At 51.4% G+C, this 42,453-nt stretch carries 35 protein-coding genes and 2 pseudogenes (1 of these 37 only partly in view); 11 read left to right on the forward strand and 26 right to left on the reverse strand.

Translation table 11 applies throughout. The annotated features are described in order from the left end of the window. The 3 genes from OGY19_RS02105 to ycgN form a co-directional block, all read left to right on the forward strand. A protein-coding gene (locus tag OGY19_RS02105) for a YcgL domain-containing protein (RefSeq protein ID WP_048211421.1) crosses the window boundary here: on the forward strand, positions 1–250 show its 3' portion. It extends 44 nt beyond the left edge of the window; only the last 250 of its 294 coding nucleotides appear in the window; the start codon falls outside the window, past its left edge; the stop codon is at positions 248–250. A 69-nt stretch (positions 251–319) separates the two neighbouring features. Continuing rightward, entirely contained in the window at positions 320–979 is a 660-nt protein-coding gene (locus tag OGY19_RS02110; protein ID WP_061068050.1) for a fumarylacetoacetate hydrolase family protein, read from the forward strand. Positions 980–1,072: 93 nt separating this feature from the next. Continuing rightward, entirely contained in the window at positions 1,073–1,519 is a 447-nt protein-coding gene (gene ycgN / locus OGY19_RS02115) for a cysteine cluster protein YcgN (RefSeq protein WP_003020944.1), read from the forward strand. A 29-nt stretch (positions 1,520–1,548) separates the two neighbouring features. Here ycgN and OGY19_RS02120 read toward each other — a convergent pair whose 3' ends face one another. The 3 genes from OGY19_RS02120 to nhaB form a co-directional block, all read right to left on the reverse strand. Continuing rightward, positions 1,549–1,890 (reverse strand): TehB family protein, encoded by a 342-nt coding sequence (locus OGY19_RS02120; protein WP_016153372.1) that lies wholly within the window; start codon positions 1,888–1,890, stop codon positions 1,549–1,551. Between the two features lie 109 nt (positions 1,891–1,999). After that, the gene (gene dsbB / locus OGY19_RS02125; protein ID WP_115601895.1) at positions 2,000–2,530 is read right to left on the reverse strand and encodes a disulfide bond formation protein DsbB; all 531 of its coding nucleotides are present in this window, start codon (positions 2,528–2,530) and stop codon (positions 2,000–2,002) included. Between the two features lie 141 nt (positions 2,531–2,671). Then, positions 2,672–4,216, reverse strand: coding sequence for a Na(+)/H(+) antiporter NhaB (gene nhaB / locus OGY19_RS02130; protein ID WP_048211424.1), 1,545 nt, complete (start codon positions 4,214–4,216; stop codon positions 2,672–2,674). A 237-nt stretch (positions 4,217–4,453) separates the two neighbouring features. On the opposite strand from nhaB, the gene fadR reads away from it, so the two are divergent. Then, positions 4,454–5,173 carry a fatty acid metabolism transcriptional regulator FadR gene (gene fadR / locus OGY19_RS02135; protein ID WP_005122254.1) on the forward strand — a complete coding sequence of 240 codons (720 nt, stop codon included), beginning with the start codon at positions 4,454–4,456 and terminating at the stop codon, positions 5,171–5,173. Positions 5,174–5,275: 102 nt separating this feature from the next. On the opposite strand, the gene OGY19_RS02140 is transcribed toward fadR, so the two are convergent. Beyond that, positions 5,276–6,808 (reverse strand): SpoVR family protein, encoded by a 1,533-nt coding sequence (locus OGY19_RS02140; RefSeq protein ID WP_048211425.1) that lies wholly within the window; start codon positions 6,806–6,808, stop codon positions 5,276–5,278. A gap of 322 nt (positions 6,809–7,130) precedes the next feature. On the opposite strand from OGY19_RS02140, the gene OGY19_RS02145 reads away from it, so the two are divergent. Together OGY19_RS02145 and dadX are read left to right on the forward strand one after the other, a co-directional pair. After that, positions 7,131–8,429 (forward strand): D-amino acid dehydrogenase, encoded by a 1,299-nt coding sequence (locus OGY19_RS02145; protein WP_061068049.1) that lies wholly within the window; start codon positions 7,131–7,133, stop codon positions 8,427–8,429. Positions 8,430–8,441: 12 nt separating this feature from the next. After that, positions 8,442–9,512, forward strand: a complete 1,071-nt coding sequence (gene dadX, locus OGY19_RS02150) for a catabolic alanine racemase DadX (protein WP_048211427.1) — start codon at positions 8,442–8,444, stop codon at positions 9,510–9,512. 51 nt (positions 9,513–9,563) lie between these two features. Here dadX and OGY19_RS02155 read toward each other — a convergent pair whose 3' ends face one another. Further along, positions 9,564–11,297: a potassium/proton antiporter gene (locus OGY19_RS02155; protein ID WP_040232328.1), complete on the reverse strand. Its 1,734-nt coding sequence runs from the start codon at positions 11,295–11,297 to the stop codon at positions 9,564–9,566. A gap of 97 nt (positions 11,298–11,394) precedes the next feature. Next, complete coding sequence (gene ldcA / locus OGY19_RS02160; RefSeq protein WP_286596208.1) at positions 11,395–12,309, reverse strand: muramoyltetrapeptide carboxypeptidase; 915 nt, start codon at positions 12,307–12,309, stop codon at positions 11,395–11,397. Between the two features lie 98 nt (positions 12,310–12,407). On the opposite strand from ldcA, the gene emtA reads away from it, so the two are divergent. Next, positions 12,408–13,019, forward strand: a complete 612-nt coding sequence (gene emtA, locus OGY19_RS02165; protein ID WP_048211429.1) for a membrane-bound lytic murein transglycosylase EmtA — start codon at positions 12,408–12,410, stop codon at positions 13,017–13,019. Between the two features lie 11 nt (positions 13,020–13,030). Here emtA and ycgR read toward each other — a convergent pair whose 3' ends face one another. After that, positions 13,031–13,765: a flagellar brake protein YcgR gene (ycgR, locus tag OGY19_RS02170; protein ID WP_048211430.1), complete on the reverse strand. Its 735-nt coding sequence runs from the start codon at positions 13,763–13,765 to the stop codon at positions 13,031–13,033. A 201-nt stretch (positions 13,766–13,966) separates the two neighbouring features. Between ycgR and OGY19_RS02175 the strand changes: the two genes are divergently transcribed. Further along, entirely contained in the window at positions 13,967–14,221 is a 255-nt protein-coding gene (locus OGY19_RS02175) for a GlsB/YeaQ/YmgE family stress response membrane protein (RefSeq protein WP_048212573.1), read from the forward strand. A gap of 41 nt (positions 14,222–14,262) precedes the next feature. Here the strand turns inward: OGY19_RS02175 and OGY19_RS02180 are convergent, their stop codons facing one another. From OGY19_RS02180 to OGY19_RS02260, 17 genes are all read right to left on the reverse strand, one after another. Then, the gene (locus tag OGY19_RS02180) at positions 14,263–16,233 is read right to left on the reverse strand and encodes a TonB-dependent receptor plug domain-containing protein (protein WP_115601897.1); all 1,971 of its coding nucleotides are present in this window, start codon (positions 16,231–16,233) and stop codon (positions 14,263–14,265) included. 23 nt (positions 16,234–16,256) lie between these two features. Next, a complete protein-coding gene (modD, locus tag OGY19_RS02185) occupies positions 16,257–17,114 on the reverse strand; it encodes a ModD protein (RefSeq protein WP_115601898.1) in 858 nt (285 codons plus the stop codon). Beyond that, positions 17,111–17,923, reverse strand: coding sequence for a class I SAM-dependent methyltransferase (locus tag OGY19_RS02190; protein WP_115601899.1), 813 nt, complete (start codon positions 17,921–17,923; stop codon positions 17,111–17,113). Before OGY19_RS02190 ends, modD begins: the two co-directional genes overlap by 4 nt. Positions 17,924–17,932: 9 nt before the next feature. Beyond that, a complete protein-coding gene (locus OGY19_RS02195) occupies positions 17,933–18,694 on the reverse strand; it encodes an ABC transporter ATP-binding protein (RefSeq protein ID WP_101742640.1) in 762 nt (253 codons plus the stop codon). Beyond that, complete coding sequence (locus tag OGY19_RS02200) at positions 18,691–19,671, reverse strand: FecCD family ABC transporter permease (protein WP_370529599.1); 981 nt, start codon at positions 19,669–19,671, stop codon at positions 18,691–18,693. Before OGY19_RS02200 ends, OGY19_RS02195 begins: the two co-directional genes overlap by 4 nt. A 5-nt stretch (positions 19,672–19,676) precedes the next feature. Continuing rightward, entirely contained in the window at positions 19,677–20,699 is a 1,023-nt protein-coding gene (locus OGY19_RS02205) for an ABC transporter substrate-binding protein (protein ID WP_286596209.1), read from the reverse strand. A gap of 208 nt (positions 20,700–20,907) precedes the next feature. Then, positions 20,908–22,620, reverse strand: a complete 1,713-nt coding sequence (locus tag OGY19_RS02210) for an alpha,alpha-trehalase (protein ID WP_115601900.1) — start codon at positions 22,618–22,620, stop codon at positions 20,908–20,910. Positions 22,621–22,792: 172 nt separating this feature from the next. Continuing rightward, positions 22,793–24,223, reverse strand: a complete 1,431-nt coding sequence (gene dhaM / locus OGY19_RS02215) for a dihydroxyacetone kinase phosphoryl donor subunit DhaM (RefSeq protein ID WP_115601901.1) — start codon at positions 24,221–24,223, stop codon at positions 22,793–22,795. A 10-nt stretch (positions 24,224–24,233) separates the two neighbouring features. Then, positions 24,234–24,866 (reverse strand): dihydroxyacetone kinase subunit DhaL, encoded by a 633-nt coding sequence (gene dhaL, locus OGY19_RS02220; protein WP_005122292.1) that lies wholly within the window; start codon positions 24,864–24,866, stop codon positions 24,234–24,236. 11 nt (positions 24,867–24,877) lie between these two features. After that, positions 24,878–25,948 (reverse strand): dihydroxyacetone kinase subunit DhaK, encoded by a 1,071-nt coding sequence (dhaK, locus tag OGY19_RS02225; protein WP_048211439.1) that lies wholly within the window; start codon positions 25,946–25,948, stop codon positions 24,878–24,880. A 276-nt stretch (positions 25,949–26,224) separates the two neighbouring features. Then, positions 26,225–28,336 carry a hypothetical protein gene (locus tag OGY19_RS02230; protein ID WP_286596210.1) on the reverse strand — a complete coding sequence of 704 codons (2,112 nt, stop codon included), beginning with the start codon at positions 28,334–28,336 and terminating at the stop codon, positions 26,225–26,227. Between the two features lie 38 nt (positions 28,337–28,374). Beyond that, entirely contained in the window at positions 28,375–30,234 is a 1,860-nt protein-coding gene (locus OGY19_RS02235; protein WP_115601903.1) for an STY4199 family HEPN domain-containing protein, read from the reverse strand. A 395-nt stretch (positions 30,235–30,629) separates the two neighbouring features. Continuing rightward, positions 30,630–31,904 carry a Glu/Leu/Phe/Val family dehydrogenase gene (locus tag OGY19_RS02240; protein ID WP_286596211.1) on the reverse strand — a complete coding sequence of 425 codons (1,275 nt, stop codon included), beginning with the start codon at positions 31,902–31,904 and terminating at the stop codon, positions 30,630–30,632. A 322-nt stretch (positions 31,905–32,226) separates the two neighbouring features. Then, positions 32,227–33,195: a Csu type fimbrial protein gene (locus OGY19_RS02245; RefSeq protein ID WP_101742645.1), complete on the reverse strand. Its 969-nt coding sequence runs from the start codon at positions 33,193–33,195 to the stop codon at positions 32,227–32,229. Between the two features lie 13 nt (positions 33,196–33,208). Continuing rightward, positions 33,209–35,494 (reverse strand): fimbria/pilus outer membrane usher protein, encoded by a 2,286-nt coding sequence (locus OGY19_RS02250; protein ID WP_115601904.1) that lies wholly within the window; start codon positions 35,492–35,494, stop codon positions 33,209–33,211. Between the two features lie 55 nt (positions 35,495–35,549). After that, the gene (locus OGY19_RS02255) at positions 35,550–36,272 is read right to left on the reverse strand and encodes a fimbrial biogenesis chaperone (RefSeq protein ID WP_048211445.1); all 723 of its coding nucleotides are present in this window, start codon (positions 36,270–36,272) and stop codon (positions 35,550–35,552) included. Positions 36,273–36,286: 14 nt separating this feature from the next. Further along, entirely contained in the window at positions 36,287–36,817 is a 531-nt protein-coding gene (locus OGY19_RS02260) for a Csu type fimbrial protein (protein ID WP_048211446.1), read from the reverse strand. A 200-nt stretch (positions 36,818–37,017) separates the two neighbouring features. Here OGY19_RS02260 and OGY19_RS02265 point away from each other — a divergent pair. From OGY19_RS02265 to OGY19_RS02275, 3 genes and pseudogenes are all read left to right on the forward strand, one after another. Further along, positions 37,018–37,379 (forward strand): annotated as a pseudogene (locus tag OGY19_RS02265) (transposase); the annotation flags it as partial. After that, a pseudogene (locus OGY19_RS02270) lies at positions 37,377–37,478 on the forward strand (integrase); the annotation flags it as partial. The pseudogenes OGY19_RS02265 and OGY19_RS02270, both read left to right, overlap by 3 nt. Before the next feature lie 567 nt (positions 37,479–38,045). Beyond that, entirely contained in the window at positions 38,046–39,341 is a 1,296-nt protein-coding gene (locus OGY19_RS02275) for a phage tail tape measure protein (protein WP_286596212.1), read from the forward strand. 156 nt (positions 39,342–39,497) lie between these two features. Here OGY19_RS02275 and OGY19_RS02280 read toward each other — a convergent pair whose 3' ends face one another. Beyond that, positions 39,498–40,259, reverse strand: a complete 762-nt coding sequence (locus OGY19_RS02280; RefSeq protein ID WP_286596213.1) for an abortive infection family protein — start codon at positions 40,257–40,259, stop codon at positions 39,498–39,500. A 69-nt stretch (positions 40,260–40,328) separates the two neighbouring features. Further along, the gene (locus OGY19_RS02285; protein ID WP_286596214.1) at positions 40,329–42,347 is read right to left on the reverse strand and encodes an ATP-binding protein; all 2,019 of its coding nucleotides are present in this window, start codon (positions 42,345–42,347) and stop codon (positions 40,329–40,331) included. Between the last annotated feature and the right edge of the window lie 106 nt (positions 42,348–42,453).

The raw sequence follows: 42,453 nt of genomic DNA on the forward strand, positions 1-42,453 counted from the left end.
TTTATATGTCGAAAAAAAAGACGATTTCTCGCGTGTTCCTGAAGAACTGATGAAAGGGTTTGGCCAGCCAAAGCTGGCAATGATTTTACCGCTTGATGGTCGTAAAAAACTGGTTAATGCCGATCTTGAAAAAGTAAAACAGGCACTAACCGAGCAGGGCTATTATTTACAAATACCACCGCCGCCTGAAGATTTACTCAAACAGCATTTATCTGCGGTAAAAGAAAATACATCAGACGCTAAACGTTAAACTGCATCCGGCAGCAGCATGTCTCATCGATGCAGTACCTGAAATCTATGACTACGTTAGGGGAAAGTAATGTATCAACATCACAACTGGCATGGTGCTCTGCTGGATTATCCGGTGAGCAAAGTGGTTTGCGTCGGTAGCAATTATGCAAACCACATTAAAGAGATGGGGGGAGCAACGCCGGAAGAGCCAGTGTTGTTTATTAAGCCTGAAACTGCGCTGTGTGATTTGCGCCAACCGCTGGTCATTCCGGCGGATATGGGGTCCGTCCATCACGAAGTTGAACTGGCCGTGCTGATCGGTGCAACCCTGCGCCAGGCGACAGAAGAGCATGTGCGCAAAGCCATCGCTGGCTATGGTGTGGCGCTGGACCTGACCCTGCGTGATATTCAGGGCAAAATGAAAAAAGCGGGCCAGCCGTGGGAAAAAGCGAAGGGTTTTGACAACTCTTGCCCGCTGTCGGGGTTTATTCCGGTAGCGGAATTTAACGGTGATCCGCAGGATACTCAGCTCGGATTAACGGTGAATGGCGAAGTCCGCCAGCAGGGCACTACGGCGGATATGATCCATCATATTGTCCCATTGATTGCTTACATGAGCCGATTTTTCACGCTTAAAGCCGGTGATGTGGTATTGACTGGGACGCCAGCTGGCGTTGGGCCGTTACGCAGCGGTGATGAGCTGGCTATCAGTTTCCATGGTCAGACGCTAACCACCCGGGTGCTGTAACCTCTGCTTGCCGCCTATTTCGGGCGGCAAAACTTGCATCAACGTGCCAGACTGGTTATAAGGTGCAGCTTTAGTGAAATAGCGGATACCCTGATGAGCGACATACCTTTCTGGCAAAGTAAAACCCTTGATGAAATGACCGATGCCGAGTGGGAGTCATTATGTGATGGGTGCGGCCAATGCTGCCTGCATAAGCTGATGGATGAAGACACCGACGAAATCTACTTTACCAACGTCGCGTGTAAGCAACTCAATATCAAAACCTGTCAGTGCCGTAATTACGAACGTCGATTCGAGTACGAGCCTGACTGCATCAAGCTGACGCGCGATAATCTGCCGACTTTTGAATGGTTGCCGATGACCTGCGCCTATCGTCTGCTCGCGGAAGGTAAAGGGCTGCCGGAGTGGCATCCGCTGCTGACGGGGTCAAAGGCGGCAATGCACGGTGAGCGTATTTCAGTACGCCATATCGCGGTGAAAGAATCAGAAGTGCGTGACTGGCAGGACCATATATTGAACAAACCTTCATGGGCGGACTAAGCCGCCCATCGATTAACAGGCGTTAAGGATTAAGACTTTTTCGCCTGATACATCTCATCACTATGGTTGTCATCTTCAACCCAGAAATTAATGTTGAACTGCGCATCGTCGCTTAATTCAACACGATGCCAGTACTGCGGTGGGCTGGTCGCGAACTGTCCGGCATTAATGACCACTTTTACTTCAGGTTCTTTTGCGTCTTCATTGGCAAAGCCGTAATACGTTACAGTGCCTTCCATCACGCAGAGTTGTCCAAAAACGCCGGCTGCTGTGTTGTGGTGAGAAAGCAGGGCGGCCGGGACATTGTCTTTCGTAAAGAAGGGAGTAGAGCGTTTAACTTTCCAGTTTGCCGGGATGCGTAAATGGGACATAAGACATCTCCTTTGTATGGCATCTATAAGATGTATTTAATATACATCTTATAGATGCCAGCAAGCAATGACATTATGGCAAAAAAAACGCTCCCGAAGGAGCGTTCTGTTAGCGACCGAAGAGGTCACGTTTTTTCGGTTTAAAGGGCTGAGCAATCAGCACCAACACTGCAACGACCAGATACACGGCAAAAATCCCCAACAGCCACTGCGGCATCTCCAGGGTTAAAAATGACCACTGACGCTCAGCGCAGTCACCGGATGCCATAAATACCTGCGGCAGCCATTTATCCAGCGGTAACCAACTCGGAAAGCGCGCGGCAAAATCACAGGTCATGAACGGTGACGGGTGAAGCTGAATCATCGTGTGTTCATACGCTAACTGAAGCCCGCGCCAGGCGCTGTAAATCCAGATAAGCATTGCCACATAACGCAGTGGCGTTTTTGGGGCAATTGCGCCCACCAGACCAGCACCCATCACGCCAAATAATGCGCTACGTTCGTAAATACACAACACGCAGGGTTTTAGCAGCATGACATGCTGGAACCACAAGGCAACAAGTTCCAACGCCAGGGCGGTTAGCGCCAGCAATAACCACGCTCCACGCCCACGGGAGCACTGGTTTAAAAATCGCAACATAATAATTTCCCTGCAACATGCGTAGAGACCGCAGTTTAAACCAATTCAATTTATGCGCCACTAGCGGCAATTGAAATATTGTGTAATCGGATAATTATCATGCAAAAAGTCAAACCGGGCAGTGATTTACCCGGTTTATTGTTATGAAAGTGTAGCTAACCAGCCTGTTTGCGTCATCCACTCGGTCACTGGAACCAGCGTGAACTCTACGCAAAGCAGACCGACGAGCGTCAGGACGAGAGTATACGGCAGAGCCATCCACACCATGCGACCATAAGAAAGGCGAATCAACGGTGCCAGCGCGGAGGTCAGCAGGAATAGGAATGCTGCCTGGCCGTTTGGCGTGGCCACGGAAGGCAGGTTGGTCCCGGTATTGATCGCCACCGCTAACAGTTCATATTGATTCAGGCTAATCGTCCCGTGCTCCAGCGCCGCTTTCGCTTCGTTGATGTAAATTGTGCCAACAAAGACGTTGTCTGAAATTGACGACAGCAGGCCGTTGAAAAGATAGAACAGGGTCAGCTGTGCATGCTCAGAAGACTGCAAAACAAAATGAATAATCGGCGAGAAGAGCTGTTGATCGATAATCACCGCAACGATAGAGAAGAACACGGTCAGCAGTGCGGTGAACGGCAGCGACTCGGTGAAGGCTTTACCAATAGCGTGTTCGTCAGTAACGCCAGTTAACGAAGTCGCCAGAATAATCACCGACAGGCCAATTAATCCAACTTCTGCCAGATGCAGCGCGAGGGCGACGACCAGCCATACGCCGATGACTGCCTGAATAATCAGCTTGATTTTATCCTGGCGGGTACGTTGTTGCCGGCTTTCATCGTCAAACTGTTGCAGAACGCCACGGACAGCTTCCGGCAATGTTTCACCGTAGCCAAACCAACGTAACTTTTCAACCAGCAGGCAGGTGAGCAGACCGCAAATCAACACCGGGACGGTGACCGGCGACATGCGCAGGAAAAAATCACCAAAATGCCAGCCAGCCGCTTTGGCGATAATCAGGTTCTGCGGTTCGCCAACCATGGTCATCACACCGCCTAAGGCTGTGCCGACTCCCGCGTGCATCATCAGGCTGCGCAGAAAACCGCGGAACTGCTCCAGTACGACTTTATTGTGCTGGTCGATATGGCTGTCATCCAGCAAATTGTTATCTCCCGGGCGGGAAGAGGCGACGCGATGGTAGATACCGTAAAAACCGACCGCCACGCTGATCACGACCGCGACCACGGTCAATGCGTCGAGGAACGCCGAAAGGAAGGCAGCGGCAACACAAAAGGCCAGCGACAGCAGCATCTTGGAGCGAATACTGAGCAGCAGTCGGGTAAAAATAAACAGCAGCAGTTGCTTCATAAAGTAGATGCCCGCCACCATAAACATCAGCAGCAAGAGCACTTCAAGGTTGGCGGCAACTTCTTCACGAACATGAGTGGCGCTGGTCATGCCGATGACGACAGCTTCGATGGCTAACAGCCCGCCCGGCAACAGTGGATAACACTTAAGCGCCATTGCCAGCGTAAAAATGAATTCGGCCACCAGCAACCAACCCGCGATAAAGGGATTGATGAAAAAAATAAGCGGGTTAATGATTAAGAAGACGAGCAGTGCAAGTTTATACCAGTCCGGCGACTGGCCTAAAAAGTTGCGCCACATAGCGCGGCCCCATGATAGCTCCATGGCAGTTTCCCTTACCTGTAAAAATGAAATCATGTTTTTATGTTTGACCGCAAAGCTTAGCGGCACGAGTGAACGCAGGCAAGCTCTTCACGTGGCTTATCGTACCGACTGCGTATCAGCGTTATCTGGAAAATGAAGCCTTGATCCACTTTTTCTTCGTTGCGTCAGCTATCAGCTAAGAAACCCGTCTGGTATGATGTGTGTAACTATGTTTTGCTGTGTAATGGAATTATCACTATGGTCATTAAGGCGCAAAGCCCTGCTGGGTTCGCGGAAGAGTACATCATTGAGAGTATCTGGAATAACCGCTTCCCACCTGGCACTATTTTGCCCGCTGAACGTGAACTCTCCGAACTCATTGGAGTAACACGTACCACGTTACGCGAAGTTTTGCAGCGTCTGGCGCGGGACGGCTGGTTGACCATTCAACACGGCAAACCGACGAAAGTGAATAACTTTTGGGAAACCTCCGGACTGAATATCCTGGAAACGCTGGCGCGTCTCGATCACGAAAGTGTTCCGCAGTTGATTGATAATCTGCTGTCTGTGCGTACTAACATCTCGACGATCTTTATTCGCACCGCATTCCGCCAACATCCTGATAAAGCCCAGGACGTTTTGGCCACGGCGAATCAGGTTGCTGACCATGCTGACGCGTTTGCCGATCTGGACTACAACATTTTCCGTGGTCTGGCATTTGCATCGGGCAATCCGATTTACGGTTTGATCCTCAACGGTATGAAAGGACTTTATACGCGTATTGGCCGTCATTACTTTGCCAACCCGGAAGCGCGCGGCCTGGCGTTGAACTTCTACCGTAAGCTGTCAGAGCTGTGTGAGCAGGGCGCTCATGATTTGGTCTATGAAACGGTGCGCCGCTATGGTCACGACAGTGGTGAGATTTGGCACCGTATGCAGAAGAATTTACCGGGCGATTTAGCTATTCAGGGACGCTAATCGCGCAATGCCGGATGGTGACGCCAAAGCGTCTTATCCGGCCTACAATGCGTCTACGTCGTAGGCCGGATATGGTGTTTACACCGCCTCCGGCAATAAGCGTTACAGGCCGTTCATCCTTGGCGGGCAACGCTCCAGCAGCTCAACGCTGCCATCTTCATTCTGCTGCTCCAGCATCACATCAAAACCCCATAGCCGGTGCACATGCTTAAGCACCTCTTTGCGTCCTTTATCCAACGGCGCGCGGTTATGTGGGATATAACGCAAGGTCAGTGAACGGTCGCCGCGCAGATCGACATTCCAGATTTGAATATTCGGCTCCAGATTGCTCAGGTTATATTGCGATGACAGCCTGTTACGGATCTCGCGATACCCCTCTTCATTGTGAATCGCTGAAATTTCCAGGTAATTATGGCGGTCATCATCCAGCACCGTGAACAGGCGGAAATCGCGCATCACTTTTGGTGACAGGAACTGGCTGATAAAGCTCTCATCTTTAAAATCACGCATCGCGAAATGCAGCGTTTCCAGCCAGTCGGAACCCGCAATATTTGGGAACCAGTATTTGTCCTCCTCGGTGGGCGACTGACAAATACGTTTGATATCCTGGAACATAGCAAAGCCCAGCGCATACGGGTTTATCCCGCTATACCATGGACTGTTATACGGTGGCTGGAATACCACGTTGGTATGGCTATGCAGAAACTCCAGCATAAAGCGCTCGGTGACTTTGCCTTCATCATAAAGGTGATTGAGGATGGTGTAGTGCCAGAAGGTTGCCCATCCCTCGTTCATCACCTGAGTTTGTTTCTGCGGATAAAAATACTGGCTCACCTTACGCACAATGCGCAGGACCTCTCGCTGCCAGGATTCAAGCAGTGGGGCATTTTTCTCCATAAAATACAGCAGGTTTTCCTGCGGCTCAGAAGGATAACGACGCGCGGTAGAGATCGTCTTCTCTTCCTCTTTCTTCGGCAACGTACGCCACAGCATATTCACCTGACTTTGCAGATACTCTTCACGGCTTTTCTGCCGGGCCTTCTCTTCCTGTAGTGAGATCTTTTGCGGGCGTTTATAGCGGTCCACGCCGTAGTTCATCAACGCATGGCAGGAGTCGAGAAGCTTTTCGACTTCATCCACGCCGTAACGCTCTTCACACTGGGTAATGTAGTTTCGCGCGAAGATCAGGTAATCGACGATGGAACTGGCGTCCGTCCAACTGCGGAACAGGTAGTTATTCTTGAAGAAAGAGTTATGTCCATAGCAGGCATGCGCCATGACCAGTGCCTGCATGGTGATGGTGTTCTCTTCCATCAGGTACGCGATACACGGGTTGGAGTTAATAACAATCTCATAGGCCAGCCCTTGCTGACCATGCTTGTACAAGCGTTCGGTTTCAATAAACTTTTTACCAAACGACCAGTGCGGATAGTTGATCGGCATCCCAACGCTGGAATAGGCGTCCATCATTTGCTCGGAGGTGATCACCTCGATTTGGTGCGGGTAGGTATCCAGCCTGTAGAGTTTCGCCACGCGGTCTATCTCTGCCAGATAGACATCCAGCAGATCAAACGTCCAGTCGGGTCCATCGCTTAACCGTGTGCTGTCCTTGTTCATGGAATCAATCGTAGCCATTCGCGCACCCTCATTGTTGGCGGCACTCTCTGTCTGGAGTACCTCATTTCAAGCATAGATCATGGTGTTAAAAAACGTGCTGCAGGAGAAATTTTTTCTTTGCGATTTCACGTCAGCGAAGCGTCGAAAAACGGCCAGGTAACAAAATTTTATGCTGGATAAAAATAACGCACAGCAGGAGATGCCAAAGCAGAGACTTCCCTGCAATCACTGCTATGTGTGAGATACATCACCATAAAAAAGCCATATGTTGAATAATATTTTCAACTGAGTTATCAAGATGTAATTAGAAGATTGTTCTTTTACTGTTAACGGAGTGGCTATGCGAGTTGTCATACTGGGAAGTGGCGTCGTTGGCGTGACCAGCGCCTGGTATTTAAGTCAGGCTGGACACGATGTCACCGTCATCGATCGTGAGCCGGGGCCGGCACTGGAAACCAGTGCGGCGAACGCCGGGCAAATCTCCCCTGGTTATGCCGCGCCGTGGGCGGCCCCAGGCGTACCGCTAAAAGCGATTAAATGGATGTTTCAGCGCCACGCGCCGTTGGCAGTACGCCTCGACGGGACGCAGTTCCAGTTGAAATGGATGTGGCAAATGCTGCGCAACTGCGATACCAGCCACTACATGGAAAACAAGGGGCGGATGGTGCGCCTGGCGGAATACAGCCGTGATTGCCTGAAAGCGTTACGTGCCTCTACCGGTATCGAGTATGAAGGACGTCAGGGCGGAACCCTGCAACTGTTCCGTACCGCTCAACAATATGAGAACGCCACCCGCGACATCGCCGTGCTCGAAGATGCGGGCGTACCCTATCAACTGCTGGAAGCAAGTCGCCTGGCGGAAGTCGAACCTGCGCTGGCAGAGGTCGCGCACAAACTGACAGGCGGGTTACGGTTACCGAATGACGAAACCGGTGACTGTCAGCTGTTTACCCAGCGTCTGGCGCAAATGGCCGAGCAGGCGGGGGTAAAATTCCGTTTTAACACTCCGGTCGATAAGCTGCTGAGCGATGGCGAGCAGATTTATGGCGTTCAGTGCGGAGAAGAGATAGTCAAAGCCGATGCCTATGTGATGGCCTTTGGCTCGTACTCCACGGCGATGCTCAAAGGGATCGTTGATATTCCGGTGTATCCGCTCAAAGGCTACTCATTAACCATTCCGGTGGCGCAAGATGACGGCGCTCCGGTTTCAACTATTCTTGATGAAACCTACAAAATCGCCATTACCCGTTTTGATGAGCGTATTCGTGTTGGCGGTATGGCAGAGATTGTTGGTTTTAATACTGAGCTACTACAACCACGTCGTGAAACGCTGGAGATGGTGGTGCGCGATCTCTTTCCACGCGGTGGGCATGTGGAACAGGCGACCTTCTGGACCGGGCTACGCCCGATGACGCCAGACGGAACGCCAGTGGTGGGGCGTACCCGCTTTAAGAATCTGCTGCTCAATACGGGTCATGGCACATTGGGCTGGACGATGGCGTGTGGATCCGGTCAGTTGCTGAGCGATATCCTCTCTGGTCGCACGCCTGCCATACCTTATGACGATCTGAGCGTGGCGCGTTACAGTCCGGGATTTACCCCGTCTCGCCCGCGGCATTTACATGGCGTACATAACTAATAAGGACGCGAGATGACCCGCCCGATACTGGCCAGCATTGACCTGCAGGCGTTGAAACAAAACCTGACCATTACGCGTCAGGCTGCGCCGGACTCCCGCGTCTGGTCGGTCGTAAAAGCTAATGCCTACGGACACGGTATAGAACGTGTCTGGAATGCACTGGGAACGACCGATGGTTTCGCGATGCTCAATCTCGAGGAGGCGATCACCCTGCGCGAGCGGGGATGGAAAGGACCGATTTTAATGCTGGAGGGTTTTTTCCATGCCGAAGACCTGACGGTGTATGACACATATCGTCTGACCACTTGTGTCCACAGTAACTGGCAGCTCAAAGCGTTGCAAAATGCCCGCCTGAACGCGCCGCTGGATATTTACCTCAAGGTGAATAGCGGCATGAACCGGCTGGGTTTCTTACCAGAGCGCGTTGCGACCGTCTGGCAACAGTTACGGGCAATGCCTAACGTGGGTGAGATGACGCTGATGTCACATTTTGCGGATGCTGAACATCCGGATGGCATCAAGGACGCGATGGCGCGTATTGCGCAGGCAACGGAAGGGCTGGAGTGTCGACGTTCGCTGTCGAATTCGGCTGCGACGCTGTGGCACCCACAAGCGCATTATGACTGGGTTCGTCCGGGCATTATTCTGTATGGCGCATCGCCGTCGGGACAATGGCGGGACATCGCCAATACCGGCCTGAAACCGGTGATGACCCTGAGCAGTGAGATTATCGGCGTGCAAACGCTGAAAGCGGGTGACCGGGTGGGTTACGGTGGTCGTTACACTGCCAGTGGTGACCAGCGCATTGGGATTGTGGCGACAGGCTATGCCGATGGTTATCCGCGCCATGCGCCAAGCGGCACGCCTGTGCTGGTGGATGGCGTACGTACCGGGACGGTCGGCACGGTATCCATGGATATGCTGGCGGTAGACCTGACGCCGTGCCCGCAGGCGGGGATCGGGACGCCAGTGGAGCTGTGGGGTAAAGAGATTAAAATCGACGATGTGGCGACAGCGGCGGGCACGGTGGGTTATGAATTAATGTGTTCTTTGGCGCTGCGTGTGCCGGTAGTGACGGTGTAACTTTTGTAGGCCGGGTAAGGCGCAGCCTCCACCCGGCAAAAAACATCCGCGTTACTCATCCTCATCTTCAGCAACGCGAACACCCACTTTCAGCACGGCATTATCTTCTTTCTCGGCTACCGTCCAGATCATGCCAGCAAATTCCACCTGGTCACCGACGACCGGCGCAGCCCCCAACAGTTGCTGGACAATTTCACCCAGCGTTTGCTGCTTATCGCGATACCCGGTGCCATCTTCCAGGCCATAAATCAGTGCCACATCGGCATATTTCGCGCTGGCTTCAAGAATAAAATCACCAAAGAAACGCTGGTCTAACGACACTGGCGGCGACTGGCTGAACAGCTTACCTAAGGCGGGCAGGTCGCGTTCGCGGCCAATGACGCACAGTACATCGCCTTCACGCAGGCGGGTACTGCCTGAGGGGTGAAACAGCACGTTGTCACGAAACAGGGCGGCAATTCGCGTCTCTTCCGGCATATGCAGGTCACGCAGCGCGGCCCCGACACACCACTTATCCGCACTGAGCTGATAAACAAACTGCTCCCAGGGATTATCCGGATGAATATCGAGACCTATACGAGAAACCGGCCAGCCAACGGGCGGGACCACTACTTTGGCTTTTTTGGCGGCCCACGACAGCGACGTTCCCTGGAACAGCAGCGAGATCAGTACCACAAAGAACGCGACGTTAAAGAACAGGCGCGCGTTTTCCAGGCCCGCCATCATTGGGAAGACGGCGAGGATGATCGGCACCGCGCCGCGCAAACCCACCCAACTGATGAAAATGCGCTCACGCAGATTGAAACCACGAAATGGCAGCAATCCGGCGAACACTGACAACGGACGCGCGAAGAAAATCATCCAGGCGGACAAAATCAGCGCCGGAATCGCGATAGGCAGCAGGTCGGACGGCGTAACCAGCAGTCCAAGCACCAGGAACATGGCGATTTGCGCCAGCCAGGCCAGACCGTCGAAGTTTTGCAGAATACCAAACCGGTTGCGGATCGGGCGATTACCCAGCAGGAAACCACACAGATAAACCGCCAGAATACCACTGCCTTCCAGCGCGGTAGTCAGGGCAAAAATCAGGATCCCACCGCTCAGGGCCAGCAGTGGATAAAGCCCGGCAGGCAGTGAAATACGGTTAATCATCTGCTGGAGCAGATATCCACCGCCGAGACCGATAGCGATACCTAAGCCAAACTGCTGGATAATATGTACCGCAAACATCCAGCTTAAACCGGTCTCGTGGTTCTGGATCATTTCGATAAGCGTAATGGTCAGAAATACGGCCATTGGGTCATTGCTACCTGACTCAATTTCCAGCGTCGAGCCCACACGTTCGTTGAGTCCTTTACCGCCGAGCAGGGAGAAGACCGCTGCAGCATCAGTTGAGCCGACAATCGCACCAATCAGCAGCCCTTCAATGAGATCCAGATGAAACAGCCATGCCGCCATCATGCCGGTGAGGCCAGAGGTAATCAGCACACCCACGGTCGCCAGCGATAACGCCGGGCCCAGCGCTACACGAAATGAACTGGCCTGGGTGCGCATCCCACCGTCGAGCAGAATAACCGCCAGCGCCAGGTTACTCACCATGTAGGCAAAAGGGTAGTTATCAAAAGGAATACCGCCCACGCCGTCCACGCCCGCTAACATGCCAATAGCGAGGAAAATCACCAGAATCGGGATACCAAGACGTGATGAGAATGAACTAAGCAAGATACTGCAGGTGACGAGAACGGAACCCAAAATAAAAAGGCTAATGATTGCTGCGGCATCCAACGTTCGGTTACTCCTGAATTACGCTGTTTCGTATTAATAAACCCTAACATAATAACGACAGAAACAGCGTTTTACTTAGCCCTGAGGCAGGCTTTTTTTACGATTTAAGCACCGGATGACCGGAGATTGTGAGTTGACTGCCGTTTTTATCATTTTTCAGCACGGCTTTGGCCCCTAAAGGTAAGGTGACGGTGCGTTGTTCGTGGCCAAAATCGAGGCCGCTTAACAGTGGAACGGATAATCTGGCGCGCAGAAAATCACAAACTGAATCAAGACTGTAACCGGCATCATAGTCATTAGGCGCACTGCCGCTAAAACTGCCGAGAATGATGGCGTTCTGGCGGGCGAGGATCCCAGCATGATAAAGTTGCAGCAGCATGCGCTCGATGCGAAACGGGTGCTCGTTGATGTCTTCCAGCACCAGAATACCGTTCTCAATGGCGGGCATCCACGGCGTTCCCATCAGCGAAATGAGCATTGCCAGATTGCCTCCCCACAGCGTGCCTTCGGTAGTGCAATCCGGGCCATGCCCTTGCCAGTCGATAGTAAATTCGGCATTGCGCAAAGCCTGCCAAAAATGGTGCTCGGTAAAGGCGTTCATTTCCTCGGCACCGAAGTTAGCCGCCAGCATCGGGCCGCTGAAGCTAATCACATTACTCTGAGTCAGCAGACCACACTGAATGGCCGTGAAATCGCTGTGTCCACACAGCAGCAACGGGTTTTGTTGCTGACGAACGGCCAGCGCCTGCCAGTCAATATCTGCCAGCAAACGGCTCGCACCGTAGCCGCCGCGCACCGCCATCACAATAGTATCAGGCATTTTTAGCTCAACGAGTGAGTTGACATCCGCCAGACGCTCGGCTTCGGTACCGGCAAAACGCTGACAGCGGCGGGTAATGACGGCAGTGTTATCGACCTGATGACCGGCCTCAGTAAGACGCGCAAGCCCACGTAATGCTGCCTGCTGGTTAATACAGTAGCCCGACGGGGCAATTAAGTGAAACCGGGACATGGCATTTCCTTGCTACAACTAAAACCAAATGTATATCATGCCGCGTAGGTATGTCGTTGTCACCTCAGCGACAGGTTCCGGCTATAAGGATAGATGACGTGAAATTGAGATGGTTTGCTTTTTTGGTTGTATTACTCGCGGGCTGTAGTTCAAAACAGGATTACAAAAATCCGCCATGGAATGCAGAAGTTCCGGTTAAACGCGCAATGCAATGGATGCCGATCAGTGAAAAAGCCGGTGCTGCCTGGGGCGTTAGCCCACAATTGATTACGGCGATTATCGCTATTGAATCAGGGGGTAACCCCAATGCAGTCAGTAAATCTAATGCCATCGGTCTGATGCAGCTTAAAGCCTCTACCTCTGGGCGGGATGTTTATCGTCGTATGGGATGGAGCGGTGAGCCGTCGACCAGTGAGCTGAAAAATCCAGAGCGCAATATCTCCATGGGGGCGGCATATCTGAGCATTCTTGAAACCGGTCCGCTGGCGGGAATTGAAGACCCGCAGGTGATGCAATATGCGCTGGTGGTGTCATACGCGAACGGTGCCGGGGCGCTGCTGCGGACGTTCTCCTCTGACAGGAAAAAAGCCATCAGCAAAATCAACGATCTGAGTGCGGATGAGTTTTTCGAGCATGTTGTCGATAACCATCCAGCGCCGCAGGCTCCACGTTATATCTGGAAGCTTCAGCGAGCGCTGGATGCGATGTAACGCGCGTAATATTACTCGCGCACTTTATTCGATTTTTCCCGAGCCTCACGCTCAAGTGAAAAAATAATCCGCTGTAAATTCCGCTCCACCGCCGGGCCGACGTTGAGAAAACGAAAGCTCAGGCGGGGAGTGGTGATGGTCTCATTTTTTCCGTCGATCACTTTTCGCTCGGTAATCGAGATGAGCTGGGCATCAACGTGATACACCCCCCATTGTTCCATATTCAGTTCAACCTGCGAGAAGCGCATGCCTTCGACCAGCCCCTCCGGTGCTGTCCCTTCTAATAGCGCGCCCATGCCGCCAAGAGACAAATCGAATAAGCGAAAATGCAGGAGACTGTTGTCCGGCATCTTCGCCTTGCAGTGATAGGGCGGGTGTAACGGCGCGCCGATGCGGAAGTATTCCCGACGCTGGACGAACCACAGCGAAGGTGGCAACGATGAGACAAAGGCTGGCAATCGCTGATACTCGCCTTTTGTCAGTTGCGGGAGGGTAAACTCCACCTTGGCACCCTGCGTTTCAGCGATAATTGAGATCTGGCTGGCGCGTTGCACGGCCTGGTTTTCATATTCCTGACTGCCAAAATCCATGATCAATTCGTCCGGGCCGACAGCAAGAATTTTGCTGATGAACTGACCTCCTGACCAGGAGATACGCAGTGGAACCTGCTGTGAATTTAAGTCCCGGAGTACCCCTAATACGGCGAGCGGGTTTTGCTTCAGGAACTGCTCATTGTAGTTACTCACACCTAATGACTCCTGGATACCTGGCTTATCGTTGGGTTATCGGCATTGCGAGACGGAACTTAATACAAATGGATGAAATTTTTTACCCAAGCCAATGAATTAAGTCTGAGTGCAAACAGCAGGTAGCGATGGCTTGCCTATACTTAACGTGCTGGCGCAAGAATGTCTTGCGTATGCGTTCACTGGAAAGAGGGCCTGAAAATGGGAATTATTGCCTGGATTATTTTTGGTCTGATTGCGGGGGTTATCGCCAAGCTGATTATGCCGGGGCGTGATGGCGGCGGATTTATTCTGACCTGCATTCTCGGTATTGTCGGTGCTGTGGTCGGTGGGTGGCTGGCAACGATGTTCGGTATCGGCGGCGATGTCAGTGGGTTTAATCTCCACAGCTTCCTGGTGGCCGTGGTCGGCGCGATTGTGGTACTGGGTGTTTTCCGACTGGTACGACGAGATTAATCGAACGGCCCCTGCGGGGGCCGTTTCTCTGCGTAGTTTAGTCAGAACTGGTATTCAATCCCCGCCCAGTAATTACGCCCTTCTTCGATAAACCCTTCGCTGTAGACGTACTGTGTATCAAACAGGTTGTTGACCGAAGCGTTAACGCTAAAGCCATGTCCGATGGTGTAATCTGCCCGGAGGTGGGTAATGGCGAATCCGGCCGCTTTTTGTGAGCCATCAGAATTGCTATAGCTTGAAGAGCGGGCTTCTTCGGATAGCGTAATGCTGAGTGGGTCCCACGGTTTCAGCGTCATCCAGGCGGTGAGAGTTTGCGTCGGCAGATCGGTAATTTTACCGATGTCGCTGCGTTTAACGTCAGCATGGATAAGACCGTAGCTTAGCCCCACATCCAGCATGTCAAAGACCTTACCTTTGACGCCGGCATCCAGGCCGGTGTAATCCACCCGACCACTGTTTTGGTTCTGAATCGTGTCGGCATCAATATTGTGCGACAGAATCGCATCGGTAATGCGGTTGTAATACACGCTGGCTTCGAATCCCCAGTTTTGGGTGAACGAACCGTTCCACGTGAGATCGACGCTACGGGCGCGTTCCGGTTTTAGCTGCGGGTTGACCAGCGCTATCTGGTTATAAGCCGGTTTTGACGTGGTGTAGCGCTCTTTCAGTGTGGGGAAGCGCGTTCTGTCAGAGTAGGACAGCGCTAATGTGTCAGAATTTTCAAAGTGATATTTGGTCATTACCTGCCAGTTAAAGGCGGACTGATCGTTGTCATCATAATGGGTAACGCTGCCGTTTTTCTCGTGCTTCATCCCCTCTACGCTGTCACGCCAGTCGTAGCTGATACCCGCCACCACATCGACATTATCCGCAGCCGCCCACTGATATTCACTGGCAACAGACCAAGTGCGATCTTCGTAGCGGTCATAAGCGGCATTTGGAGCCCCTTTTTCGCGATGAACATCGTCTTTCCAGTTCACGGCGAAAGAGAGCAGGTCGTTCTCCCGCATATCAGCGGAAAGCTGCAAACCTGCGCCGTCGCTATAGTCAGAATAATGGCTGTAGCTGCCTTTCTTATTTTTCAGATCGGCAAGGGAATTGTACATCATCAGTGTATTTTCAAAGGTGTCGCGATACAGGCGGCTTTTCAATGTAAAGCGATCGCCCAAATGCGTGGTGCCCTGATAGTAATAACTTTCTTTATCATATTGTGGCCATTGCCAGTAACGTGATTTCTGGCTGCTGGTCCCGGCATATGGCGGGTTATCTTTTTCGCCGTCCTGATTAATGTAGGTCAGAACATACTCATCATCACCGCGTGGTGTGAACCCCAGTTTCACGATGCCGCGTTTATCATCGGCTGATGAGTTAATCATCTTGCCATTGCTGCCCGCTACCGGGTTATCAACACCATGAGGTAATCCGAGGAAATCCTGTTTTAGCTGGCTACCACTGAGCTGGATATATCCGAGATCGTTGCTGGCACCGAACGACGCGTGCATATCATGGGCATTGTCTTTGCTACGACTCCAGCCCTGACGATAGCCCAGAGAGCCCTCAATCGGTTTGGTGGGCTTCTTGGTCGTGATGTTGATAGCGCCACCCATCTGGTTCGGCCCCTGTAGCAAGGATGAGTAGCCTTTAGAGACCTCGACAGAAGCGATATCGGATGTCAGAAAACGAGCTAAATCAAGGTTGCCATCGTAGGGGATGTACACCGGAACACCGTCGAAAAAGACCGGGACCTGACGACTGTCAAAACCGCGGACCTTCACTTGTTGCTCGTTACGGTTACCGGATTTTTGCAGCACGACGCCGGGAACGACGCTTAGCGCCTGCGCCACGTTTTGTTTATCCAACTGCTGCATCGTTTCCTGGCCGAGAACCGTAGTGGTTGCGGCGGAGGCCGGACTAGACCAGACGGTCATGGTTTCGCTTTCCTGCCCAGCAAAAGCACCTTGCGCGAAAGCAAACGACAGGGCTGTGTAAAGACAACTTTTGTTAAAATTCATTATTTATAGTCCATTTATAAATGTTATACGCCGTGGGTGTCCGGGCTCAGGCTAACTTTGATATCCGCCGGTGGGGCGTAGTAAGGTGCGGAGGTGATAAAGAGTCTGATGCCACAGTCGAGATAACTCGCCAGTGAGGCGAGGGTAATGCCGCCAGTCAGCGCCAGCGTGCAATGGGGGGCCAGAGACGGTGCCAGGCGAGCGATGCCTGCTGCCTGCTCAGGGGTAAACTTATCGAGTTGCAGCACATCAGGGGCCGCATGTAGCGCGGCCAATGCCTCATCGGGGGTATCTGCTTCGACCACAATCTTTTTTTCTGGCGCATGGGCGCGTAGTTGCGCGATTGCCGCGGCCCAGTTGTTCGGATCGGCAAGAAAGCGGCGATGATTCGCAAAAAGCAGCACGGTTTCGGCGCTCCCGCCCCGGTGGATAATGCCTCCGGCAGCAAGGATCGCCTGGGTAGCCAGCATACGGGTGCCAGGGATAGTTTTGCGGGTGCAGGCAATCTGGCCATCAGGATAGCGCTGACGCAGGATGCTTAGCATATCGTCGAGATAGCGTGAGACACCGCAACTCCACTCCAGCACGTTCTGTACTGCTTTCCAGCCCTGGTGTAGTGCCGCCGCGTTACCCTGCGCGCGCAGAAGTAACTGTCCGGTACGCGCCCGTTCGCCATCGGGCACAAGGTCGGTAACGGTCAAACCCAGTGATGTCAGCATTTGTCTGGCAACAGTAGTTCCGCTTACGCACCCGCCCTGGCGGTGATAAAAACCCATACTTCCTGGCTGTGCGCCGATACCCAACGCGCGGGTTGTTAAATCGCCGCCCTGAATATCCTCCAGCAGCAGCGCATCGACTTGCGCCTGTGAGAAGTAGATCATTGCAGCGCCTCCCGCGGTACGCTGTCCCACCAGATAAGCGCCCAGTCGCGACTGGCGGGAGCGATGGTGCCGGGGTCCTGCTGATGGTACCAGTGCTCCAGACGCTCAATTTCGTCGGAGCTCAGTTCTCCCATGCTCCAGCGCACGTTCTCCAGAAAACGTGTCCAGGTGCTGTTGTCCTGCTGACAGTTTGGTCCACGGATAAAATCAACATGTGCGTGAATGCCCATCTGATACAAAACATTCAGTGCATAGATATAGTTGGGAAGCTCAATCACCTCGCGCCCCAGCGCGCGCTGAATCGTGGGCGATACAAATGAGGAACTGACGAGATGGGTGGTGTAAACCCGCAGCCGTGCCTGATTATTCAGTTTGGTCATAGCCTGACGCATATCGGCAACCAGCGTTGAACGTGAGGCGACTGCAATATCACACTGGGGCAAGTCGTCCCAGTGCGCTTCCCATGCGCGCTGCACCCACTGTACGTGGCGCGCGCCCATCTGCCCGGCACGGCGAGCGGCAACGCTCAGCATTCCCTGGCTGTAGTCTACGCCGTAAACGATCGGCATTTTTTTGGCCAGCGCCAGCGCAACCGTTCCGGGGCCGCAACCCATATCAAACAGTGATTCAGCACCTTTCAGGTCAATCTTGCTCAATAACTGGAGCAGGTAGTTGTCGGTTAATGAGGCGCAACTCTCTGCCATTTTTTCCGCGCGTCTGTCCCAGTGTTCTGGTTTTTTCTCGGTTCGCTTCGCCTGAAGTAACTGTTTGCGGTACAGGTCAGCAAAATCAATGTCGTCAATGAGCATCGTGATTCCTTAATCGTGTGAGCCAAAGAGGTGATGGGCTATTTGTGAGGGCGTGACCCGATACAGCGTGGCCAGACGTTCAGCAGCCAGTTGGTGTTCAGGCCCCCCCTGTGACACCAGACCATCTGGCTCGACGCGCACCACGCTGTCGGCAATGGCCCGTGCATGCAACGGATGGTGGGTCGACATCAGCAGCGCCATGCCCGAATTTTTCAGCGTGACCAGGGTGTCGAGCAGTCGGATCTGGTGACCAAAATCGAGGCTGGAAGCAGGTTCATCCAGCAGTAAAAGACGTGGACGCTGTGCCAGCGCACGGGCAATCAACACCAGTTGACGTTCGCCACCGCTCAGGGTGTTCCAGCGCCGGGGCGCGAGATGCGGGATTGCCAGCACGTCCAGTTGTTCAAGGGCGATGTCGCGTTCTTTGCCGCCGGGAACGGCAAATGCCGCCATTTGCGGGGCCAGTCCCATCATCACCATGTCCAGAGCCGTGAAGGCAAACGCACCGTCATGTGCCTGAGGAACCCAGGCGATGGCGGCGGCGCGTTCCCGGTCGCTGAGATGATTCACCGCGATACCATCAAGCGTAATCTGGCCAGCAAGCGGTTGAAGAACGCCAAGAATGGTACGCATCAGCGTGGTTTTCCCACTGCCATTGGCGCCAATCAGGCAACAAATTGACCCTGGCGCGACGCTAAACGAGACATCGCGTAATACTGGGTGCCGGGAATGGTAGCCGAGAGATGCATGTTGTACGCTCAGCAGCGTCATTGTCGGCCTCCCCGGAGCAGAAGTAACAGGAAGAAGGGGGCACCAATAAACGCGGTCAGGATCCCCAGCGGGATTTCCGTGCTGCTCAGAGTGCGGGCAAGGGTATCTGTCAGCAGCAGTAAAATAGCGCCGATCCCCATTGAAACAGGCAGTAGCCGTTGGTGGTTGTTCCCACAAAGCAGTCTGCCAATGTGTGGCACCACCAGCCCAATCCAGCCAATAATTCCGGCAATCGCCACAGTACAGGCGGTGATAAGCGTGGCGCAGATAATCAGCCAGAGCCGTAGCCGGGAAACGTTGATGCCCAGAGAACGGGCTTCATCATCCGAGAGGGTGAGTAAATTCATACGCCAGCGTAGCAGCAACAGCGGCACCAAACCGGCCACGATCAGCGGTGCGGACAACCACAGGTCATGGGCGGTGATGGTCGACAGACCACCGAGTAGCCAGAAGGTAATCGACGGTAGCTGGGTATACGGGTCAGCCAGCGTTTTGATGAGCGAAATCCCTGCGCCGCACACCGTACCCAGCGCAATGCCGACCAGTACAAGGGTGAGTACCGGATCGTGGCGTTTTACCCGTTGGGTGATGAGCCACACGCCCGCCACCACGAACAGGCCGCCGACAAACGCATACAGTTGAATAAACAGGATCGGTAAACCGAGCAGGATGGCGGTACAGGCCCCTAAACCCGCCCCGGCTGCCACGCCGAGAATATCCGGCGACACCAGTGGGTTACGGAACATACCCTGATAAGTGGTCCCTGCGCCCGCCAGTGCCGCGCCCAGCAGCAATGCAGCCAGAATGCGTGGCAATCGAATCTGCCAGAAGACGATTTTGTCCTGGGGCGGCACGCCCGGATGGTCAGCAATGAGGTTCATCACCTGCTGGGCATCCAGGCGATATGCACCTGAAACCGTTGCGACGATGACACACACGGCAATGGCTGCGATCATCAGAGCACTCAGCGTAGTCATTCTCATCAGGGTGTCACCAGCTTTTGAAACTGTGCATCGCTTAATGAGGTGTGCCAGAACAATTCTGCGTAGCGCTGCATATCGGTCTTAAAGTGGGTTTCAATTTTGGGGTCAAGCCAGGCGTGCAGGCGACGTAATCCCAGCAACCGGTTGATGCCCGGCGGGGCGTCCAGCCAGCCAAACGGCAGTCCGCTGAGAAACAGAATACGTTGCTCAGCAACGGCTTTAACCCCTTGCCAGACGGGATCTTCTCGCAGGTACTGTGCGGTGACTGCATCCTGAACCAGAATAATATCGGGCTGCCAGCTCAACAGATTTTCCATGGATACCTGGGTCAATCCATGTCGTCCCGGGATTTGCGCGACATTGTGTAATCCCAGTAACTCTGGTGCTTCGGTATGCAGTGAACCCTGTAAACCGGTTTCCAGTCCTCTGGCACCGCGTGCGGCATAAAAGCGCAGTTTTGCTGCGGGCGAGTGCGAAAATGCATCTGCGTCATCAATAAATCGACGGGCAAGTGCGGCCTGTGCCGAGGCCCGTGTTGCGGTACCCAGCGCAGCCCCTGCGGCTTGCAGTTGTGCCGGGGTTTGTCGGAGCTCGCCGTTAATCAGCAGCCACGGAACGTGCGTTTGCGCGTTGACCTGCCGGGCTTGAGAAAGCCAGGTTTCATCAGCATTGCCGCAGTCAACCACCAGATCGGGTTTCAGCGCTAACAAGGCCTCCAGTGACAGGGTGCTGGCGCGTCCTGCCAGTCTTCCCAATTTCGGTAACGCCAAAATGTCATGATGGAATGGCACTGCGGCCTGGTGAGAAAAATCAAATGATGAAAATCCCACCAGTTTTTCCAGTGCGACAGCCAGCAATAGCATATCAGCAGGTGCTCCGGCGCTGACGACGCGCTGGATTGCCTCGGGTGACGGCGGTGAACCGACAGCAACGGTAAGCGGTGTTTGGGCAAGGGCCGGAAAATGGCGTAACAGCAGCGCAGATGCCACGAGCTGGGCAAACATCCTTCTTGTCAGTGGCATTATGTTGCTCCTGAACAGTGATAAAATCGCTATATATTTACATATACAGCGAATAAAAACATGTTCAGAATCAATTTCACACGGATGAAAACAGGGGCTACCCCATAAGGGCTAGATGCAATGGATACACCTGAAATGGAGATACATGGCACCAAAAAATCCGCGACATGGCGCGGATTTAGAGGAGACTGAAGACACCAGAAGAAGATTAGGACGTCGGTTGAGTCTGCTTTTTGGCCTCGGAAGGCGTGTTACTGGCGGGGGCGGGGCGCGTTGCCGGTACGCTGTCGCAGGGTTTATCTTTAGCGCATATCAGATCGAGCATTTTTAACGTTACGCCGTTGGTCCAGCCGAAACCATCCTGTAGCGGGTATTCGCCACCGCCGCCGCCGGTTCCTGTGCTGCTCACGTCATACTTCTCAACCAATTTTTTCTCACGATCGTACGTGTGCTGCACATTGGTGAGGAATCGCCAGGTGACATCCATAGCGACATCATTTTGGCCATAGTTCTGTAATCCCGAGGCGGCGACCCACTGTAACGGCGCCCAGCCGTTGGGAGCATCCCACTGCTGGCCGCTTTTCACCGACGTGGTTGCAAGGCCGCCAGGTTGCAACAGATGCGCCTGAGTTGCTGCGGCCACCTTGCCGGCGCGATCTTTTGCCGCCGCATTCACAAATAAAGGGAACAGCGCGGCGGCAGTTAACTGATTACGGACTTTGTGGCTCTTCAGATCATAGTCGGCATACCAGCCTTCTTTGTCATTCCACAACCAGGTTTCAATCCCTTTTTGGCGGGCATTGGCAAAGCCCTCGTACTGCGCTGCTTTGGCATCGTCACCTGCGGCTTTGCTGGCGAGAGCGATCATTTTCTCCATCTTGTATAACAAGGCATTGAGATCGACAGGCACAATGCTGGTGGTGCGCAGGGTACTTAGCTGGTTGGGGTTATCCATCCAGCGTGAACTAAAGTCCCAGCCGGATGCTGCGGCTGAGCGCAGGTCGCGATAAATTTCAGTGGCAGGGCGGTTCGGATTGCTTTTCGCGGTGGCAATATCCTCAACCCAGGATTCAGGTCTTGGCGTATCCCGGTCATCCCAGTAGCGGTTTAAAAGGGTGCCATCAGCCAGTTTGACCACACGTTTATGCTGTTGACCGGGCTGAAGTGTTTCGCCTCCTTCCATCCAGTAGCTGTACTCTTTTTGCATCTGCGGGAGGTATTTTTTCAGCGCGTCGTTACCGTCATGCTGCGCCAGCAGTTCAACCATAAAGGCAAAGAACGGTGGCTGTGAACGGCTCAGGTAGTAGCTTCGGTTGCCGTTAGGAATGTGCCCCCAGGAATCAATCGCATAAGCGAAGTTGGCCACCATATCAGAAACCTTGTCCCAGCGATTGCTCTCGGCAAGCCCCAGCATAGTAAAATAGCTATCCCAGTAATAAATCTCACGAAAACGCCCGCCCGGCACTACATAGGGTTCTGGTAGCGGCAGCAGAGAGTCCCATTTTTCGACATCGGTGGTTGAGCGAGTGAGTACCGGCCACAGTCCGTCAATATGCTCGCGGAGTGATTGCCCGGCCGGGGGCACGTATTTCTCACCCTCTTTTGGCAACGTAAAATTCACTTCCACAAAATGGCGTAAATCAAAGCCGGACTGATTTTTCTGCATCCGATAATCGGCAAGGATCATCAGCGGATCGCTGTTGGGCACTGCGTCGGCAAAAGTTTTCTGATCGGGAAATAGCTTTGCTGTCTGTACATCATTGAACAATGGACCAAGCAGAATATCAGGAGGAGAAGGCGTAGCGACAGGTGAATCCTCAGCGTTCGCAGTAAAAGAGGCCAGAGCAAAAAAGGTGCTTGCGAGCGTCAGTTTTATCGCCACTGAGAGCAGGCCAGGATGGCGAATTGCGGGTGTTATCATCGGTTAATCTCCTTAGCGGCGTGCCGAAGTTGCGGCATCTACCATGAGAAAACCTTAGTTCAGGATCGACCGTTGCGCGTGATCGGCCCCCCATTTTGCGATTAAACAGACATTTCCTGACGGAGGGAGTGAAATAGCCCACCTTTTACAGATAAAGGGTGGGCTGTGGGTATCAGCCCGCGAGGATCACCCGATTTGCTACACCGTCCAGAGTCAGAGCGTCACCCATCTTGATAGCATCGAGGGTTGCGCCTTGTTGGCATACCCAGCACAAGCCCATCTCGCGGGCGATAATCGCCGAGTGGGAGGCTTCGCTACCGGCGCGCAGGCAGATCCCTTTGATCGTGAGTGGGTCGAGTTGCAGCACGGTAGACGGATAGATGACATCGGCGACCAGAATGGTCGGTCGAATAGACGCGGGGATACGGGCACTTTCGCCGGTCAAATGTTGCAGCGTACGGGACAGCAAATCCTCAATATCAATGTATCGCGCCTGTAAATAAGGATCGTCGAGTTGCAGATACTGCTGACTCAGATCGCGCAGTACGTTATGCCAGGCATATGCTGCGCTACACTGCTCTTCGCGCATCAAATCACAGGCCATATCGAAAAGCTCAGGATCGTCGAGCAGCGTGTGATGACCAGAGAAAATGGCGGCGATATCAGCGGAATACTTCTCCTCTGCCAGCGCGGTTAAATCACTCAGGTCGTCGAGTGTGCGTTGAATGGCCGCTTTTAGCCGCTGCTGCTCGTCCTGCACATCCGCGGTCGGGCGATGGGTGACTTGCGGTGAGAACGGCGTATAGCAAAATGCCGTACCCGTTGCCAGCGCTGGCACCGGTACTGCGATGCTTTCAGCGCGTGCTTCTTCGACGGACTCGCCAAAATTCTCAGCCGCCAGCTGTGTAAACGCAGCCAGCGCCGCGTCTGCCTGTTCACCTTTAGCAATCAGACGCAGCGTGTCATTACAGCGCACCTGCAGCAGTGCTATCTGATTCAGGCTGTCAGGGACGACGCATTTGCCGTTTTTTTCCAGCCATATGTCGGCATTAAAGCCAGACAATGTGGAGACCAGCCGCGATGCCGGGCGAACATGTATACCGTTGGGGTTTCTTACGGTCACGGCAACCGAACGAGCATCGGCATCGGGTGACAATTCAGCGGGTGCTGTCTTCGCAACAGACGACGAAGGTAAACCCAGTTGCTCACGCTTGGCGTCAAGGGCATTCATGGCATCATTGATGACCCGATCGATATCAGCGCCCGCCGCAGCACTGACGGTTGCCGCCAGCGTACCTTCAACCAGCGGGGCAGCGCACAGACGCACCTTGGCGGCGATTGCCGGATCGAGCAGATCCAACGCTGTTTCCGCACTCAGTAACGCGCTGCCAATATCCATCATCACCAGCACGTGATCCGTGTCTGCCACTGACTCAATGGCCTCCATCACTTTGATGGGGTCGGTGCCAATGGGGTTCTCAGGATCGTCAATGCCTGCGGCAATAGCGAGTTTACAACCATCACCCATTAACATCTGTCGGGCTAACGCACCGACGCCTTCGCCCAGTTGGGCGCTGTGAGACACAATAACCAGGTTTACCATCGTTTTATCCTTACTCTCTGGACGCCTGAGCCAACATTTGCATCATAAACATAACGGACGTTGCGCCGGGGTCCTGATGCCCAATGCTGCGCTCACCAAGGTAGCTGGCGCGGCCTTTGCGCGCCTGCATCGTGATGGTACTTTGCGCCGCGGCTTCTGCCTGGGCGCTTGCCGCCTCCAGAGCGGCCTGTACGCTCAGCTTTTGCTCACTGGACTGGCGTAAAGATTCGACGACAGGCACCCAAACGTCGCACATGGTTTTGTCACCCGGTTCGGCTTTACCACGACTAATGACACCTTCTGCGCCATCACGCATCATCTGATACAACTCGTCAACCGTCAGACTTTGATGGGCCTGAGTGACCTGCGCGGCGCGGATGAAAAAGGTGCCGAACAGCGGGCCACTGGCACCACCGACGCTTGAGAGCAGTACCATCCCGGTATTTTTCAAAATAAAACCGATGTCTTTATCCGCAATGGACGGGAGCTTTTCGACCACTTTACTGAAGCCGCGGTGCATATTCAGACCGTGGTCGGCATCGCCGATTTCCCGGTCAAGGCCGGTAAGAAAATCGCTTTCGGTGGTGAATATTTCGCCGCAGCGATAGAGCCAGTTAACAATTTGTGTTCTGGTGAGGGACATCATGAATCTCCTTATTTACCCCAGTTGAGTGCAGGGGTGTGAACCGGTGCATCCCATAAGCTCAGCGTTTCGTCATCCACTTGTAGCAGGGTGATTGAGAAACCGGTCATGTCCAGAGAGGTGCAGTAAGAGCCAATCAGGTTACGTTCGATGACAATACCTGCATCCTGGCAACGGCTTTCAAGGCGGTTATACACGCCGAAGAGCTCAGACAGCGGTGTCGCACCGAGATTATTGACCAGCGCAATCACGCGATCGCCGCTCTGTAGCGCGCGTTTGCTTTCTTTCCCTTCCTGCCATGCGCCCTGAAGGTGATCCCAGTGACGCAGCGTACGACTGTAGTTGCCGTTTTCCAGCAGGGTGTCAAACATTTCATCCACAGTTTGATCAAGCGAGGAGAATGGACGGCGGTCAATGCCGGGTTCGCCGTGGATACCGACGCCAAACTCCATTTCGTTGTCCTGCAGGGTGAATGACGGTTGACCGGCCGCCGGAACGGTACAGGCACCAATGGCAATCCCGATGGAATGACCCTGATTGTTCAACTGGCGCCCCAATGCCGCGCAGGCATCCAGTGAGTCACCGCGTTCTGCGGCCGCACCGACCAGTTTTTCAATCAATACAGTATTTGCCACACCGCGACGACCGGCGGTGTACAGACTGTCTTTCACCGCCACGTCATCATCCACGACCATCGTGGTGACTTTGACGCCGCTTTCATGCAATAGCTCGGTTGCCGTTTCGAAGTTAAGAATGTCGCCGGTGTAATTTTTGATTATCAGCAGTACGCCTTCGCCGCCATCAATTTGCATGGCGCATTCAAACATTTTATCCGGCGTTGGCGAGGTGAAAATTTCACCCGGACAGGCACCGGAGAGCATACCCTGGCCAATGTAGCCGCAGTGCATTGGCTCATGGCCGCTACCACCACCGGAAAGCAGCGCCACTTTGCCCATCACTGGCGCATCTGCGCGAGTGACATACACCGGGTCCTGATGCAGTGCCAGAGAAGGGTAGGCTTTTGCCAGCCCGGCGAGTTGTTCGTTCAGTACGTCTTCAACACGGTTGATCAATTTTTTCATTGTTTATGCTCCGCAGACAGTCCTGAGATGGCTGCACATATCAGGCAGACATCTGATGTAGGGTATCGGTTTGTACAGCGCCACGGCGACCTCTCGCTGCCGATAAGGTAATTTTGCACACGGGTAGTCAAAAGAAAATTGATGTGATTGGCGTTTCAATACGGAACATTAGCATCTGGTAATGTTCCGTATTGAAACGTATTGGTGCATAAAACAGCGGAAGTGAGAGATGCGGCAAGGTTTATGCTGACGGTATTGTGAATAAAACGTTATTCCTTACTCTTCTTTGCCATTAAAATCGAAAAACCAGAACAGGATAAAACCAATAAAACCAAAAATTAGCAGAATAGCCAGGGTATAGACTTCGTATCGTGCGGCATCTGCGGCAATCGCCTGCAATTTGTCCATTGCCGGGGCTGGCTGCTCTTTGAATAGCATGAGTTGCCATTCATAAAGGTTTGTTGTTTTTATCTCTTTAATCGGTTCCCAAATATGGTTAGCCGCCGCGCCGAGTGCTAAAGCGGAAAACAGTGCGCCGTAAATACGTTGACGTTTTTCCTGACGCTGACTAATCGCCTGGCGCATGAGCTGATCCAATTGCTCTATCTGCGCCATGAGCTCCTGGCGCTGTTCCGATAATCCCCACTGCCGCGAGAGATCGTCACTCAGCTGGTTATGCAGGGCATCGTTGCCGACCAAAGCACCTTTATTCATGGCTTTTAGCGCCCGGGCCTTGGTTTCCAGCATCGTTTCGGACCAGTCAGATAAACGACGAATTTTTCCCTTTCGGTTGTGAATTTGCTGCGATTCGAGCAGATCCTTGAGCCACTGTTCAATCTGTTGGGCAGAGTTCGCCAGAAAATTTTCATACTCATGGCTGACATCCGCTACTGAACTGGCCGCTTTAATCAGTATTGCCAGATGTTTATCCTCTTCTTCGCGACAGAAGAATGTGACGCCATGACGGTGAGCGACGACCAGAATATTGCTGTACCACTGGCTGCTGTACTCGCAGGCGGGGGGGAGATCCGCAGGGCTCCGGACGACGCGCGTGCTATCGCTCTGTGCTGCCAGCCAGGCATGGAAGGTGGGGGTATCGATCATACGCATCAGCGGGACTATCGTAATATCACCGCCCTCCGGGATGTGATGCTGATAGACACGAATGCATTTACCCTTTGTGCGGCAATCAAGTTCGGGTAAAGCTATTGGCACAATGGCGTTATCCAGGTACCGGGTAAAATAATTTTCCCAGATTGCGGGTAAAACGTCTTGTTGCCAGGTCAGTTTCGAGCCTGGCTCTCCGGGCGCAAGCTGCTTTGGTGCCGCAATTAGCGTCATTCTGCCTTGATCGTCGTACCAGGGTTGGTTCGGTGCTCCTGGGATTAGTTTATCGCTTCCGGCCACGCGATAGCTTTCGAGAAAACGCGGAGTATCGTGCGGGCGTAACCCTTGCCAGGCCGCATCTTCACGCTGTTCCAGAGCGGACCACAGGGCATCAAGGCGCGTCCCCTGAATGGGGTTGAGCGAAATAACGATATCATTGCCCGTGCCCACTTCTCGCGGGCGATAAATGGCCAGCAGCCCAAATCCATTGTGCGTCCAACTGCGTTCTTTGTCGCAGCGCGCGAGAATTTTCAGCATCCCGGAAGGGAGCGTTTCGGTGATAAACAGTGCATCAACCACCGTTTGCCGCCGGCCTGTGCCGAGGTCCAGCAGGAGTTGGCAGGTCACCGAACGCTTGATAACGTGTTGGTAAATCTGTTGCTCATACGCCAGACTTGCGACCGCACTTGCATAACATTGCGTGTGCATGGGCATAATGCCTGCGGTGGGGTCTGGGTTGGCTATTATCATATCGCTCAACAGGCGCAGGCAGGCCAATATGTTGTGGCGAGCAACGGCAGTATCATCCATGGATTGCTCGCACAGGCTGCTATGCGCGAGTGCGGATAACAAACACGCGGCAGAACGCGTCGTATCATCACCGTCCAGATAAATACCGCTTTCCCATGCGGTGACGTATTCCAGCCACGGATGTGTTGATAGCGACAGCGAACCAGCGGCATCGAGATGGTTCAAAAACAGCAACAGCGTAAAACAGGTATCCAGAGAGAAATCTTCGATAACGATTCGTTGTATTCCCTGGACACTTGAGAGCTTATTGCGCCATATAGTCCATTGACGATCGTCGGCATTTGCCACCAGTTCACTCACCGAATTGTAGTGACCTGCACGGTATCCTTTGTTATTGAGCGCGACACCCTTTTGGCTTTCCGTATCATTGCCGTCGCCCAATCCGATCAGCAGGCTGCCTGCCGGTGCATCACGCTGCGACGGATTGAACTCGAAAGTAAACTGCGGCCATGCATTGTTGAATGCGAACATATAATTCTCTTTCGATGGATGTGTTGTTGTATCGCTCATTATTTGACTACGTTATAAATGACCTGTTGTGAGCGACTCCAGTTATCGTCAATCGCAATATTGGGTTCATGGTTTTCTTGTTTCACGCAGTAGTTCTTAACCAGGTTTTTTAACTCTGCCCCGTTGAGTGTGCCGAACATCAGACGCGTATTCAGTTCTTTCAATAACACATCGTGGAGTGAATAGGTGGTAGGTCTTTGCAGTGAAAACTGCGCCGCGTCAGCCAGTAAGTCACGTGCATTATCGGCCATCAAACGGCGTTCACAGCGACCCGCAGGTTCATTTTTAGCCATTTCTTCATCGTAAGCTTTCTTCTGGGCTTTCTCAAAATTAAGCGCTCTGTCCAGTTCCGCTTTAATACCCTGAATATCCTTGGCAGAAGAACAGAATGTTTTTAAATAACGAATCTGTATGGGGGTCAGCGTGCCATTCTGGTTCGTTTGCTGACGTAATTTACCGGCCATTCTGAGACAACCGTTTTTTTCATCCATCAACGATGCTGATTGTAATAGGGCATTCAACGTTTCCTGGCGATCTTCCTGTAATGCGGCTTCGGCATAATACAGTTTCCAGCGCATGCCTCCGGCAAGAAACAAATTGACAACCTGGGTATCACCGCGGTCGATAGCGGCGCGAAGATTTTTTTCATCCCAGGCAATGCCGATATTCGCCAGTTCTTTACGCGGATCGCTACTGGTTTCTTTTTTCGCACCGGCAACCGTTTTACCCACTTCCCCGAGATCGCTACGGATGGACTCCGTATTCACCAGCGTCTTGGTTGAGGTTCCGAAAGTCAGTACCGAGCCAACAATAATGACGACGATACCGCCCAGCACCCAGGCCACTCGATTGCGAATGATGCCCGTTTCCATTTTGATTTTTCCAATATCCTGAGCCTGAGCCGCCAGGTCATCCTTTATTCCCTGAACGTCGCCGCCAAGATCGTCAATTTTTTGGGCGGTCCGTTCGAAATAGCGCGCAACCTCAGCATTGCTGTCATCAAAAAAACGATCAGGGTTAACTTTTACCCGACCTTCATCGAAGGCCTCCTGTACCGGCTCAGTAATTTCTCGGTAATAGTAATTCACCAATGTTGTTTGGACGGAGGTTACCCGCTTATGATGCGCCAGACGGTTGCGAATTACGCGAATATCGTCAAGAAAGGTATTCAGTGTTCTACGTTTATCGTTAACAAAGCTGAGCAAAGGGGTATATTGATAAAGTGGAGAATAGTGGATGGGATATTCGTCTTTATCAATAAACAGTGAGGCGAGTTCACTGAAAAGAGTACCGCTCAATACGTCATCACGATCGGCAACGTTCAGCCATTTTTTTACACGTTCCTGACCAAATAATTTGTTCAGGTGCTCAAGTAGGGCTTGTTGGTTATTGTACGCTTCATTAATTAAACTACGAATGGTTAACTCTAATGCCCGTACCTGCTGCAAACTACGTAACTGCTTTTCTTCGTCTTCGTTATTCAGCGTCGTTGAGTAAGTTAATTGAGGCTGTTTTTCTCGCAAATATTCGAGCTGCCACAAAAAACGCAACGCGGCAATGGTCAGATTTCTGTCGGCAGGCTGGCCATCTGTATTTCTGCCGAGCCATTTGTTCAAGGTGCGTAGTGCCGCAAGAAAGCTCGCCATTTCCTGCTCGTTATAGTTAAAGCGGGTCGCTACACTGTTCCAGTTGCCCAATTTCTCTCGGGCTTTATCAAGTGAATCATAAAACGTATCAGGCGAGAGTTGCGTGGGGGCTGGCATGCCCAGCAGGGATAAGATTTGTGGAAATGCGCTGTCGAAAAGAGACAGGCAACGAGTAAAATCGTTGTGCTCAGAAGCAGATGAATGATCGACCATTATATTCTCACATGGTTATTCGCTGAGTTTTCCCGGCCCGATCTAATCGCACTGTGTCAGGCAACTTTCCCTGCAGCCAGAATGCCATAATTCGACAATTATTCGGGATTTTTAATCAGTTTGTCAATATATATGGCGGGCGTAATATTGGTAGTAGACATTGCGGCCAATAATGCGTTGCTATGGGTTCTTAACGCAAATTATGGTTGCTGCGATGGGATTTAATGTTTATTGGCTAACAAACCGCGCAGATATTGGGTAAGTAAAACGCAGAAAGCGGGGCGGATGAATCAGGCGACTACACGCCAATAATGCCACAAATAATGCCGCATTATTGGCGTAACTCACGACTGGCGTTTATCGTCGTTCAAAACGTTGACGTATCTGCCGTCGTATTATCCCGGATAAATACCACGGTCTTTACGTGCCAGCAGGATACGCTCGCAGGCCACAATATAGGCAGCAGTGCGCAATGAGCAGGATTTCTCCGCCGCTTTCTCCCACACATGAACCATCGCATCGGTCATGATTTTATCCATGCGATTGTTGATCTCTTCTTCGCTCCAGAAGAAGCTGGCCATGTCCTGAACCCATTCGAAGTAGCTGACGGTGACGCCGCCTGCGTTACATACGACGTCGGGTACCACGATGATACCGCGGCTTGCCAGCATATCATCGGCATCCGGGTAAGTTGGGCCGTTAGCGCCCTCAAGCACCAGTTTGCAGGTCAGTATTTCTGCACGTTGACGGGTAATCTGTCCTTCCAGCGCGGCAGGGATCAGGATATCCATCTCCACGCTCCAGAAGGCTTCGCTGGCGATAGTTTCCGCCCCCGGGAAACCGGCAATCTGTTTGTGCTCCAACTGCAAGGCGGTCAACGCGGTCATGTCGATCCCGGTGGTGTTAAACAGGGTGGCAGTGTGATCTTGAATGGCAACGACGCGTGCGCCAGCACTGGCGAACAGGCGAGCCGCTTCACTGCCGACATTACCAAAACCTTGTACCGCTACGCGCGCGCCTTCAACGTCGATATTGGCACGACGAGCCACTTCCAGACCGCTGACGAACACGCCACGACCCGTTGCTTTATCACGACCCAACGAACCGCCAAGGTGGATAGGTTTACCGGTGACCACGCTGGTTACGGTGGTGCCGTGGTTCATGGAGTAGGTATCCATCATCCATGCCATCACTTTGCCGTTGGTGCCGACATCCGGCGCTGGAATATCTTTTTGCGGCCCAATGATAATGCCGATTTCGCTGGTATAGCGGCGGGTTAAACGCTCCAGTTCACCTTCGGACAGCGAGAATGGGTCGACGCGAACGCCACCTTTGGCACCGCCGTACGGCAGGTTCAGTGCGGCACATTTGATGGTCATCCAGGCGGAAAGGGCCATCACTTCATTAAGATCAACATCAGGATGATAACGCACGCCGCCTTTTCCCGGGCCGCGGGAGAGGTTGTGCTGTACACGATATCCTTCGAAATGGCGAATAGTGCCGTCATCCATCTGCACCGGAATATCGACAATTAGCGCGCGTTTCGGGTGGCGCAGGGTATCCACCCAATGGGAAAGTTCGCCCAGGTAAGGGGCCACACGCTCGATTTGTTGCAGATAGGTATTCCAGGCAGATGTGCTGCTATCTGAAGCGTAAGATAACTTATCCATGATAAACCTTAGTTATAAAAGTAATATGTTCTTAATTTGGCCGTGGTATACAGTGGATCTCACCATATAAACTTAAATTTAACATTTTTTTCAAGAAACGGCCTGTCCTCCAGCCCTCTAATAGCCATATAAAAAATATGTGAATTAAGCGTTAAGTGAATAATTATCTATTGATTTTGCGAATGTTTGCGATCAAGTAGCAATTCAGGCATTTAATATGCATCGTGCGTGAGAATGACTATTTGTCAGATTTATGATGCACCTCTAAAAGTAAACAATATGATAATTATTTGTGTTTTCTTGATTGCATTTTAGCGGCGCGTCAGTAGGTCACTGAGATAGTGACGGTGTCCGCATAGTTGTCGGGGGTGTAGTTCGCGCTGGGAACGGTGGCATACACCGAATATGGCGTAGCGGAGCCGGTGCCAGTGCCTGTAACGGTATTGAGCGGGGTGTTGCCCCACACTGTGCCGGAAGGCCCTGGCGTTGAGCTGAGCTGATAGGGCACTTTATCGCTGTTTGCCCCCGTTCCGCTCATCACACCGTTGCCTGCAGTATTGCCGTTGGAGGGTTGCAGTCCAATGGTATAAGGGGTGTTATTGGTGCATGCCACCCCGATGGTATTTGATGCTGTCGCATTGCGCTGAGTTGCCTTCACCGGGGTAAAACTAATGTTAGTGGCCGATGTGATATTGCACTGTTTGCTGACAGTGGCTGATACGCTGAAGGGAAGTCTGGCGGCAACGGTATCACCGCACGTGGTGGGCGGAATAACTAATCCAGGGTTGAGGGTGATAAGCGCCGTGGCTGCCGTATAGCTGTCCTGATAGCTTCCGGGGACTGCAGAAGTTTGCGGCGTGACGAGCTGAGCGGATACTGTCAGTGAACCGGTCACTGGGAGCAAATTGAGCAAGTTAAGTTGTACCATGGGAACCGAGGTTCCGCTCTGATACTGACTCCCCCAGATTTTACTGTGCCCGGCGTCCTGATATAGCTGATAGCTCAACGTTCTGGCAGGTGTTCCGCTTAACGACATATTCCGTGTTGCCACCTGACCGCTGACGCCCGATGCGCCAATATTAAAACAGAGGTTAATCCCCGCCAGTACGTCGGTCACTTCTTTTGCACAAGTCCAGGTAAAGGTCATTGAGGTCGTTGCGCCTGATGATGACAACGGGTCCACTGCACCAAAACTAATTGGTTGGACGTTACTGACGGAGCAGGTGACCGCATGACTTATCCCTGGACAGACGAGGAGTGCAGCGATAAACAGCAACTGTCTTAATTTCATGAATGAACTCCTGCTATTGTGACCGACATTCCAGCGGGCCTATTTGTACAATCCCCTTTGCATTGGCGGGATAATCGAATTGTGCGTTACAGCTACCGGTATCTGTGTCAACGCGTAACCTGTTGTGCTGTTCCAGGCTGTCAAACCAGGCCATACCATCGAATCCGACGACGGATGACTGGCCTGCGCCGTTAGTGATATATGCCATGCTGCCCTCGGAAATGGCCTTACCCTGTTCATTAACGAGAGTAACCTGCGCGGCGCGTACGGGAGTGATACCAAAACTGACCAGGGTTCCGGAGCGATCCGCCGGCGTTGCATTGGCTTCAACGCGGGCGATCCGCATATTGGCGGGTAGATCCATGGGGTCAATACTGATTTGATTGTTTTGATAGCTATTGAGTGACGTGACCAGCAGCAGACCCTGATCGTCGCTGCGACCGACAAGGTTGTTTTGCAGCTTGACTGGCACGTCCGGAATGCCGTCTGTTGATACGACGGCAAAACCATTGTTGATTTCCCGAGCCGCGAACAAACCTCCCCCCATCGCAACCAGGGAACCGGTCGCACCAGCATAACCGTAGTGGTTGTCGGGCAGGCGGCTAAATCCGGTGTAGGCTTTTCCGAAACGGCCCAAATACCCGACTTCTCCCTGGCCGCTTTGCCGGGAGGCTTGCTGGCTGGCAGCGACGTTCCATCCCCAGCCGCCGTCACCCGGTGGCGTTTGGCTGGCATTGATCTGGTAGCCGGTTTCATTATTGGTATGTTGTACGGTACTGCTGGCGCTCAGATTACCGCTGGTGGTGACCGTCACCATCAGGTAAACGCTGCGATCGCGGGTGTCGTCAATATTCTGGTTAAATCCGGCATTGAGTGAGATGTTTTCGGTGACGGATTTGAACCAACTGGCGTTGGCGTAGCGTACCGCGCTATCGTGCGGATAGCGAAACTGCAGGTAACTCAGGCTGACATTGCCGGCTGACGCCATTGCATAACCTATTACCGTATTGCTGCTCAGCGAGGGTGGCGGCTCACCATAATGGGTCGCGACATCACGGTAGTCACCCGACGTCGCCGTTGTGCTGGTGCTGAAATTAAACTGTTCACCTGACCAACGGTAACCAACACTGTACAAAAATCCACTTTTCCCTGAGTCCGTACTGGCTGCCAATGCGGTGGACACTGTGCCGCTGCGCGGGCCGGGAACCCAGTCATTGCTAAAACCTGCGTTAATCAGCCCATCACTGGTTTCCGCGTGCGTACCTGCAGTAAAGGTGTTACTGAATCCCCGACGCCAGGTCCCGCTAAACACAGGGGCACTGGCATAATCAAATGAGGCGTAACCGTAATTCTCTCTTACTGCGCCTAATTCCGCTGACCAGGCTGTTAGCCCTTCTCGCAGGAGTTGCTGATCGTTGTAGAACGAGAAATTTTGTACTGTCGTTCTGCCCAGCGCGTCGGTCATCATCACCTGACCGGTCCCTGCGCCACTGATATTAGGCATGGTGTTGATTTGAAAACTTCCGGCCGGAACCTCCCCGTTGTAGTACTTAACCCCATTGACGTACAACTCAACGTTTGAAGGAAGCGTGGCAGAACCAAGATAGGAGGGAAGCGGGGTGGTTGGCATGTACGGCTGTAAACCAAAATCGGTTCCTATCTGGATGCCGCCAATGCGGGTCGGTCGGGACCAGGTGAGCGAGCTTGTCAGGGTATCGCCAACGTTTATCGCCAACATATTTTCCGGAAATGACGTGCGCCAGCGGGTGTCCATGCGGTAGAAGGCATTATCTGCGTTGGGCGCGGTGGAATATTGAGTCAGTTGGGTTGTGCTTAACACCCCTAAGCCATTAAACGCGCGCAACTCGCTAAATGTGTTGGCGCTGGTTTCATCTCCCTGCTGAGCATAGACATCGTAATTGAGTAACGCCCCACGTGAGTTTGATGCTATTGGTGTCGCTTCGCCGGTCGGGTTCACCTGCGTGGTGGCAAGATCAAGGGAACTGAGCGGCGCAGTGAGCGCCAGAGTTTGTTGTTCGACGTTGTAGTCAATGCTCAGTTGGGCAATATCGTTCAGGCTGACGGTAGCAGCCGTATTATGCGGTAAGCGAAAACCCAACTGTCGTAGGGTATTGGCGCCAGCATAGAGTTTTTCATTCTCATAGCCAAAATGAACCAAGCCGACAGGGTTTCCATTCAGGGTCACGTCGAGATATAAATCGATGCCCGCAAGAGGTGTTGTGTCGCCAATAATTCCACTGTTTGTCTGGTTATTATTGACCGCGTGAGCTGAAACCATTCCAGATAATAATGCTCCATTGAGTAAGCAACATTTCACCAGAAGCCAGGATCTCTTAGAGATCTTGTACTGTTTTTTGGCCATTAACTGTTACTTCAACTTTACCGCCATAATGGGTATCGCTGGCGGACGTGGATAATATCCACCGCATTGTTGAGCCCGGAAGAACATAGCCTAATAGTCCCGGCGTAATGACCTTTTTCGCACCATTATGGTTTATAAAGGTTGCCGCTGATAATTGCGCATGACCATTTCCCTGATTACTGACTTCAAGAAATTTTTTGCCGTCAAGTTGCTGTAATTTCCATTGCAATTTGGCCTGGGTTTCAGCCTGCGCCGTTGGTTGAATAAATACAGGTACGGAATAATGCAGCACAAACTGAAGTTTATTTTTTTGTAATTTTGCTGGCGGTAATTCGTCAATTGATAACCGATAGGCATCTTCGGTATGTGTCGATGGCGGGCCGGTGCGAATAACACGAATCAACTGGCGTTCACCAGGGGCTAACGCCAGCATCGGCGGGCTGATAACCAGCCCCTGAGAGGGAGACAGCTTATCGCCATAAGCGCTTTGGCTCCAGCGAAAGACCCGAACCTGGGCATTCAGCACGTTTTCTCCGGCATTGCTTAGCCAGATCCCATCGGCATTTTGCGACGCTTGCAGCGTTAATGTAACTGGGGCAACCTGCAATCCGCTGGCTGTCGCCGAATTTACGCTCATAGCCGCTCCTAACAGGCATGCGCAGGCATACTGCTGTACAGGCAGTTTTACTGTCATCTGTGTTCCTGAATTTAGTAGTTAACGTTTACCGTTACGGTGTCGGCATAGTCGTCAGGTGTGAAGTTCGCGCTTGGCGCGGTGGCATATACGGTAAAACTCTGTAGAAGCCCAGTTCCCTGGGATGCAACACCATTTCCTACCGTGGTGGCGGTGGCCGTATTCCCCCAGACCGGTCCTGTTGCAGATGTTTGGTTCAGCTGGTAAGGCACTTTATCGGTATTGTTTGCTGCATTTGCGACAGAGGACATGGCTCCGGATCCCGTGGGTGTCCCGCCGTTGGCCGCTGAAGGTGCCAGGCCAATAAAGTAGGGGGTGGTTTTTGAGCAATTAATTGAAATTGTGTTGCTTGCGCTGGTATTTGTCGCAGTGGTATTCACGGGACCGAGAGTAATATTTGAAGCCGACCCCGCAGTGACGGTACACGCTTTTTGTATCGTCATCAGTACCTGAAATGTCCCGCTTGTAGACGCTGCGTTTGCCGCCGGAATAATGGAAAAGGCGCCGCAAAAAAGAATTAAGCGTTTGTCGAAGACTAGAGCCATATCCTTCACCTTTTTCAAATAACCACATTTTTTGCTTTAAAAAAACAATAATGTGACACAAGAAGACATGAGTTAACCCTAGAATAAGTATTAGACGTACGCCAGTTGATCTCATGAATTTTACTTAGAGAAAAGGTGATGTCGTCGACAAAAAAATAATACCAACGGGTGAGTATGTCGTTTCTTTTTTATGCTACTCAAAAGTATGCCGTGAGGTCGCTATTTCGGAGGCCAGCTATTACAACTGGAAGGCAAAGTATGGCGGGATGGAAGCGGCCGATATTAAAAAATTCAAAGACCTTGAGGATGAGAATCGACGTTTGAAACAAATGTTTGCCGACCTGAGTCTGGAAAATCTCACGTTAAAAGACGTCATCGAAAAAAAGCTTTAAAACCAGCGATAAAGCGTGAGCTCGTCAGCTATCTGACGGCACAATTTGCTATGAGTTTACGCCAGGCCTGCAGGACGTTATCGTTGAGCAGGACGGTGTATTTTTATCAGCCCAATACCGGACGTGAAGAACCAGTGATCCATGCGCTGACTGAGCTGGCAGAACGCTATAACAACGAGCGGCCTCATGAATCCCTGAACAACCTGACGCCGGAAGAGTACCGGCTGATGGCTGAAAAACCGGAAATTTCAAAAAATGCGTGGAACTAAAACAGGTGTGCTTACAATTGCACTCACCAGCGTGCTCAATTTTAGCTGTGTTTCTAAGGTGCTGGCACGGTCGTTATGAAAACAAAAATCCACGCAGCTGCGTGGATTTTTTTCGCGTTCATTGATCTGATAAAGCTCCGGAAAGCCTGATCAGACAGCAGAAGCAACTTAAACGTTAAAATGTCATTTAATATTTATCTAATTGATATTCATTGATTTTGTTTTCAGTTTTTATTTTTATACTCACACCTGTACTCATGTCGGTTGATGCTGTTAACTGAGGTTAATTATCACAGCACCAACCAGCACTTGTTCACCCTGCTAGAATGGTATTATTTCTTTTATTTATCAAAGCATTGCTCTGGCCGGGTTATCAAATGCTTGATGAGTGCCAAGTGTTGTTGTAAGCATATCCTCAGGACAATATCTTATCTGACAGATAGATTTTTGCTAGACGCAGACATTTCTACACCATTGATACCTCAATCAATGGAGAGAAGGTCAGATTTCATTTAATGATCAGCAGGCATAGATTTCTGAGGACTTTAGTCAAAAAAGGGAGACGCAATGCCAGAGATTAATTCACACGATTCTGCACAGACTTTACCTCAGGAGCGGGAAACGCTGTATCACTTGGTCTGGCGTGAGCCTGCGGAGCGTATAACTGCGCTGTATGGCATTAGTACTGAGTTATTGGCGAAGAGATGCAGCGAAATGTGTATACCCAGGCCGCTTGCTGGTTACTGGAAAGCGCTAGCTAAAGGGAACGCGCCTGCAATCCCGGCGCTGCCTGCCCTGAAAAAGGGAAGGGCGGTAAAGGTACTTGAGAATCACAACCCATCAGTGCAACCTTCTGCCATTGTTGTATCAAAATCAGTGTCTTCAGTAACCCGAAAGCAAGCTCCTGTTACAGGTAATGGTTATGGACTGATAAATGATCTCAAAAAGTATTTGCCAGCCTCCTCGGTTACAGAAGATGGCTATTACAAGCCTACGAAAAAGAAATTACTGGATCTCAACGTTTCTGATACGGGATTTGATAGTGCAATAGAGTTCCTGAGTCGCTTCTTTGATGCCCTAGGGAAAAAGGGGTACCGTGTTACGTTGGATGCGCCGGGAGAAAGGTTGAATCGTGCGGATATTGATATTAAGGAAGATCCGAAAGGGGGAGGATATCGCTGGGGCAATTTATGGCGGCCTTATACGCCTAGTATTATTTGTGTTGGGGATATGTACTTTGCGTTTAATCTTGCTGAAATGACGGAGTATGTTCCAGCGAAAAAAGTCAAAAATCGCTATGTTCGTGATGAACAGATGGGACGATGGATGCGGGGAAGAAATAGTGAGCTTTTTCTTCATGTATCAAAACATACTTTGCCTACTGGGCGATTTCTGTTGCAGCTTTACTCGCCTTATTCTTCCGCAAAATGGTTACTTCAGTTCCGGCAGACAAAGCAGTGTGGATTGATTAGTCAGATCCCTCAGATGATTTCGGCGATGCAGGAGTCTGTTCCGCTAATTTCAAAGCAATTAGAAAAGGCCAGAATCGAAGCTGATGAGTGGCGCATTCAGCGTGAGCGGGAACATGCTATATATCTGGAAAAGGAGCGAATAAGGCAGGAAGAAAAAGCGTACAGCGCCAGTCGTACCGAGCTGAAATCCATTATGGTTCAGTGGACTGAAGACAAACAGCTGGAACAGTTTTTTCACGAGGCAGAGTTAGACGCAGCAATGCTTGATGAGCAGCAGAAGATACAGGTCATAGAGCGCCTGCAACTAGCCCGTCAGTTCCTGTCTGAGGATACAGCGATTGAGCGATTGTTAAAGTGGGAAACGCCAGAAGAGCGGTTAAACAAAGGATGAGTCTATTTCCTCGTCATATTAGTAAAATTCAGTGTTCGGTGCAAATACATGCAAGATTAGCTGACTGGTAGCCAAGCTAGGAACAGCATAAACTGCTAAGCCTGATGGTTAACTAATCAGCCGGTGTACCGTATTACCTTTTGTACCAGTAAGATGTTAACTTTTCTCTTTAAGATTTAGCCAAGTGCTGATAGGGAACAGGGCCATAGATCCTGATAAGTTTACGGCTAATTCTGCATGTCTTGGATATGGCTTCGTTGATGATCTATTCTTTCCGTGAGCATCACCTAGTTTATTGCGAAGAGTACCTAATCCATTTACAACTGCGGAACAACCGCCAAGAATCTGTTTGAAAATACTCTCAGTATGTTGGTCGGCCGATAAATTAAGTTCTTTTGATAGTATTTTATAAAGCTCTGACATTTCTATGTTTTTATTATTGTACGCCACTCCCATATCATCCAGAATGTGTTTGCAAACGGTTTCTATAAGTGTTCTTGCAGATGTTATTGCTCCATCTGGATCTGTATGGCGTCGTTCTAGCGCTTTCGCCCAAACAGTATGGACACTATCCTCATCAAATCTCCTTAACACATTAGAAATGTCTTCATCCGCTGGGGTTTTATTTTTTCCTTCTAAATAGTCTAAGAGGGGCTGAAAAGCTTTATAAATGATTTCTCTGCGAGGATCATACTTTTCGGTTTTTTTTATATATCCCCAAAATTCTTTTAAGGAGCGGTTAGTTCTTACAAAATCAGGTAAGAGTTGTAGCAATGATTGATTTTGTAGGAAATAAGCTCTTAGAAGTACATAATCAGAATTAGCCTCATCTTGGGCACCAGTAGCTCTTGCGATCATTATATTTTGGAGCGCTTCTGCGCGTTCTAGGTCGTTTTGCAGAGTATCTATAATATTCATTTCAATTTTTTAACCAATCAGATGGAAATTTCTAAATCTATAATGCAACCCAGCGTATAGCTAGCTCTCCTAGGCGGAAGGCAGTCCAAGCTTATCGAAGAATGCCCGGTTACGCTCTTTGGCCGCTTTCACTAACTGGTCAAAACTAATCACTTCTATATAGGCATGAGAAGGTTCGTTGTAACCGAAATAGCCCATTCCATCAGATGTGATCCGTAAGTTGGCTCGACGACAGCGCCGATGCATAGATTCAGTGAGGTCACAAAGTACATAACAATAACCTGGTATATCATTATTGCCCGGAATAGGGCGACCGGATTTTGTAGTGACTTTTCCCTCACGTATCCGCTCTAAATAGCTGAGCGCTTGATCAATAGGGTCTTTATCTTCGCCTTCTCGCATATCATTACGCATGGGGCGTTTAATTTCGATAACAGTAATAGCAGCAAGTGGGAAGCTGCTCTGGTCGTTAACAAGAAGTGGATTATCAAACACTCTCAGGCTGAGCAAGTCTGGCTCTTTGGTTGAGTCATTGCCAGTGATTGGCATTGAGTTGAGCGTTTTATCAGAAGACAAATAATTATGAAATGCCAAGCGTTCATCGATCAACCAAAGGTTACAAGAGTCTAGGAAAACCTCGGCTGAATCTTTGCGCATAGGCATGATTAGCTCGTGAATCATATCTTCACGGGCGTACTTTCCATCTTCTAGCCGCTCGATAGATTTTTGTAGCAGGTCGATAATTACCTTGCGATGAGAAATATAATTGGCAAGGTCTGATTTTTTAAGGTCTCCAGCTTTGCGTAAGTACTCACCTAGCCGTTCCTTGTATGACTCTACATGTTCCTTATTCTGAGGCTGCATGATGTCATGGCCTTCGCTCACTAACTGACGTTCCACCTCATACCACTGAGCGTGCAGGTGTAGCTCCAGCTCTTTATCTGATTTTTCAGGGTCAACGATCAGTAATTCTTCTGCAACATAATTGGCAATGGGGCGATAGCGTGGCGCATGAGTGTTGATGAAATCATCTACTCGTCTGCGACCAGCCGACACATTTTCTGTCAGGACATCTTGCAGATACTCTTTAGTACGCGTTAATACAGCTTCCCGAATATCTTTAAAGCTCACTTCGTTGAGTATGTCTTCAACATCTTCTGCAATATCAAAAGAAATACGTTCACTGCGAACGTGTTGATTAAGGTAGTCGGAAGATACATAGCAGGTATAAGTGAATTCACCGGAAGCGTCTGAAATTTTTCCGTACAGGCCGGGAAGTTTTCCCTGAATAGATTCTTCTTTAACCAGTCGATTGGCTGCGCAGAGTGCCAATTGATGTTTTTTATTAACGGATGCACGAAACTTGATATGGGTTAAGTCGAATTGGTAATCACGAATTGTAATGGTTTCGAGAAATGCGCTGGCATGCATATGCTCTTCAAGCAAATGGTCAAGGTCAAAAACCTCGTCCGTGTCCTCTAGAAGTATCTTGGGTGCGCTTCCCTGTCGCACAAAATACCAGAGCACATGTTCGAGCAACTGATTTGCTATGGACTGGCCTTTTGCAGGAACCTGCTTTCGAAAGCTTTCATCATAATCAACCAGCTTGATAAGAGTGCCTGGCTTTTGAGATGTAGCCTCTACAACCTTTTCACCATGGACTCCTGATTTATCGTTGAAGCGAAATACGCGCTTTTTAAGCTTACCATCAACATCGAAAAAGTGGCTTTCCACTTCGACCAGAGCAAAGACTTTCAGCCACATCAGGCGACCAACCCCCCGGCACCCCTTGTCAATCTTATGGTCCGAATCGAGAGTTTTAAATGACTTAAAGTTAGCCTCGTCAAAACCACAGCCATTATCGGTGATGGTAAAACTGACGATTGGAGGCTGGGACTTTGTGTCTAGATCCAGACTGCTTTGAGAAGCGCGATTGATGCGGAGAACAATCTTTCCTTCGGAGGCATTATCCATTTCTTCAATAGAATGAATGGAGTTTACTACTGCCTCAAATACTGGCATTAGGCCATGACTTTTCGGCAGCGAGGTATTTCGTAGACGCCCTTTTAAATTTGTTTGTAAACTCACGGCGCAGCCTCCCTTTTTAGCCAAGATGAATCGCCACAGGTTTAACAGACACCTCAGAGTCATTTAAGATGACTTAAAGAGAGGTGCCCATGAGCGGTAAGCGTTA

Origin of the sequence: Citrobacter sp. Cy070 (assembly GCF_030332245.1) — a bacterium.
Classification (GTDB): domain Bacteria; phylum Pseudomonadota; class Gammaproteobacteria; order Enterobacterales; family Enterobacteriaceae; genus Citrobacter; species Citrobacter youngae.

Bases quoted from the DNA above. Each gene is read 5' to 3' on its own strand.
- OGY19_RS02245 (WP_101742645.1), bottom strand. From the start codon at position 33,195: ATGAAATTAAGACAGTTGCTGTTTATCGCTGCACTCCTCGTCTGTCCA.
- OGY19_RS02175 (WP_048212573.1), top strand. From the start codon at position 13,967: ATGGGAATTATTGCCTGGATTATTTTTGGTCTGATTGCGGGGGTTATC.
- OGY19_RS02255 (WP_048211445.1), bottom strand. From the start codon at position 36,272: ATGACAGTAAAACTGCCTGTACAGCAGTATGCCTGCGCATGCCTGTTA.
- fadR (WP_005122254.1), top strand. From the start codon at position 4,454: ATGGTCATTAAGGCGCAAAGCCCTGCTGGGTTCGCGGAAGAGTACATC.
- OGY19_RS02110 (WP_061068050.1), top strand. From the start codon at position 320: ATGTATCAACATCACAACTGGCATGGTGCTCTGCTGGATTATCCGGTG.
- OGY19_RS02230 (WP_286596210.1), bottom strand. From the start codon at position 28,336: ATGTTCGCATTCAACAATGCATGGCCGCAGTTTACTTTCGAGTTCAAT.
- dadX (WP_048211427.1), top strand. From the start codon at position 8,442: ATGACCCGCCCGATACTGGCCAGCATTGACCTGCAGGCGTTGAAACAA.
- dhaM (WP_115601901.1), bottom strand. From the start codon at position 24,223: ATGGTAAACCTGGTTATTGTGTCTCACAGCGCCCAACTGGGCGAAGGC.
- OGY19_RS02260 (WP_048211446.1), bottom strand. From the start codon at position 36,817: ATGGCTCTAGTCTTCGACAAACGCTTAATTCTTTTTTGCGGCGCCTTT.
- dhaL (WP_005122292.1), bottom strand. From the start codon at position 24,866: ATGTCCCTCACCAGAACACAAATTGTTAACTGGCTCTATCGCTGCGGC.
- OGY19_RS02235 (WP_115601903.1), bottom strand. From the start codon at position 30,234: ATGGTCGATCATTCATCTGCTTCTGAGCACAACGATTTTACTCGTTGC.
- OGY19_RS02190 (WP_115601899.1), bottom strand. From the start codon at position 17,923: ATGCTCATTGACGACATTGATTTTGCTGACCTGTACCGCAAACAGTTA.
- OGY19_RS02240 (WP_286596211.1), bottom strand. From the start codon at position 31,904: ATGGATAAGTTATCTTACGCTTCAGATAGCAGCACATCTGCCTGGAAT.
- OGY19_RS02140 (WP_048211425.1), bottom strand. From the start codon at position 6,808: ATGGCTACGATTGATTCCATGAACAAGGACAGCACACGGTTAAGCGAT.
- ycgN (WP_003020944.1), top strand. From the start codon at position 1,073: ATGAGCGACATACCTTTCTGGCAAAGTAAAACCCTTGATGAAATGACC.
- OGY19_RS02200 (WP_370529599.1), bottom strand. From the start codon at position 19,671: ATGACTACGCTGAGTGCTCTGATGATCGCAGCCATTGCCGTGTGTGTC.
- OGY19_RS02120 (WP_016153372.1), bottom strand. From the start codon at position 1,890: ATGTCCCATTTACGCATCCCGGCAAACTGGAAAGTTAAACGCTCTACT.
- dhaK (WP_048211439.1), bottom strand. From the start codon at position 25,948: ATGAAAAAATTGATCAACCGTGTTGAAGACGTACTGAACGAACAACTC.
- OGY19_RS02145 (WP_061068049.1), top strand. From the start codon at position 7,131: ATGCGAGTTGTCATACTGGGAAGTGGCGTCGTTGGCGTGACCAGCGCC.
- ldcA (WP_286596208.1), bottom strand. From the start codon at position 12,309: ATGTCCCGGTTTCACTTAATTGCCCCGTCGGGCTACTGTATTAACCAG.
- modD (WP_115601898.1), bottom strand. From the start codon at position 17,114: ATGATCTACTTCTCACAGGCGCAAGTCGATGCGCTGCTGCTGGAGGAT.
- OGY19_RS02280 (WP_286596213.1), bottom strand. From the start codon at position 40,259: ATGAATATTATAGATACTCTGCAAAACGACCTAGAACGCGCAGAAGCG.
- nhaB (WP_048211424.1), bottom strand. From the start codon at position 4,216: ATGGAGCTATCATGGGGCCGCGCTATGTGGCGCAACTTTTTAGGCCAG.
- OGY19_RS02275 (WP_286596212.1), top strand. From the start codon at position 38,046: ATGCCAGAGATTAATTCACACGATTCTGCACAGACTTTACCTCAGGAG.
- OGY19_RS02205 (WP_286596209.1), bottom strand. From the start codon at position 20,699: ATGCCACTGACAAGAAGGATGTTTGCCCAGCTCGTGGCATCTGCGCTG.
- dsbB (WP_115601895.1), bottom strand. From the start codon at position 2,530: ATGTTGCGATTTTTAAACCAGTGCTCCCGTGGGCGTGGAGCGTGGTTA.
- OGY19_RS02195 (WP_101742640.1), bottom strand. From the start codon at position 18,694: ATGACGCTGCTGAGCGTACAACATGCATCTCTCGGCTACCATTCCCGG.
- OGY19_RS02250 (WP_115601904.1), bottom strand. From the start codon at position 35,494: ATGGTTTCAGCTCACGCGGTCAATAATAACCAGACAAACAGTGGAATT.
- OGY19_RS02210 (WP_115601900.1), bottom strand. From the start codon at position 22,620: ATGATAACACCCGCAATTCGCCATCCTGGCCTGCTCTCAGTGGCGATA.
- OGY19_RS02180 (WP_115601897.1), bottom strand. From the start codon at position 16,233: ATGAATTTTAACAAAAGTTGTCTTTACACAGCCCTGTCGTTTGCTTTC.